We start from the raw sequence: 56844 nt of genomic DNA on the forward strand, positions 1-56844 counted from the left end.
GCAAGTCGAAGCGGGCGAAACGCGCCGAATACGAGAACATGCAGGCGCCCGTCGTCGGCGGCGTGCGGTTGCCGCACGGCAACGGCGAGACGATCCGGCTGGCCCGCGGCGCCTCGCTGTCCGACTTCGCCGACAAGATCAACGCCAACCCGGCCTCGCTGGTGCAGGCGCTGTTCAACCTGGGCGAGATGGTCACGGCCACCCAGTCGGTCGGCGACGAGACGCTCGAGCTGCTGGGCAGCGAGATGAATTACGTCGTGCAGGTCGTCAGCCCCGAGGACGAGGACCGCGAGCTGCTGGAGTCCTTTGACCTGAGCTACGGCGAGGACGAGGGCGGCGAGGAAGACCTGCAGACCCGGCCGCCGGTGGTGACCGTCATGGGTCACGTCGACCACGGTAAGACCCGACTGCTGGACACGATCCGCAACGCCAGCGTCCGCGAGGCCGAGGCCGGCGGCATCACCCAGCACATCGGTGCCTACCAGGTGACCGTCGAACACGACGGTGTCGAGCGGCCGATCACGTTCATCGATACCCCGGGTCACGAGGCGTTCACCGCCATGCGTGCCCGCGGCGCCAAGGCCACCGACATCGCCATCCTGGTGGTGGCGGCCGACGACGGCGTCATGCCGCAGACGGTGGAAGCCATCAACCACGCCCAGGCGGCCGACGTGCCGATTGTGGTGGCGGTCAACAAGATTGACGTCGAGGGCGCCGACCCGGCCAAGATCCGCGGGCAGCTCACCGAATACGGTTTGGTGGCAGAGGATTTCGGCGGCGACACCATGTTCGTCGACATCTCCGCCAAGCAGGGCACCAACATCGAGGCCCTGCTCGAGGCGGTGCTGCTGACCGCCGACGCCGCCCTGGACCTGCGGGCCAACCCCGACATGGAGGCGCAGGGTGTGGCGATCGAGGCGCACCTGGACCGCGGTCGCGGGCCGGTCGCCACGGTCCTGGTGCAGCGCGGCACGCTGCGGGTCGGCGACTCGGTGGTGGCCGGCGACGCCTACGGCCGCGTTCGCCGCATGGTCGACGAGCACGGCGACGACGTCGAAGAGGCGCTGCCGTCGCGGCCGGTGCAGGTCATCGGTTTCACCTCGGTGCCCGGCGCCGGGGACAACCTGCTGGTCGTCGACGAGGACCGCATCGCCCGTCAGATCGCCGACAAGCGCAGCGCCCGCAAGCGCAACGCGCTGGCGGCGCGTTCCCGCAAGCGGATCAGCCTGGAGGACCTGGACTCGGCGCTGAAGGAAACCAGCCAGCTGAACCTGATCCTCAAGGGCGACAACGCCGGTACGGTCGAGGCGCTGGAAGAGGCCCTGATGGGCATCCAGATCGACGACGAGGTGGCGCTGCGCGTCATCGACCGCGGTGTCGGTGGCATCACCGAGACCAACGTCAACCTGGCGTCGGCCTCGGATGCGGTGATCATCGGCTTCAACGTGCGCGCCGAGGGCAAGGCCACCGAGCTGGCCAACCGCGAGGGCGTGGAGATCCGCTACTACTCGGTGATCTACCAGGCGATCGACGAGATCGAGAAGGCCCTGCGCGGCATGCTCAAGCCGATCTACGAGGAGAACACGTTGGGCCGCGCCGAGATCCGGGCGATCTTCCGGTCCTCCAAGGTCGGCATCATCGCCGGCTGCATGATCAGCAGCGGCATCGTGCGCCGCAACGCCAAGGCGCGGTTGCTGCGAGACAACATCGTGGTCACCGACAACCTGTCGATCAGCTCGCTGCGACGGGAGAAGGACGACGTGACCGAGGTCCGCGAGGGCTTCGAGTGCGGTATGACGCTGGGGTATTCCGACCTCAAAGAAGGCGACATCATCGAGTCCTACGAGCTGGTCCAGAAGGAGCGGACCTGACCACCGCCGACGACACGTAACGACGACGCAGAACGAAGTGATGAGGAGAAGGCGGTGAATCCGAATGGCTGACCCGGCCCGGGCGCGCCGTCTGGCCAAGCGAATCAACACCATCGTCGCCTCGGCGATCGAGTTCGAGATCAAGGATCCCGGGCTCGAGGGGGTCACCATCGTCGACGCGAAGGTGACCGCCGACCTGCACGACGCGACGGTGTTCTACACGGTGATGGGACGCACGCTGGACGACGAGCCGGACTACGGGGCCGCCGCGGCCGCCCTGGAACGGGCCAAGGGCGCGCTGCGCACCAAGGTCGGGGCCGGCACCGGCGTGCGTTTCACGCCCACCCTCACCTTCACCCGCGACACCACGTCGGACAACGTGCAGCGGATGGAGGAACTGCTGGCGCGTGCCCGCGCCGCGGACGCTGATCTGGCGCGGGTTCGTTCGGGCGCCAAGCCGGCTGGGGAGGCCGATCCATACCGGGATAGCGGATCGGGCGGCGAGCCCGGCCTCGACGGGAGCATCGGTGACGACGACCAACGCGAATACTGAGCTGGGCGACCCCCGCGTGGGGGCACGCGTCGACGCCGCGGGGGCGGTCGAGTTGCTGTCGGACGCCGACAGCGTCGCGGTGATCGCACACGTGCATCCCGACGCCGACACCATCGGCGCCGGGCTGGCGCTGGGGCTGGTGCTGGACAAGTGCGGCAAGCAGGTCGAGGTCAGTTTCGCCGAGCCGGCCGGGCTGCCCGAGTCGCTGGCGTCGCTGCCCGGCTGCCGGCTGCTGGTCAGCCCAGATGCGATGCGCCGCGACGTCGATTTGGTTGTCACCGTCGATGTTCCGAGCGTCAAACGGCTGGGCGCGTTGAGCGACTTGGCCGTCGAGGCCGGCGAGGTGCTGGTCATCGACCACCACGCCTCCAACGACATGTTCGGCACCGCCAATTTCGTTGACGTGTCGGCCGATTCGACCACGATGATGGTCGCCGACATCCTGGACGCCTGGGCCATGCCCATCGATCCCGACGTCGCGCACTGCATCTACGCCGGCCTGACGACCGACACCGGATCGTTCCGCTGGGCCAGCGCGCGCGCCCTGCGGCTGGCGGCCCGGCTGGTCGACGGCGGCGTGGACAACGCCGCGATCAGCCGCACCCTGATGGACAGCCACCCGTTCGGCTGGCTCCCGCTGCTGTCGCGGGTGCTGGCCTCGGCCCGGCTGCTGCCGGACGCCGCGGGCGGCCGGGGACTGGTGTATGCCGTTGTCGACAACCTGGATTGGACCAGTTCACGTCCGGAGGAAGTCGAGAGCATCGTCGACATCGTGCGGACCACGCAGCAGGCCGAGGTGGCCGCGGTGTTCAAGGAGATCGCGCCGCAGCAGTGGTCGGTGTCCATGCGGGCCAAGGCCGCGGTGGACCTGGCGTCGGTGGCATCCGGGTTCGGCGGCGGGGGGCACCGGTTGGCGGCCGGCTACTCGACCACCGGCTCGATCGAGGACGCGGTGGCGTCGCTGCGCACCGCCCTGGACTAGGTCTGGACTAGCCCGGGACTAGAACGCCCAGCTTCCCGAGCGCTGCACCACGAATCCGTGGTCGCCACTGGTGGTGTCCAGGCAGGCGACGAGGTTGTCGGCCCCCACCGCGCAGGTGACGTTGAGATAGGTCAACTTCTGGCCCGCCCCCAGCGATTTGGCGCCGGTGGGTAGCGGGGCCGGGTTGCCGTCGCATCCGGCGTAGGACATGCGGCTCAGCTGGTAGCCGGGCCCCTTGAAGTCCACCGAACCCACCATGCAGTCCCCGGGTCGCGGACGGCCACCGGGGAAGGGGACGTCGTCCATCCCCGGCATGTCGCCCTTGCACTTGATGTCCTGCGACGGCTGCGGCACCGGCGGCGGCCCGCCGTAGAAGTCACACACCAGGGCGGAGCCTGTGGAGAAGCTGACCCGCGGCGCGCCGCCCGGCGCGCCGGCGCCGAGATAGCCGTCGGACGGCACCGGGATGAAGGAGTCGAGGTTGGGGAATCCCGGCGGCGGCTGCGCGCCCGCGGGCGGCGCGGACACCGCGATCGCCGACGCCGCGGCCAGCGCCAGGCCGCCGAGCACCCGCACGGTGACACCGACGACCGCATGCATCAGTTGATCGTATGGCGTGGGCCCGGCCGGTGGGAACGGGCCGCCGCAGATCGCGAGGTCAGCGCACCTGCGAACGGCCGCGCGCCAGCACGGCCTCCCGGTTGGCGGCGATGTCGTCACCGCTGGTCCGGAACTGGCGGGCCGCCGCCGCCTCCTGCCACAGGCCGGCGCTGGTCTGCGCGTCGTCGATGCGGTGATACGACGCGAGCAGCGCCCGCACCGCGTCCTGGTTGTTCCCGACGATCGACGCCGCCACCGCGCGGGCGGCGGCCAGCAGCCGGTCGTGCGGCACCACCTCGGTCACCAGTCCGGCGCGCAGCGCGTCGCTGGCGGACAGGTAGTCGCCGGTCATGCTCATCCGCCGGGCCAGCCCGATTCCCGCCTTCTGCGGCAACCGCACGCTCAGACCCCAGGTGGGCAGCAGCCCCACCCGGGCGTGGGTGTCGGCGAATCGGGCGTTCTCCGAGGCGATCAGGATGTCGCAGTACAGCGCCAGCTCCAGTCCGCCGGTCACCGCGGCGCCGTTGATCGCGCCGATCACCGGCTTGGTCAGCGCCGGCCAGCGCGGCGAGATGTCCGGCAGCGCGGAGGAGCCCCCCAGCTCCTTGAGATCCAGCCCCGCACAGAACACCGGGTCGGCGCCGGTGACGATGATGACGTCGACGTCGTCGTCGGTTTCGGCGTCGGCCAGCGCCGAGAAGAAGCGGTCCCGCAGCGCCGAGGACAGCGCGTTGCGCGACTGCGGTCGGTTGAGGGTCAGGGTGCGCACTCGCTCGTCGGTGTCGATCAGCAGGATCTCGTCGGTCATGGCTTCACCGTAGCCAGTCGGCCGCCGGGGCGGCGGGCCGCCTTGCCGCCGGCCCATGCTCCGGGGAGCGGCGCCGGCGAGCAGCGCTTATCGTGGGAAAGATGTGCCGGAACATCACCGAATTGCGCGGGCTGCGGCCGGCGGCCACCGCCGAGGAAATCGCGGCGGCGGCCCGCCAGTATGTGCGCAAGGTCAGCGGGATCACCCGCCCGTCGGCGGCTCATGTCGACGCGTTCGAGGCGGCGGTCGCCGAGGTCACCGAGACGACGACGCGGTTGCTGGCTCAGCTGCCGCCGCGGCGCCAGCCGCCCAAGACCGTTCCGCCGCTGCGCCGGCCCGAGGTGATCGCGCGCATGGCGGGCGCGAAATGACCGTCATCACAACGACCCCCGCGCTCAAGGAGTGGAGTGCGGCGGTGCACGCGCTGCTGGACGGTCGCCAGCGGGTGTTGCTGCGCAAGGGCGGCATCGGGGAGAAGCGGTTCGAACTGGCCGCCCGCGAGTTCCTGTTGTTCCCGACGGTCGCGCACAGCCACGCCGAGCGGGTGCGCGCCGAGCATCGGGACCTGCTGACACCGGCGGCCGCGGACAGCACCGACGAGGAGCTGGTGATCCGGGCCGCCGCGAAAGTCGTTGCGGCGGTGCCGGTTGAGCGCCCGGACGGCCTGGCGGCCATCGAGGACCTGCACATCTGGACCGCCGAGTCGGTGCGCGCCGACCGGCTCGACTTCCGTCCCAAGCACAAACTCGCGGTGCTGGTGGTCTCGGTGCTCCCGCTGTCCGAGCCGATGCGCCTCAGCCGGGCCCCGGAGTACGGCGGCTGCAAGAGCTGGGTGGAGCTGCCGGTGCAGGCTTCTTTGGCGGCGCCGGGGCGCCACCCCGTTCACGACCAGGCGGCGCTAGCCGCGGTCGCGGCCCGGGTCCGCGACGCCGTTGGCTGACAACTCGGCGGGCCCGACCGGCAACACCAGCCGGGAGCGTCCGTAGCGCACGGTGTGGGTGACCGGCGTGGGCTGCCGGCCGGTCAGCACCGGCTCGCCGGAGCCGAGATTGTGCGCGTAGCGCGGCGACCAGCTGCCGGCGATCAGCACCCGGATGCGCGAGCCGGCCCGGAAGCGGTGGGCCATGCCGTCGAGATCGAGGCGAACGATCTTCTCCGACTTCGGTTTTGACGCCGGGCGCAGCCGTCGATACGCCTCGCTGACGTTGCGTGACCGGCCCTTGGCGTCGACCTCGCTCACCCGCACGAACAGGTCGGCGTGCGGGCTGTCCGCGCCGTGGGCGAGCTCGACGACCGGGCAGCCGTAGACGTAGGAGTCCTCGGTGAGCGTCGCGCTGGTGAAGGCCAGCACGTCATCGCGCGATGCCAGCCGGCTGTCGTCGCGGTATCCGCCGTTGGCGGACAGCAACGGGCCACCGGTGGTCGGTGTCGGATCGGTCGGGTCGTAGCGAAAGGTGGCGGGCGCCAACCCCTTCAGGGTGGGCGCGGTCTCACCCAGGTAGCCGCCGGGCCGCAGGTACAGCGCGCGTTCGGTGGTGGCGGGCGGCCAGTCGGGCAGGCTGCGCCAGCCGCCGCCCCCGCCGGTGACGTAGACGCGCACGCGGCTGGGCCGGCGCGACGTGGCCGCGCCACCCAGGTGCGTGCCCAGCCAGTCCAGTGACTCCCGGGCGCAGGTGGAAAACCCGGTGGTGAGCAACTGGGTGTGCGTCCAGGGGCCGACGGTGAGCGCGACGTCGACACCGCGACCGCGCAGGTGCGCGTACTGCTGCAGCGTCTGCCTAATGAAGATGTCCTGCCAGCCGCCCACCAACAGCACCGGCACCTGCACCCGGTCCAGCGCCTGGGTGCACCGCAACGCATCCCAGAACGGGTCGTCGGGTTCGCTGTGTTCGACCCAGGATTCGAACCACGGTGCGCCGGTGCCCAGCACGCCGCGCGCGGCGTCGCCCAGCGGCACCGCGGCCGCGGCCTGGGCCACCCTGCGGCGGGTCTGCAGCTGGCGCAGCGCGGCGCGCACCCGCACCGGGTCCTCCTGGTGCGCCACCATGTCGCTCCACCCCAGAAAGTCGTTGATCGCGAATGTGCCTGTGCCCCAAGTCGATTCGTTGAAATCATGCGGACCGACCATGATGACGGCGGTGGCCAGCTCCGGCGGGGGATCCTGCAACAGGGCCCACTGGGTGAACCCCAGATACGACATTCCGATGGAGGCGAAGCGGCCGGTGAACCATGGCTGCTCGCGCAGCCAGGCCACGGTGTCGGCCCCGTCGTCGACCTCGTTGGCCATCGGCTCGAAGGCCCCGCCCGATCCGAACGTGCCGCGCACGCTTTGCAGCACGACGTGATAGCCGCGCGCGGCGTACAGCGCGCCGAATATCAGCGTGAACGGAAACCCGCGTCCATAGGGGCCGCGGACCAGCAGGGTGCCAAGCGGCGACGCGGTCGCCGGTGCGTAGTGGTCGGCCACCAGCAAGACCCCGTCGCGCATCGGCACGCGCTCGCGCGCCACGGTGTAGTCGGTGGTCTCCGGCGGCAGGCCGAGCAGCCGGGCGGCGGCCTTGGTGCCCAGGTGTCGCAGGGTGTGCAGCGCCGGCTGCGCGGGCCGGGTCATGGTCGTGCTCACGATCCTCACCCTAGGGCCCGGCCGGCCGGTCGCGACGCGGCGCGGTGGAAATCAGAACTTGTAATACGGCGCGAGGTCGTTGGCGCGCTGCACGTTGGTCTGCATGCAGTCGACCTCGGGGTTGGAGTAGACGGTCGAGTAGTACAGCGCCTGCTGCAGCACGCCGTAGCTGGTCTTGAACGCGACCATGCACGAGTAGAACCAGTAGCTGTTGTGGTAGGTCGGTTTGAGCACCCAGTACTGCGCGGCCCGGTGACCCGCGATCGTCGTCTCGACGGCGTCGGCGGGCAGCGAGGCCTCGTAGGTGCGCCAGATGATCGGCTCGACGGCCACCTGGTAGTTCCCGGCGTCGAAGTGGCAGCGCAGCCCGTCTTCGTGTTCGGGCGGTGTGAAGCCCAGCCCGAGGCGCTGGATGACGTCGAACGGGATGTCCTCGCAGGCGTCGAACGGGCGCGGATCGGTGGTCGCCACGATCGGGCTCTTCATCGTGGTCTCCATCGGCTGGGCGGTCGAGCGCAGCTCGACGGGCCGATCCCCGCCACCGGACGGGGCCGGGGAGCTCACCAAGCCCACCGTGCCCCCGATGGCCGCTGTGAGCAGCGCACCCAGCGCCCCCATCAGACGAACATTGGCGAACACGACACCCCCTGACGCCCGACCGGTCCTTTCGGGGGAGTGTACAAGTACCGCGCGCGACGTCACAGGCAAACCTGAACTTGTTCTAACTCACCCGCTCGCCGGCCGAAATGACGCCCGCGAAAGGGGCCTGGCCGGGTCAAGTCGTTAGGGTGGTTATTCGTGGCTGGGCATACATCTGGGCGGGAATCGAGCAACGGTGGGCAACCGACACTGTGGGCGGTGTCCGACCTGCACACCGGTCACCTGGGTAACAAGCCCGTCACCGAATCGCTGCATCCCTCCCATCCGGACGACTGGCTGATCGTCGCCGGTGACGTCGCCGAACGCACCGACGAGATTCGCTGGGCCCTTGACCTGCTGCGACGGCGGTTCGCCAAGGTCATCTGGGTGCCGGGCAACCACGAGCTGTGGACCACCACCCGCGACCCCGTGCAGATCTTCGGCAAGGCTCGCTACGAGTACCTGGTCAACATGTGCGACGAGATAGGCATCGTCACGCCCGAGCATCCGTTCCCGGTGTGGACCGAGCGCGGGGGACCGGCCACGATCGTGCCGATGTTCCTGCTCTACGACTACAGCTTCTTGCCCGAGGGAGCCACGAGCAAAGCCGAAGGCCTGACCATCGCCCGCGAGCGCAACGTGGTGGCCACCGACGAGTTCCTGCTTTCCTCGGAGCCGTACCCCACTCGCGAGGCGTGGTGCCGCGAGCGCCTGGAGATCACCCGCGCCCGGCTCGAAGAGCTGGACTGGATGACGCCGACCGTTTTGGTGAACCACTTCCCGTTGGTCCGTGAGCCCTGCGACGCCCTGTTCTACCCGGAGTTCTCGCTGTGGTGCGGGACCACCAAGACCGCCGACTGGCACACCCGGTATAACGCCGTGTGTTCGGTCTACGGCCACCTGCACATCCCGCGGACCACCTGGTATGACGACGTGCGCTTCGAGGAAGTGTCGGTGGGCTATCCGCGCGAGTGGCGCCGCCGCAAGCCGCCCAGCTGGCTGCGCCAGGTGTTGCCGGATCCGCAATACGCGCCGGGCGACCTCAACGACTTCGGTGGCCACTTCCAGATCACTCCCGAGATGCGGCAGCAGGCCGAGCAGTTCCGGGAACGGTTGCGGCAGCGGCAATCTCGATGACGGGGGACAAGCTGGTGTCCTCGGTGCTCCCGATGGTGGACGGCCTGGCCTCCGCGGAGACGTATTCCGACCCGCCCGATCTCGCGCCGCTGCCCGAGGAGGAGTCGCTGATCGCCAGGTCGGTGGCCAAGCGGCGCAACGAGTTCATCACCGTCCGCAACTGCGCCCGCATCGCGCTCGGTGAGCTCGGCCTGCCGCCGGTTCCGATCCTCAAGGGCGAGAAGGGAGAACCCTGCTGGCCGGACGGCGTGGTGGGCAGCCTGACCCACTGCACGGGCTACCGGGGTGCGGTGGTGGGCCGCACGGACGCGGTGCGCTCGGTGGGCATCGACGCCGAACCGCATGACGTGTTGCCCGACGGGGTGCTGAACGCGATCAGCCTGCCCGCCGAACGCACCGAGATCCCGGCGAACCTGTCGGGTGATCTGCATTGGGATCGAATCCTGTTCTGCGCCAAGGAGGCAACGTACAAGGCGTGGTTCCCGCTGACCAAGCGGTGGCTGGGCTTCGAGGACGCCCACATCGCGTTCGAAGCCGACGGTCCCGGGTCGACGACGGGCGGGTTCGTGTCGCGGATCCTGATCGACCCGGCGGCGCTGTCCGGTCCGCCGCTGACCGAACTGCGGGGCCGTTGGTCCGTCGAGCGGGGGCTGGTGCTCACCGCGATCGTGCTATGACCGAAAGCCCCAGCGGGACCGGAATAGTCGTCGTCGACAAGCCGGCCGGGATGACCAGTCATGACGTGGTCGGGCGCTGCCGGCGGATCTATGCCACCCGCAGGGTGGGGCATGCGGGGACGCTGGACCCGATGGCCACCGGCGTGCTGGTGATCGGCATCGAGCGCGCCACCAAGATCCTGGGCCTGTTGACCGCGACCACCAAGTCCTACACCGCCACCATCCGCCTGGGCCAGAGCACGTCCACCGACGATGCCGAGGGCGAACTGGTGCGCAGCGTCCCGGCGCGCCGCCTCACCGGCGAGGCGATCGAATCAGCGGTGGCCGGCCTGCGCGGCGACATCCAGCAGGTGCCGTCGACGGTCAGCGCGATCAAGGTGGACGGCAAGCGCGCCTACCGGCTGGCCCGCGAGGGCCAGGCCGTCGAGCTCGCGGCCCGCCCGGTGCGCATCGACCGGTTCGAGGTGTGCGCCATCCGCGCCGGCGGCGACGTCGTCGACCTCGACGTCGAGGTCGACTGCTCGTCGGGAACCTACATTCGCGCCCTGGCCCGCGACCTCGGCGCCGCCCTGGAGGTGGGCGGGCACCTGACGGCGTTGCGGCGCACCCGCGTCGGGCGCTTCGGGCTCGATCAGGCGTATCCGCTTGACGAGCTGGCGGAGCGGCCCCGGCTCAGCTACGGCCTGGACGAGGCCTGCCTGTTGATCTTCCCGCGCCGCGACCTGTCGTCCGACCAGGCCGAGGCGACCGCCAACGGCCGGTCGCTGCAGCCGGCCGGCATCGACGGCGTCTACGCGGCGTGTGATCCCGACGGCCGGGTGATGGCGCTGCTGCGCGACGAGGGGTCACGCACCAAGTCGGTGGTGGTGATCCGCCCGGCGACGCTGTAGCCGCCCGCGGCGCTGTCACCGCCGGCACTGTCACCCGCCCCGGCCGAACGGTTGGTTGGGCCACGTTGCACACTGAGTGCCTAGACCGCCCACGGTTCGGAAGGGGACAAGGATGTCCAACAAGGTCTACGTCATCGGTGTCGGCATGACGAAGTTCGAAAAGCCGGGCCGCCGGGAGGGCTGGGATTACCCGGACATGGCCCGGGAATCGGGAACCAACGCGCTCGCCGACGCCGGCATCGACTACCGCGAGGTCCAGCAGGGCTACGTCGGCTACGTCGCCGGCGATTCGACGTCCGGCCAGCGCGCGCTCTACGAGCTGGGCATGACCGGCATCCCGGTCGTCAACGTCAACAACAACTGCTCCACCGGATCGACGGCGCTGTTCCTCGCGGCCCAGGCCATCCGCGGCGGCATCGTGGACTGCGCGATCGCGCTCGGTTTCGAGAAGATGCAGCCCGGTTCGCTGGGCGGCGGCGCCCAGGACCGCGAATCGCCGATGGGCCGCCACGTCAAGGCGATGGCCGCCATCGACGAGTTCGCGATGCCCGTCGCACCCTGGATGTTCGGCGCCGCCGGCCGCGAACACATGAAGCAATACGGCAGCACCGCAGAGCATTTCGCCAAGATCGGCTACAAGAACCACAAGCACTCGGTCAACAACCCGTTCGCCCAGTTCCAGGAGTCCTACACGCTCGACGACATCCTGGCCGCGCGGATGATCTCCGACCCGCTGACCAAGCTGCAGTGTTCGCCCACCTCCGACGGTTCGGGCGCGGCCATCCTGGCCTCGGAAAGCTTCGTCGACAGCCACGGTCTGGCCGCGCAGGCCGTGGAGATCGTCGGGCAGGCGATGACCACCGACTTCGCCTCGACGTTCGACGGCAGCGCCAAAAACCTCATCGGCTATGACATGAATGTCCAAGCCGCGCAACAGGTTTACGACCAGTCCGGGCTCGGGCCGCAGGACTTCCAGGTGATCGAGCTGCACGATTGCTTCTCGGCCAACGAGCTGTTGCTCTACGAAGCCCTGGGTCTGTGCGGCGAGGGTGAGGCGCCCAAGCTGATCGACAACAACGACACCACCTACGGCGGGCGCTGGGTGGTCAACCCGTCCGGCGGCCTGATCTCCAAGGGTCACCCGCTGGGCGCGACCGGGCTGGCGCAGTGCGCCGAACTGACCTGGCAACTGCGCGGGACCGCCGACAAGCGACAGGTCGACAATGTCACCGCCGCACTGCAACACAACATCGGGCTGGGTGGCGCGGCCGTCGTCACCGCCTACCAGCGCGCCGAGCGTTAAGGGCGCCATGATCGAGTGGTCCGAGACGGACCTGATGGTCCGGGATGCCGTTCGGCAGTTCGTCGACAAAGAGATCCGCCCGCATCTGGACGAATTGGAAACCGGCGCAAAGTCGCCGTATCCGATCGCGCGCAAGCTGTTCAGCCAGTTCGGCCTCGACGCCATGGCCGCCGAGTCGGTCAAGAAGATGCTGGACCGCGAGCGCGCCAAGCTGGACGGAACCGCCGCCGAAGAATCCGGCGAAAAGCCCGACGAATCAGGCGGTTTCGGTGGCGGCGCCCAGGGATCGATGATCGCGGTGCTGGTCTCCGAGATCGCCCGGGTCAGCATCGGGTTGCTCAGCACGGCGTCGGTGAGCCTCGGCCTGGGCGCGGCCACCATCGCCAGCCGCGGGACGCTGGCCCAGAAGGAACGCTGGCTGCCCGAGCTGATGACGCTGGACAAGATCGCGGCGTGGGCCATCACCGAGCCGGACTCGGGTTCGGATGCGTTCGGCGGCATGAAGACCACGGTCCGGCGCGACGCAGATGGGACCTACATCCTCAACGGGCAGAAGACCTTCATCACCAATGGGCCCTGCGCCGACGTCCTGGTCGTTTACGCCAAGCTCGACGAGGGCGACGCGACGGTGGACAAACGCGACCGCCCGGTGCTGGTCTTCGTGCTCGATGCCGGCATGCCGGGCCTCACGCAGGGCAAGCCGTTCAAGAAGATGGGCATGATGTCCTCGCCGACCGGCGAGCTGTTCTTCGACAACGTGCGGCTGGGACCGGACCGGCTGCTCGGCGAGAGCGAACAGCACGCCAGCGGGGACGGCCGCGACAGCGCGCGCGACAATTTCGCCGCCGAGCGGATCGGGATCGCGATGATGGCGCTGGGCATCATCGACGAATGCCACCGGCTGTGCGTGGATTACGCGAAGACCCGGACCTTGTGGGGCAAGAACATCGGGCAGTTCCAGCTGATCCAGCTCAAGCTGGCCAAGATGGAGATCGCCCGAATGAACGTGCAGAACATGGTCTTTCACACCATCGAGCGCCAGCAGGCCGGCAAGCCGCTGACGCTGGCCGAGGCGTCGGCCATCAAGCTGTACTCCTCGGAGGCGGCCACCGAGGTGGCGATGGAGGCCGTGCAGCTGTTCGGCGGCAACGGCTACATGGCCGAGTACCGGGTGGAGCAGCTGGCCCGCGACGCCAAGTCGCTGATGATCTATGCGGGTAGCAACGAGGTTCAGGTCACCCACATCGCCAAGGGTCTGCTGTCGAGTTAGGCCGTCACCCAGATCGCCCGGGCGGCCGGGCTGCCCAGGTCGACCGTCGTCTCGGCGCCGTCGCCGGAATCGATCGCCACCGAGATCATTCCGGCGAATTCGCGCCGGGTCAGCACCCGCAGCCGGGAATCCAGGTTGATGCCGACGTCGGTGAAGTAGCGCAGCATCTCGGGGTCGGCGTCGGAGATGCGGGCCACCGTCCCGGTGTCACCGTCGTCGCACGCCCACAGCTGGCGGGCCGGCGGGGTGGGCACCTGCCCGTCGGAGGCCGGGATCGGGTCACCGTGCGGGTCGCGCTGCGGGAAGCCCAGCTTGGCGTCGATGCGGGCCACCAGGCGATCCGACACGGCGTGCTCGAGCACCTCGGCCTCATCGTGCACCTCGTCCCAGGCGTAGCCGAGCTCGTTGACCAGGAAGGTCTCCAGCAGCCGGTGGCGGCGCACCATCTCCAGCGCCGCCCGCCGCCCCGCCTCGGTCAGCGTGACCGCGCCGTATTTCTCGTGGTCGACGAGGCCCTGCTCGGCGAGTTTGCGGATGGACTCCGAGGCGGTGCTGGCCGACACCCCGATCTTCTCGGCCAGCATCTTGGTGCTGACCTTTTCCAGCGACCACTCCTGGGCGTTCCAGATGACCTTCAGGTAGTCCTGGCCGACCGCGCTGATACCGCCACGTTCCTCGTCAGCCCTCACAACGACAAAGTTTAGGCAACCCACGCCTGATCCGGCGTGTTCCCCGACACCATGGCGGGGTTTGCCCCGCTCCGATCTCCCGGCGGACCACTCGGCGCCGTAGGCTTGCGGACGTGCAGCGGTGGCGCGGCCAAGACGAGATACCCACGGACTGGGGCAGGTGTGTGCTCACCATCGGTGTGTTCGATGGTGTGCATCGCGGCCACGCCGAGCTGATCGCGCACGCCGTGAAAGCGGCGCGCGCCCGCAACGTCCCGACGGTGTTGATGACGTTCGATCCGCACCCGATGGAAGTGGTCTACCCCGGCAGCCATCCCGCGCAGCTGACGACGCTGACCCGGCGCGCCGAGCTGGTCGAAGAGCTGGGCATCGACGTGTTCCTGGTGATGCCGTTCACCACCGATTTCATGAAGCTCACCCCGGAGCGCTACGTCCACGAGCTGCTGGTGGAAAACCTGCACGTGGTCGAGGTCGTCGTGGGGGAGAACTTCACCTTCGGCAAGAAGGCGGCCGGCAACGTCGAAACCCTGCGACGCGCCGGCGAGCGCTTCGGGTTCGCCGTGGAGTCGATGTCGCTGCTCTCCGAGCACCACAGCAACGAGACCGTGACGTTCTCGTCCACCTACATCCGGTCCTGCGTGGACGCCGGCGACGTGGTGGCGGCCATGGAGGCCCTGGGCCGGCCCCACCGGGTCGAGGGCGTGGTGGTCCGCGGCCACGGTCGCGGCGCCGAACTGGGCTTTCCCACCGCGAACGTGGCGCCGCCGATGTACTCGGCCATCCCGGCCGACGGCGTGTACGCGGCGTGGTTCACGGTGCTCGGCCATGGTCAGGGGGCGGGGGCCCCTGGGGAGATGGTCCCGGGCGAGCGTTATCAGGCGGCGGTGTCGGTGGGCACCAACCCGACGTTTTCCGGGCGCACCCGCACCGTCGAGGCGTTCGTCCTGGACACCGAAGCCGACCTGTACGGGCAGCACGTGGCCCTGGACTTCGTCGCCCGCATCCGCGGTCAGCACAAGTTCGACTCGATCGGGGACCTGATCGAGGCGATGGGCAGGGACACCGAACGGACCCGCATCACCCTCTCGGCCCAAGACTGATCCGCAGGAGCCGCCAGGAGGCGTCAGGCGGCGACCAGGCCGTCGATCTGGTCGATGGCCGAAGAGGCGCCCTCGACGACGCCCATGTCCAGCACCTGCTGCAGCGCCTCGGCGGAGGAGTAGGTGCTCACGTAGGTCGCGCGAGTGCCGCCGTTGTGCTCGGCGAATGTGTACACATTTCTCGAGACCGGGAGGTCGGGGTTCGGGTTGAAGTCCAGGTCGGCGAAGCCGTCCAGGAACGAGAAGCTCGTCGGTTCGTCCACGGCCGTGATCTCCCAGTACCCGGCGTATTTCTCGCCGTCCGGTCCGGTCATGAAATACGTCGTGCGACTGCCGGGTGTGAGGCTGTGGTCGACGACGGTCGCCGGGTGGGACGGGGGCCCCCACACCTTCTCCAATTGACGAGGGTCGGCGTACACCGCCAGATCCGGGCTACCGGCGCGGCGAAGTCCGCCGTGATGGTCAGCGTCAGGTTGTCCGGGTCGTGCTGGACGTCGGTCACGGGCATGGTTCAGTCCTCCTGGTGTGAGTCGGATGCGATGAGTTCGTCGACGCGGGCGATGCGATCCCGCCAGAGGGATTCGAGTTCGGTGAGCATCGCGGCCACCGACCGCACGGTCGCCACGTCACCGCTGGCCAGCTGTTCGCGACCGCGTCGTCGTTTGGTGACCAGGCCGGCCCTTTCCAGCACGACGACGTGCTTCTGCACCGCGGCGAAGCTCATGTCGTACTTGAGTGCCAATGCCGAAACCGAGTGTTCCCCGGCCAGTGTCCGGCGCACGATGTCGCGCCGGGTTCGGTCGGCGAGCGCGTGGAACAGAGCGTCCACCCGGTCTTCCTGGTCTACGGTCACCTTGACAACATACAACCAAATGGTTGTATGTTGTCAAGGGCGCCGCGCTGGCCTGCGATTTCGGTGGACGTCGCCGCCGCTGATAGACTCGCCAGCCGATATGGCGTGTGCTGCAGTCCGCGGCGGCCACGCACAAGATTTCTCGCGGCACCGATTGATGGAGTTAGTTCGTGGCGCTTACTGCCGAGCAGAAAAAAGAGATCCTGGGCAACTACGGCCTGCATGGCACCGACACCGGTTCGCCTGAGGCGCAGGTCGCGCTGCTGACCAAGCGGATCGCCGACCTGACCGAGCACCTGAAGGTGCACAAGCACGACCACCACTCGCGGCGCGGGCTGCTGCTGCTGGTCGGACGCCGCCGGCGGCTGCTCAAGTACGTCGCGCAGATCGATGTCGAGCGGTACCGCTCGCTGGTCGAGCGGCTGGGCCTGCGTCGCTGACGCAGGCCTCACGGGCGTTCGCGGCCCCGCAAATTCCGAGCGATATGGCGGGCAGAGGTCGCCCGTGTAGAGTGAGGACGTTCTGGGCCGGTTCGGTCCGAGCAAACGGTGCGGTCACGCAGATCCGCGTGTGCCGTTCCAGCGTGTCACTACGCACGTTCGAGGGAGCAGCCAGTCTGCATCGGGCGGTCTTCGGTAGTGGCTGCCGGGCTCTCCGGATCTGGGGCAGGTCGGCCGCTTCGATCGATGGCCGTAGCCGTATTCAGACTCAGCGCCTCCCGCGGGTGACCCGTGGCCGTCAGGCCTGCGGTTCGCGCGTGGCCACGCGAAAAAGCTGAATACAAGAGAGGCCGTACGGACGTCCATGTCTGTCGCTGAAATTGAAGAGGGCGTGTTCGAGTCGACCGCCACCATCGACAACGGGAGCTTCGGCACCCGCACCATCCGTTTCGAGGCCGGCCGGTTGGCCCAGCAGGCCGCTGGCGCCGTCGTCGCCTACCTCGACGAAGAAAACATGCTGTTGTCGGCGACCACCGCCAGCAAGAGCCCCAAGGAGCACTTCGACTTCTTCCCGCTGACCGTCGACGTCGAGGAGCGGATGTATGCCGCCGGTCGCATCCCCGGTTCGTTCTTCCGTCGGGAGGGCCGTCCCTCCACCGATGCGATCCTGACCTGCCGGCTCATCGACCGGCCGCTGCGCCCGTCGTTCGTGTCCGGGCTGCGCAACGAGATCCAAGTCGTGGTGACGATCCTGAGCCTGGACCCCAACGACCTGTACGACGTGCTGGCGATCAACGCCGCGTCGGCGTCGACCCAGTTGAGCGGGCTGCCGTTCTCGGGTCCGATCGGGGGCGTGCGGGTCGCGCTCATCGACGGCCAGTGGGTGGCGTTCCCGACCGTCGAGCAGCTCGAGCGCGCCGTGTTCGACATGGTGGTGGCCGGCCGCAAGGTCGACGGTGACGTCGCGATCATGATGGTCGAGGCCGAGGCCACCGAGAAGGTCATCGAGCTCGTCGAGGGCGGCGCCCAGGCGCCGACGGAAACCGTTGTGGCCGAAGGGCTCGAGGCCGCCAAGCCGTTCATCTCGGTGCTGTGCAGCGCGCAGGAGGAGCTTGCCGGGGCCGCCGCCAAGCCGGTCGGCGAGTTCCCGACGTTCCCGGACTACGGCGACGACGTCTACTACTCGGTGGCCTCGGTGGCCACCGACGAGCTGGCCAAGGCGCTGACCATCGGCGGCAAGGCCGAACGCGACGCGCGCACCGACGAGCTCAAAGCCGAGGTGCTGGCGCGCCTGGCCGAGACCTACGAGGGCCGCGAGAAAGAGGTCAGCGCCGCATACCGGTCACTGACCAAAAAGCTGGTGCGCCAACGCATCCTGACCGATCACTTCCGCATCGACGGCCGCGGCATCACCGACATCCGCGCGTTGTCGGCCGAGGTGTCCGTGGTGCCGCGGGCGCACGGCAGCGCGCTGTTCCAGCGCGGTGAGACCCAGATCCTGGGCGTCACCACGCTCGACATGGTCAAGATGGCTCAGCAGATCGACTCGCTGGGGCCCGAGACCTCCAAGCGCTACATGCACCACTACAACTTCCCGCCGTTCTCCACCGGCGAGACCGGCCGGGTGGGCTCGCCCAAGCGGCGCGAGATCGGGCACGGCGCCCTGGCCGAGCGTGCCCTGATTCCGGTGCTGCCCGGCGTCGAGGAGTTCCCCTACGCCATCCGTCAGGTGTCCGAGGCGCTGAGCTCCAACGGTTCGACGTCGATGGGCTCGGTGTGTGCCTCGACCCTGTCGCTGCTGAATGCCGGTGTGCCGCTCAAGGCCCCGGTCGCCGGTATCGCGATGGGCCTGGTGTCGGACGACGTCGAGGTCGACGGCAAGACCGAGCGTCGCTTCGTCACGCTGACCGACATCCTCGGCGCCGAGGACGCTTTCGGCGACATGGACTTCAAGTGCGCCGGCACCAAGGACATCGTCACCGCGCTGCAGCTGGACACCAAGCTCGACGGCATCCCGTCGCAGGTGCTGGCCGGAGCGCTGGCGCAGGCCAAGGACGCGCGCCTGACCATCCTGGAGGTCATGGCCGAGGCCATCGACGCACCCGACGAGATGAGTCCGTACGCGCCGCGGGTCACCACCATCAAGGTTCCGGTGGACAAGATCGGTGAGGTCATCGGCCCCAAGGGCAAGGTGATCAACGCGATCACCGAGGAGACCGGCGCGCAGATCTCCATCGAGGACGACGGCACCGTGTTCGTCGGCGCCACCGACGGGCCCTCGGCGCAGGCCGCGATCGACCGGATCAACGCCATCGCGAACCCGCAACTGCCCACGGTCGGTGAGCGGTTCCTCGGAACCGTGGTCAAGACAACGGATTTCGGTGCGTTCGTGTCGCTGCTGCCCGGCCGTGACGGCCTGGTGCACATCTCCAAGCTCGGCAAGGGCAAGCGGATCGCGAAGGTCGAGGACGTGGTGAACGTCGGCGACAAGCTGCGCGTGGAGATCGCCGACATCGACAAGCGCGGCAAGATCTCGCTGGTCCTGGTGGAGGAAGACAGCTCGGCTCCCGCCGATGCTCCGGCGGCCGCACCTGCCGATGCCGCGACGGCGAGCAGCTGACTCGTCGACCGGGACGCGTCCCGGTCGGGCCGGTGCTCTGCGCCGGGGCAAGGCCGCTGAGGCCGACGTCGCACCCCAGGCCACGCTGCGGCGCAGCACGCTGCCGGGCGGCCTGCGGGTGGTCACCGAGTACCTGCCCTCGGTGCGTTCCGCGTCGGTCGGGGTCTGGGTCGGGGTCGGCTCGCGCGACGAAGGCGCGACCGTGGCCGGCGCCGCGCACTTCCTCGAGCATCTGCTGTTCAAGTCGACCCCCAGCCGCACGGCGGTGGACATCGCGCAGGCGATGGACGCCGTCGGGGGAGAGCTGAACGCGTTCACCGCCAAGGAGCACACCTGCTACTACGCGCACGTGCTCGACAGCGATCTGGCCCTGGCCGTCGACCTGGTGGCCGACGTGGTGCTCAACGGGTGCTGCGCGGCCTCCGACGTCGAGCTGGAACGCGACGTGGTCCTCGAAGAGATCGCCATGCGCGACGACGATCCCGAGGACGCGCTCGGCGACATGTTCCTGTCCGCGCTCTTCGGTGATCATCCGGTGGGCCGTCCCGTCATCGGCACCGCCCGCTCGGTGACGTCGATGACCCGAAACCAGCTGCACTCGTTTCATGTCCGGCGCTACACGCCGGAGCGGATGGTGGTCGCGGTGGCCGGCAACGTCGACCACGACGAGGTGGTCGCGCTGGTGCGCAAGCACTTCGGGCCGCATCTGGTCCGCGGGCGCGAACCGATCGCGCCGCGCAAGGGGTCCGGCCGGGTCGCCGGCCGTCCCGTCCTGATGTTGGGCAACCGGGACGCCGAGCAGGCCCACGTGTCGCTGGGTGTGCGCACGCCCGGGCGCGGCTGGGAGCATCGCTGGGCGCTGTCGGTGCTGAACACCGCGCTGGGCGGCGGCCTGAGCTCCCGGCTGTTCCAGGAGGTTCGGGAGCTGCGGGGGTTGGCCTACTCGGTGTACTCGACGGTGGACGTGTTCGCCGACAGCGGCGCGCTGTCGGTGTATGCCGCCTGCCAGCCGGAACGCTTCGCCGAGGTGATGGCGGTGACCAGCGGCGTGCTCGAGTCGGTGGCCCGCGACGGCATCACCGAATCGGAATGCCGGATCGCCAAGGGGTCGTTGCGCGGCGGGCTGGTGCTCGGCCTGGAGGATTCCAGCTCGCGGATGAGCAGGCTGGGCCGCAGCGAGCTCAACTACGGCAGACACCGCAGCATCGAGCACACGCTGGCACAAATCGATCGGGTGACCGTCGACGAGGTCAACGCGGTGGCCCACCGGCTGCTCGGGCAGCGCTACGGCGCCGCGGTTCTGGGCCCTTATGCCGCCAAACGATCACTGCCGCAACAACTTCGGGCGATGGTAGGCTAACTCAAATGTCCGCCTCCTCACTCGCGCCGTGGCGGCGCTCGCCGTCGACGGACTAGCCGGATGGTACTGGGCTTCTGGGACATCACGGTGCCCATCGTGGGCGCCCCCATGGCCGGCGGGCCCGGGACTCCCGCGTTGGCCGCGGCGGTGTCCAATGCGGGTGGGCTCGGTTTCGTTCCCGGTGGGCACCGCAGCGCCGAGCAATTCGCCGACGACATCGCCGCGGCCCGCAGGGCCACCACCGGTCCGCTCGGGGTGAACCTGTTCGTGCCCCAACCCAGCGTCGCCGACTGGGTGGCCCTGCACTACTACGCGGCCGAACTCGAGGAGATCGCCGAGCACTACCAGGTGGAGGTCGGTCACCCGGAGCACGGCGACGACGACGAGTGGGAGCAGAAGCTCGAGGTGGTCGCCGACGTCCGGCCCGAGCTGGTGTCATTCACCTTCGGCGTGCCGCCGCCGGATGTGATCCGGCGGCTCGGCGCGTTGGGACTGCTGGTGATGGTCACCGTGACATCGGCCTACGAAGCGGGAGTGGCCGTCGCGGCCGGCGCGGACAGCCTGGTGGTCCAGGGACCCGCCGCGGGTGGGCATCGCGGCACGTTCGCCCCGGACATGGAACCCGCGAACGAGTCGCTGCACCAGCTCATCGACCGCATCCGGCACGCCCATGACGTCCCGATCGTCGCGGCGGGCGGGCTGGGCACCGCCGACGAGGTCGGGGCGGCGCTGCGCAGGGGAGCGGTGGCGGCCCAGGTTGGCACCGCGTTGCTGCTGGCCGACGAGGCGGGCACCAACTCGGCGCATCGCGTCGCCCTGAAGAACCCGTTGTTCGCCACCACCGTTGTCACGCGGGCGTTTTCGGGCCGCTACGCGCGCGGCCTGGAGAACGACTTCACCCGGACGCTCGATCACGTGGCACCGCTGGGCTACCCCGAGGTCAACCAGATGACCTCGCCGATCCGGGAAGCGGCCGCCGCCATGGAAGACCCCAACGGGATGCCCCTGTGGGCGGGGACGTCGTTCAAGCACGCGTGCGCCGGGCCCGCGGCCGACATCATCGCCAAACTCGCGGCCACCGGTTAGCCCAGAACGCCGGCCGGGTCGGTGAACGGCAGGCCGAGATCGGTGGCCACCTGCTCGGAGAGCAGGGCGCCGTCGTGCGTCGAAAGGCCTTTGGCCAGAGCGTGATCCGACCGGCACGCGGCCTGCCAGCCACGGCCGGCGAGCGCCAGCACGTAGGGCATCGTCGCGTTGGTCAGCGCCACGGTCGAGGTCTTGGGCACCGCGCTGGGCATGTTCGCCACGCAGTAGAACACCGTGTCGTGCACGGTGAAGGTGGGGTCGTCGTGCGTGGTCGGTCGGGAGTCCTCGAAGCAGCCGCCCTGGTCGATCGAGATGTCCACCAGCACCGCACCCGGTTTCATCTGCGAGACAAGCGAATTCGAGATCAGGTGGGGTGCTTTGGCGCCGGGCCGCAGCACCGCGCCGATGACCAGGTCGGCGCGTTTGACGGTGCCCTCCAGATCGTAGGCCGACGAGTAGCGGGTGCGGACCTGGCCGCCGAACTCCGCGTCGAGCAACCGCAGCTTGTTGATGTTGACGTCGAGAACCGTGACCGCCGCCCCCATGCCGTTGGCGACGCGGGCCGCGTTGTAGCCGGCCGTCCCCGCGCCGACGACCACGACGTCGGCGGGTTTGACGCCCGGCACCCCGCCCATCAGCACGCCGCGCCCACCGTGGGTGCGCATCAGGTGATAGGCCCCCACCTGAGCCGACAGCCGGCCGGCGACCTCGCTCATCGGGGCCAGCAACGGCAGCGTGCCGTCGGCGGCTTGGACCGTCTCGTAGGCGATCGACGTCGTCCCGGACGCCAGCAGCGCCTCGGTGCACGCCCGCGACGCGGCCAGATGCAGGTAGGTGAATAGGATCTGGTTGCGCCGCAACACGTCATACTCGGCCGGCACCGGTTCCTTGACCTTGAGCAGCAGGTCGGCGTCGCCCCACACCTGCTCGGCCGTGTCGGCCAGTTGCGCGCCGGCGGCCTTGAACTCGGCATCCGGGATCGCCGATCCGTCCCCGGCGCCCGCCTGCACCAACACGTCATGGCCGCGGCGGGTCAGCTCGGCGACACCGGCGGGGGTGATGGCCACCCGAAACTCGTTGGTCTTGGTCTCGGTCGGTACGCCGACTCGCATGATCGCCCCTTGGTTGCCGGTTCACCTTCAAGTGTGAAGAAAGTTCGTGAGGGGCGCAAAAGCCGATGTTTGCTGGCTATGATCGGCCAATGAGCGACCCGTGCGTGACGGCCACCGTGCAGATCGAGGCCCGGCCCGACGAGGTGTACCGGCTCATCACCGACCTGCCCACGCTGGCCGAGCTGGCCGAGGAGGCGGTGGCGATGGAATGGCGCAAAGGCGACGCCGTGCGCCCGGGCGCGGTGTTCACCGGCCACAACCGGAGCGGCAGCCGGCGCTGGAGCACCAAGTGCACGGTCACCGAGGCGGAGCCGGGTCGCCGCTTCGCATTCGACGTGAGCCACACCATTTTTCCGGTCGCCCGCTGGCAATACGACATCGTCGCGGCCGACGGCGGATGTGCGGTCACCGAAAGCACCTGGGACCGCAGGCCCGGGTGGTTCCGCAAGGTCGCCGGCAAGGCCACCGGCGTCACCGATCGGGTGGCCGCCAACACCGAGCACATCCGGCTCACCCTGCAGCGCCTCAAGCAGCGCGCCGAAAGCCACTAGCCCAACAACCGCCGGAGTCTGCGATGACGCGACGCGATCCCGCCGTGGCCGTCGTCGGAGCGGGCATGTCCGGGCTGTGTGTCGCAATCGCCTTGCTGCGCAGCGGAATCACCGACGTGACGATCTACGAGAAGGCCGACGAGGTGGGCGGCACCTGGCGGGACAACACCTACCCGGGTCTGGTCTGCGACATCCCTTCGCGCATCTACCAATACAGCTTTGCCAGAAACCCCGACTGGTCGCACCTGTTCTCGCCCGGCGGCGAAATCCAGGCCTATTTCCGCGGCGTCGCCGACCGTTACGGGTTGCGGGAACGGATCCGGTTCGGCACCGAGATCACCCACGCGCGTTTCGACGACGGCCGGTGGGTGGTGCGCACCGACGCCGGCGAGGAAACCGGCCAGGAATTCAAGGTCGATTTCTTGATCTCGGCCACCGGCGTGCTGCACCACCCTCGGCTGCCGTCGATTCCGGGCCTGGATGACTTCGGCGGCAACGTTTTTCACTCGGCGCGCTGGGATCACGGCGTCGACGTGCGCGGCCGCCGGGTCGCGGTCGTCGGCAACGGATCGACCGGCGTGCAGCTGGTGTGCGGGCTGGCCGGGACGGCTGGGCACGTCACGCTGTTCCAGCGCACGGCGCAATGGGTGCTGCGGCTGGCCAATCCGCGCTACAGCGGCTTCACCGGGCTGACGCGGCGCAAGATGCCGTGGCTCGATGCGCTGGCGTACCGGGCCTACAGCCTGGGCTACGACTACTTCGCGGTCGGACTGACCAAGCCGGGCCTGCGCCGCAAGATCATGGCGGCGCTGTGCCGCGCCAGCCTGTGGGAGATCCGCGATCCCGAGTTGCGGCGAGCCCTGACCCCCGATTACACGCCGGCCTGCAAACGACTGGTGATGTCCAACGGCTTCTACCGGGCGATGCAGCGCGACGACGTCGACCTGGTGACGGCGAGCATCGACCACGTCGAAGAGCGCGGCATCGTCACCGCCGACGGGGTCCTCCATGAGGTGGACGTCATCGTGCTCGCCACCGGATTCGACACCCACGCGTTCTTCCGGCCGATGGAGCTGATCGGCCGCGACGGCATCCGCGCCAACGACGTGTGGCGCGACGGGCCGCGGGCCTACCAAACCGTGGCGCTGTCCGGCTTCCCCAACTTCTTCATGATGCTGGGGCCGCACAGCCCGGTGGGGAACCTGGCGCTGACGACGGTGGCCGAATCGCAGGCCGACCACATCGTGGGCTGGGTGGAGCGCTGGCGCCGCCACGAATTCGACACGGTCGAGCCGACGGCCGCCGCGACCGAGCGGTTCAACGCGAGGTTGCGCGCGGCGATGCCGGACACCGTGTGGACCACCGGCTGTAACAGCTGGTACCTCAACAAGGACGGCGTGCCGGAGGTGTGGCCCCTCACGCCGGCCGAACACCGGCGGATGCTGGCGAACCCCGACCCCGGCCAGTACGACCTGCGCCGGCACGTCGCGGCCCGCTGAGGGCCTCGCCGAAGAACCCAGTACCGGCGGTTTCGCATATCTGGGTCGCCTACCTATACTTGGGACGCGCCTTGGGACGCGCGGCGTCCACCGCAAGACCGTGATCGAGGGCTAAACGCCGAGGTAGGGGGCATGATGCTGACCGTCGACGACCAGGCAGCGGGTCCGCACGACGCCTCGCTGGACCACGAGCGACTGGTGCTCGAGGCACGCGACGTGCACTTCGACTGGTCACAGCTGCCGTTCCACTACGTGCCGGGTGAGCCGTTCGCCACCCACGTCCTCAACGTGCTGCACCTGCTGCTGCCCGCCGGCGAGGAATTCTTCGTCGAGGTGTTCAAGCAGACGCTGCCGTTGATCAAGGACGACCAGCTGCGGCTGGATGTGCAGGGCTTCATCGGTCAGGAGGCCGTGCATTCGCAGGCGCACGCCAACGTGCTCGCCCACTTCGCCGCGCGCGACATCGACCTGACGCCCTACACCGGCCAGATCACGTGGCTGTTCGACCGGCTGCTGGGGCCCCGCCCCCACTGGAGCGAGCGCCGGCGGCAGAGCTGGCTCCTCGAGCAGGTGTCGCTGGTGTCGGCCATCGAGCACTACACCGCGATTCTGGGGGAGTGGATCCTCGACTCGCCGGCCCACGACGAGATCGGCACCGACCCGGTGATGCTGGACATGTTGCGCTGGCACGGCGCCGAGGAGGTCGAACACAAGGCGGTGGCCTTCGACACCATGAAGCACCTGCAGGCCGGCTATTGGCGGCAAGTGCGTGCCCAACTGGTCGTGACGCCCGCCATGCTGCTGTTGTGGATTCGCGGCGTGCGGTTCATGTACTCGCTGGATCCCGAGCTGCCGCCGCGCACCAAGCCCCGCTGGCGGGACTACTTCAGCGCCGCGCGGCGCGGCCTGGTGCCCGGGCCGCTGCGCTTCATCCGCGCGATGGGCAACTACTACCGACCCGGCTTTCACCCCGCACAGCTCGGCGGACTGGGGCTCGCCGTCGACTACCTGGCCGTCTCACCCGCCGCCCGCGCCTCGCACTGATGACCACGAACTCGACGACGACGTCGACGGTCGCGTCGACCATTACCGCCAGCGACGGCGTCACGCTGGCCGTGCACTCCTACACCGACATCGACCCCGGGCGGCCAACCATCCTGGCAATCCACGGCTTTCCGGACAACCACCATGTCTGGGACGGCGTGGCCCACGAGCTGGCCGGCAAGCCCTACAACGTCGTGGCCTACGACGTGCGCGGCGCCGGTGAATCCACCCGCCCCGCACAAAGATCCGGATACCGCTTCACGCAGCTGGTCTCCGACATCGGCGCGGTGATCGACAGCCTGGGCGTCGGACCGGTGCACCTGCTGGCCCATGACTGGGGGTCGATCCAAGCTTGGGCGGCGGTCACCGACGACGCGGTGATGGGCAAGGTCGCGTCCTTCACCTCGATCTCGGGGCCGCACCTGAACTACGCCGGCGCGTTCCTGCGCTCGGCACGCACCCCGCGCGCGGTCGCCCGGGTCATCCGGCAACTGATCTCGTCGGGTTACATCGGCTTCTTCCTGTGCCCGGGCGTGCCGGAGCTGTCGTTCCGCTCCCGCGTCGGGGTGAAAGTCGTTGAGGCCCTTGAGCGCATTGGCCGGTCGAGCACGCGCAGCCAACGCCACGACACCATGCGTTCGATCACCGACTATGTGCACGGGCTCAACCTGTACCGGCAGAACATGCCGGCGCCGATGCTGGCTCCGGGCCGCCAACTGCCCGAGACCTCGGTCGCGGTCCAGACGCTGGTTCCGCGCCGGGACATCTTCGTCACCCCCGCGCTACAACGATTCACCGGCGCAATTCCCCACGGCGCCAGGGTGACCGAGATCGAGGGCGGGCACTGGGTGGTGACGTCGCGCCCCGACGTCATCGCCCGGCTGACCGCCGAGTGGGTCGACCGCAACGTCGCCGGCGCCACCGGCGCCGGCGCGGCCGAGGTGCGCGGCGAGCGGCGCGAGGTGCGGGGCAAACTGGCCCTGGTCACCGGGGCCGGCGCCGGGATCGGCCGGGCGACGGCGGTGGAACTGGCCCGGCACGGCGCGCGCAAGATCGTGCTCGTCGACCGAGATCTGGCCGCGGCCAACGACACCGCCGACGCCGTGCGTGCGGCGTGCGCCGAGGCCCCGGTGTACCAGGTCGACGTCAGCGACGAGTCCGCCGTGAATGGCCTTGCGGCGCAGGTGTGCAACGAACACGGGGTGGTCGACATCCTGGTCAACAACGCCGGCATCGGCATGGCGGGCCGGTTCCTGGAGACGAGCTCGGCGAACTGGGAAGACATCCTGGGCGTCAATGTCCGCGGCGTCATCTCGGGCAGCCGGGCGTTCGGGGCGCAGATGGTCGAGCGGGGCGAGGGCGGCACGATCATCAACGTGGCCTCCGCGGCGGCGTTCCTGCCGTCGAAATCCATGGTCGCCTACAGCACCACCAAGGCGGCCGTGCTGGCTCTGAGCGAATCGTTGCGGGCCGACTTCGCCGACGAGGGGATCGGCGTCACGGCGGTGTGCCCGGGATTCGTCAACACCAACATCGCCAAGAACACGATCTACGCCGGCATGACGGCCGACCAGCAGGAGCGGGCGCGGGGCAAGGCCGACGCCGCCTATCGGCGCCGCAACTTCACCCCCGAGGCCACCGCCAAGGCGATCGTCAAGTCCATCAAGACCGGTCCGGCCGTGTTGCCGATCGCCGCGGAGTCGAGGATCGGCTACGCCATGCGGCGCATCAGCCCCGGGGCGATTCGGTTGTTTGCGCGCTTGGACATTCGGCAGAAGTAAGGACCGTTTGAGGTGCCGGAAAGCATCTGGGCGAGCAGGCCCACCGACCTGTACGGGCGGCGCGAGCACGACCGCTTCGGCTCGCTGTTGTGGGGTGTGCGGGCGGTGTTCGAAGGGTTCGCCTCGGTGTCCCGCTGGTCGCCGTCGCGGGTGCAGCCGGTGCAGCGCACGCTGACCGCGGTGGTGACCAGGCGCGAGCTCGCCGCGCCCGACGTCGTCGCGCTGACCCTGGCCGACCCCGACGGCGGGTTGCTCCCGTCCTGGACGCCCGGCGGACACATCGACGTCCTGCTGCCCTCGGGCCGGCGCCGGCAGTACTCGTTGTGCGGTGCGCCCGGGCGACGCACCGACTACCGCATCGCCGTGCGCCGGATCGCCGACGGCGGGGGCGGCTCCATTGAGATGCACGAGGCATTCGACGTGGGCGACATGCTGTCTTTCGAAGGGCCGCGCAACGCGTTCTATCTCGGCACCGCCGAAGACGAGGTGTTGTTCGTCATCGGCGGCATCGGGGTGACGCCCATCCTGCCGATGATCCAGGTGGCCGCGCAGCGCGGCATCAATTGGCGCGCAGTCTATTCCGGTCGCAGCCGCGAGTACATGCCGCTGCTCGACGAGGTCGTGTCGATGGGGCCGGATCGCGTGACGGTGTGGGCCGACGACGAGCGCGGCCGCTTCGCCACCGTGGCGGAGCTGCTGGCCGGGGCGGGTCCGGCGACCGCTGTCTACGTGTGCGGTCCCAGCGCCATGCTGGAGGCCGTCCGGATCGCCCGCAACGAACATGCCGGTGCGCCACTGCATTACGAGCGCTTCAGCCCGGCACCCGTCGTCGACGGGGCCCCGTTCGAATTGGAGCTCGCGCGATCACGGCAGGTGCTCGCGGTGCCGGCGAACCGGACGGCGCTCGACGTCATGCTGGATCGCGATCCGACCACCCCCTACTCGTGCCGGCAGGGATTCTGCGGGACTTGCCGGGTCAAAGTGCTTGCCGGACAAGTAGATCACCGCGGCCGCGCCGCGGCCGGTGACGACGGCATGCTGGTGTGTGTCTCGCGGGCCGACGGCGAGCGTATCGTCATCGACGCCTGACGCGGCGGCGCCTTAGGGCCGGGGCGGCTCGAGGTAGGCGGCCAGGGCGTTGGTCAGCCCGCGGCGCGCCATGTCGAGGTCGGCGTAGGAACCCAGCTGACGCTCCGAGACCAGGCCGCGCATCGCGCCCGGGATCAGGGCGGCCACCTCCCGGACCCGATCCGGATCGACGGCCAGACCGGCGAACGCGTGCTGACAGGTCTCCAGCCAGCTCTTGCCCCAGGAGAACAGCTCGGCGGCCGTGCGCGGGTAGAGCCGCTCGAGCTCGTCGGGATCACGCGGCAGCGCGGCCCGCAGGTTCTCGATCGCGCGGGAATCCGGCGACGCCAGACCGCGATAGAGGGTCTCGATGATGGCGCCGACACGCTCGCGCAGCGGGGCGTCCGGCGAGATCGGAGTCGACAGCGTGGAGAACGTCGCGGCCCGCCGTTCGGCGGTGCGGTGCAGCACCGCGGCCCAGAACCCGTCGGTGTCGCCGAACTGGTACTGTACCGCGCCCCAGGTGGCGCCGATGTCCTTGGCGATCCGGTTGGCCGACACCGAGCCGGGCTCGCCGGAGGCCAGGGAGCGCAGCGCCGCCTCAAGCATGCTTTCGCGAGTCGCATGGCCCCGCCGATTCGGGCGCCGGCCCGCGACGCCGGCGGCGCTGCGTGGGCGGGTCATTTGCCGATCTTATCCACTGGCGCCCCGTCGACGAAGATTTTCATAGAGGGTACTTTGATTTGGCTGGCGGCGCGGCTTATCATTCGTACGCGAGGGAGGGCAGCTCACATGGCAGGGCTCGATGGCTAAGCCACCGTTGTCGATGAAACCGACCGGCTGGTTCCAGGTCGCCTGGTCCGGCGAGATCGGCGTCGGCGACGTGCACACAATGAAGTACTTCGACCAGGAGATGGTCGCCTGGCGCGCCGAATCCGGCGAGCTCACCGTGATGAACGCCTACTGCGAGCACCTGGGCGCACACCTGGGGTACGGCGGCACGGTCGTCGGCGAGGTGCTGCAGTGCCCGTTCCACGGATGGCAGTGGAGCCACGAGGGCCGCAATGTCTGCATCCCGTACCAGGACCGGCCCAACCGAGGCCGCCGCATTCGCACCTACCCGGTGGTCGAGCGCAACGCCTCGGTCTACATCTGGCATGACCTGGACGGCCGCGAACCCTACTTCGACGCGCCGGACGTGTTCGCCGCGTTCGGGGACGGCAGCAGCGCGGACGACTACTACCCGCAACAGCGGCTGTATCGCGAAAGGCTGGAACTGCACCCGCAATACGTGCTGGAGAACGGGGTGGACTTCGCGCACTTCAAGTTCGTGCACAACACCCCGATCGTCCCGGTGTTCACCCGCCACGACTTCGCCGAGCCGGTGTCCTACGTCGACTTCACCATCACCTTCGAGGGCGACGACGGGCAGAAGATCGAGGACGTCAACAGCGGCGTGCAGGCCATCAACGGCGGACTGGGCATCGCGGTGACAAAGAGCTGGGGCATGATCGACAACCGCACCATCTCGGCGATCACGCCGATCGACGAGTTCACCTCCGACGTGCGTTTCATGGTCTACATCGGCCGAACGCCGCACAAAGACCCCGCCCGCGCGGCCGCCAAGGCGGACGAATTCGGCCGCGAGGTCATCCGCCAGTTCGAGCAGGACATCGAGATCTGGCGCCACCAGCGCTATTCGGATCCGCCCGCGCTCGCCCCCGACGAGTACGAAGGCTTCACCGCAATTCGCAAGTGGGCCAAGCAGTTCTATCCCGAGGCGTTCGCAACGCAGGAAGGCTCCAGGCAATGAGCACAGCACCGGTACGCGTCTTTCAGGTCGGAAGCGGCAACGTCGGCACCGAAATGATCAAGCGGATCGCCACCCAGCCCGACATCGAACTCATTGGCGTGCACTGCTATTCGCCGGAGAAAGTCGGCAAGGATACCGGCGAGTTCGCCGGCCTGGCGCCCAACGGGGTGGCCTTCACCGGGACGGTCGAGGAGATCATCGCCGCCAAGCCCGACGTGCTGACCTTTCACGGGGTGTTCCCCGACGAGGACCTCTACGTCAGGGTGCTCGAGGCCGGCATCAACATCGTCACCACCGCCGACTGGATCACCGGCTGGCACCGCGACAGGAACCACCCGCACCCGTCGGGCAAGCCGGTGACCGAGCTGTTGGCCGAGGCCGCCGAAAAGGGTGGCGCGACCTTCTACGGCACCGGCATGAACCCCGGGCTGAATCAGATTCTGGGCGTAGTGTGCTCGGCCGACGTCGCCGACATTGAGAACGTGACCACCATCGAGTCCGTCGACGTGTCATGCCACCACTCCAAGGACACCTGGATCGAGGTGGGTTACGGCCAGCCGGTCGACGACCCCGAAATCCCCTCGAAGCTCGAGAAGTACACGCGCGTCTTCGCCGACAGCGTGTACATGATGGCCGACTGTTTCGACCTGACGCTCGACGAGGTCACGTTCAGCTACGAGCTGGGCGCGTGCACCAAGGACGTCGACCTGGGCTGGTACACGTTGCCCAAGGGTTCGCTGGGTGGTAACTACATCAAGTACCAGGGCATGGTCGACGGCGTGCCGCGGGTGGAGACGCACCTGGAATGGCAGATGACCCCGCACACCGACCCGAGCTGGAACATCAAGGGCTGCTACATCACTCAGATCAAGGGCGATCCCTGCATCTACAACAAACACATGATCTTCCCGAAGCCCGGCGTCGACCTGTCCAACCCGGACAACTTCGCCTCGATCGGCATGACCGTCACCGGCATGCCCGCGCTGGCCTCGATCAAGTCGGTGGTGGCGGCGCCGCCGGGACTGATCACCAGCGCCGACCTGCCGCTGCGCGGTTTCGCCGGGCGGTTCAAGACGTAGGCCGGTCACGGCGACGCACCGTCGTCGAAGAGGCGTTCGGGATGGTGAAAGTCGTTGGTGCGCACGCCGCGATCCAGCTGTGGCGGCGGGATCCACGCCGTACGGCCCTGGGAGGTTTTGCGTGTCCGCCAGCCTCGTGCGGCCAGCTTGTGATGCGCCGCGCATGCGAACGTGAGGTTGTTCGCGTCCGTCGCGCCGCCGGCGGCCCACTCGTCGCAATGATGCACTTCGCACCAATAGCCGGGCGCGTCGCAGCCAGGGTGGGTGCAGCCGCGGTCGTGCGCGTACAAGACGATGCGCTGATCCGGTGTCGCGATGCGCCGCGACCGGCCGAGATACAGCGGGCGGCGCGAGTGATCGTCGAACACGGCCAGGTAGTGGTAGGCGTGGCGGGCCATCCGGATCACATCGCGCATCGGCAGCAGGGTTCCGCCTCCGGTCACCGCGCACCCTCCGCCCGACGTCAGCTCCTGCAGGGTGGTCGACACGATGACGGTCACGGGTAATCCGTTGTGCTGACCGAGTTTCGGGTCACCCAGCTGACCGCGCACCAGGGCGTTGAGGGCATCGTGCCGGCGCTGCGCCGGAGTGCGCATATCGCGCCGGGCGCGCTCGTCATCGGGTTCTCCTGCGACGCAAGGTGTTTCATCGTCGGGGTTGCACATCCCGGGGGCGGCGAAGCGGGACAGCCAGGCGTCGAGGTTCGCGCGCAGCTCGGGTGAGGCGATCAGCTTCGCGACGCTCATGCCGTCGGGCCGTTGGCCGCACCAGGTGAAGCCACGCTGGCGTGCCCGGTCGGCGTCGGAGAACGTTCCGTCGGGATTGATCCGCAGGGCGCACTGGTGCGCGATCTTCTGCAGCTGATCGGGACGCAGCTGCCGGGCCTGGCCGGCCAGGAATCACTCGGCGCTGTCCACCGTGGCGGCGGGGACGGCATCCGGGAGATCCCGGATGAACGTTTGGATGACACGCAGGTGCTGGCCGTCGAGCAGCCCCTCCCGCCACGCCGCGGCCGTAGCCGGCAATGGGGGCGGCAGCTCCTGGCCGGTGAGGGTCAAGCGCGGAGACAGCTCGGTGGCGTCGCGAAGCCGGCGGGACGCCTCGGCGTAGCTGATCCGCAGCCAGTCGGCGACCACTTTGTGCACCGGACCGCCGATGTCGGCGGAATCTTCTTTGGCCAACCCCGCGATCACGTCGTGGCTGACCGCGATCTGTCGCCGGCGCGAGGCCTCCATCCGCTCGAGCACGCGCAGCCGCACGGCCGGGCTCAGCACGTCGAGGTTCAGCCCGCGGATCGCCGCGTCGGCGGCGTCCTGCGCGTCCAGGGCGGCCAACACCTCCGCCGGCGCCTCGATCGAATGCATGTTCGAATGTTATGCGGGCGGGGCTAGAAGGGAAACGGACTGTCGCGGCAGCTGTGGATGGATCCCGGACTGTGGACAACTCACCCCGGTCCGGCGGTCCGATGACGCAACTTCGAGGCGATTTGCAGGCGTTTTTCGGGGCAGCGCCGCGGGTAATCACCCGTGGTGCGCGCGGGATTTGTCAATGCCGCAGCCGCGGTCGCCGTGGTGATCGCCGCATGCCCGTGTCCCTCCGCTTCGGCCGACACGCCCGAGAGCCCGCCGTTTCCGATCGGTCAGATGGGCGTGCCCGTGCACGCGCGGGCGGCCGACGGCGCGACCGCCGACATCACTGTCAACAGCGCAACGTGGTTACCGCCGGGGTGCACGTCTCATTTTGCGAATCCGACGCCTGACTCCGCATGCAACGTGGTGGAACTGACCATCACCGCGACGTCGCACCGGTTCTTCCAGGTCAACCAGAACTATATGTTCGCCGGCCATGGCGGCGGCGCTCAGCCATGGACGCATCCCGACGATGCGCCCCAGCCGGCGACGTTAGCGGTCGACTTCCGGAGGCTGGACAAGATGCCCCCGCTGACATCGGGTGGCCTGCACGACGGGCAGACCACGCATGGATTCGTCGGTTTCGCTGTGCCCACGGCAGGCGACCTGTACATCACGATGAACGATCCCGCGCATCCCGCTCCCTACGCCGTTGCGGGCTGGATCGTCCACACCTGATCGGCGCGAAGAACCCGCGTGCGAGTGGTCATGACGCACGCGGCGGTGCGGATGTGGCCCGGTCTAGGGTGAAGGCCATGCGGGTAGGAGTGCTGGGAGCCAAGGGCAAGGTCGGATCGGCGATGGTGGCGGGCGTGCACGCCGCCGAGGATCTGAGCTTGTCCGCCGAGGTGGACGCCGGCGATCCGATGAGCCTGCTGACCGACGGTGACACCGAGGTCGTCATCGACTTCACCCACCCCGACGTGGTGATGGAGAATCTGAAGTTCGTCATCGACAACGGAATTCACGCCGTCGTGGGGACCACGGGCTTCACCGCCGAGCGGCTGCAACAGGTGCAAAACTGGCTCGCCGACAGCCCGGGCACGTCGGTGCTGATCGCGCCGAACTTCGCGATCGGTGCGGTGCTGTCGATGCACTTCGCCAAGCAGGCGGCGCCCTTCTTCGACTCCGCGGAGGTGATCGAGCTGCATCACCCGCACAAGGCCGACGCCCCGTCGGGAACCGCGACGCGCACCGCGAAGCTGATCGCCGAGGCGCGAAAAGACTTGCCGCCCAACCCCGATGCCACCAGCACCGCCCTGCCGGGTGCGCGCGGCGCCGATGTCGACGGCATCCCGGTGCACTCGGTGCGGTTGGCCGGGCTGGTCGCCCACCAGGAGATCCTGTTCGGGACCGAGGGGGAGATGCTGACCATCCGCCACGACAGCATTGACCGGACCTCGTTCGTGCCCGGCGTGCTGCTGGCGGTGCGGCGCGTCACCGAACACCCGGGCCTCACTGTGGGTCTCGAGGCGCTGCTCGATCTGCAATGACCTGACTCTGCCATGACCAAAGCGCTGCGCACCCAATTGCTCGTGGCCTTCATGTGCGTCGCGCTGTTGGTGTACTTCGTGCTGTTGGGGCGGGTGGCCGTCGCGATGATCGGCTCCGGGCGGGCCGCCGCCGTCGGCCTCGGAGTGGCCGTGTTGATCTTGCCCGTGATCGGACTGTGGGCGATGATCGCCACGCTGCGCGCCGGATTCGCGCACCAGAAGCTGGCCAGGCTGATCGCTGCCGACGGAATGGAACTGGACACCAGCGCGCTGCCGCGCCGGCCGTCGGGGCGCATCCAGCGCGACGCGGCCGACGAACTGTTCGCCGCGGTACGCACCGAAGTGCAGGACCACCCCGACGACTGGCGGCGCTGGTATCGGCTGGCCCGCGCCTATGACTACGCCGGGGATCGTCGCCGCGCGCGCGAGGCGATGAAGACCGCGGTCGACCTGCAGGGGCGCCGGTGAGCGAAGCGCCGCGCAAGACGCTGCTGGTCGTGCACCACACGCCGTCGCCGCACACTCACGAGATGTTCGAGGCGGTGGTCTCCGGTGCCACCGACCCCGACATCGAGGGCGTGGAGGTGCTGCGACGCCCGGCGCTGACGGTGTCGCCGGCCGAGATGCTGGCCGCGGACGGTTACCTGCTGGGCAGCCCCGCGAACCTCGGATACATTTCGGGCGCCCTCAAGCACGCATTCGACTGCGCCTATTACCAATTGCTCGACTCCACTCGCGGGCGGCCGTTCGGACTGTACCTGCACGGCAACGAGGGCACCGAGGGTGCCGAGCGCGCCGTCGATACCATCACCACCGGGCTGGGCTGGTCCAAAGCCGCTGCGACCGTTGTGGTTTCGGGCAAGCCGAGCAAGGACGAGCTGCAAGCGTGCTGGGAGCTGGGGGCGACGGTCGCCGCGCAGTTGATGGACTAGCCGACGCCCGTTTCCCGACGGACTGATCCGGTCGCGGCGTATCCCAACGCCCCCACGAGGACGGCGAACTTGATCGACGCGGCGACCCGTGCGCGCCGGGCATGCACACCGACGCGTGTCCGGCGCAACACCCTCAGCAGCGAGACTCCCTCCACCGCGTCGCCGGCGACGGCGATGAGCACCGCGGCGGGCACGACAGCCGGGTGTCCACGCCGCCGGCGTGCGCGGTCCACCAGTAGCGCCGTCAACACGCCGTAGGTCGCCATGTAGCCGAAGTCGAGCCACAGCGACAGGCGCGCCGCGCGCTGACCATCGCTGCCCCACCGGGTCATGATGTCTTCGGCTCGGGGCGCGCTACCGGCCAACTCGAATGCGATGATCCCCGGCCCGCCGCTGCGGCGCATACGACGTTCCAGCACGAGCATCACCGCCGTGTAGCCGAGGAAGGAGACGGCGGCGGCCGCGAGGCGGCTGTTCGCTGTGCGCTTGTTCACCACTGAAGGCTCCCGCGAAACGGCTCGCGAGTCCAGGGTGCCCGCCTAGGTGTGGGTCGGCTGGAACGCGCCGGCGGGCTGGGCCACCGCCAGTGCGGAGCTGGTGCCGAGCGGGCCGTGCTGGTCGAACAGCGTCGCGGCGCCGGTGGCGACACCGGCCGTGCCGTAGTGGCTCTGCGCGGCCAGCCCGACGAATTCGCCCTCGGGCAGCCGGCTCGCCGTGACGGTGTAGTCGGCGTTGATGTACCGCAATCCGCTTGTGCCCCAATGCGTGAGCGAGCTGGTGATGTCGCCGACGAACGCCAGGCGGGTGAACGGCGTCAGGGCGTGGCCGTGCACCATCGGGCGAAACACCCTCGCCCACGCGAACTTCTGGGCATGGGACTGCTCCCACTCGCCGGCGGCGATGCCGGGGCTGCCTTCGAACGTCGCCCCGTATCCCCAGATATGGAACGGCATGTCGGTGGGAAAGCCGTCGTAGGACGCCGGCAGCGGCGGCATTTCGACCGGAAACGACCACACCTGGCCTTCGGGATGCTCGCCGCGGCGCAGGAACAGCGCGCTGGCGCGCGCCACGATCGTGTCGCGCTGAATCAGGGCGGCATCGACCAGCCTGATCCGCCGGCCCTCCCGCTGGACCGAGGTCCGGATCTGCACTGGCAGCAGCAGCGCCGGCCGGATCAGGTCGACGGTCAGACGGGCGGGCTGGAACTCGGGATCAATGCCCGATCGCTCTATGCCCCAACCCAACAGCCCCCCGACGATCTGGCCGCCCATCGCCGCGCCCCACGGGCCTTGCGTCATCGCACCCGGAACATAGGAGTCGCCGTCTACAGTGAAAAACGCCTCGGGCATGATGGCGGAATCCTCGATCGTCACCGCTATCACGATAGGGCAGCAGGATAGTAAGGACCGGGCATGCCTCCAGTGATCGAAATTCCGCGCGGCGCCAACCCGTTCCCGATGACCGGTGTGTCCCGCGGCCCCGACGGCATACCGCGCTACGATGCGCTCCCGGCCACCCTGCTCGACATGCTCGCCGAACACGTCGACGCGCGGCCGGACGCCGAGGCCCTGGTCGAGCTGGGCGGCGGCCGGCTGACCTACCGGCAGCTCTGGGACGGTGCGGCGCGAGTCGCCGGCGGGCTGCGCGATGGCGGCCTGCGGCGCGGCGACCGGGTCGCGGTGCGCTACCCCGCCGGCCTCGACTGGGCGCTGGCCTTCTGGGGCATCGTGATGGCCGGTGGCGTTGCGGTGGCGGTCAATACGCGCTCGGCGCGGCCGGAGGTCGAGTTCGTCCTGTCCGACTCCGGGGCCCGGGTGGATCTGGCGCCCGACGCGCCGCTGCCCGACGGTCACCCGTACGTCACCGACCAACTGGACCACGCCGACACGGCCGCGCTGTTCTACACCTCGGGTACCACCGGCCACCCCAAGGGCGTGCCGACCACGCACGAGGCATTTCTGACCAACACCGAGAACGCGATCCGCTGCCTGCAACAGCCGCGGGACCTCGGCGAGGCGATGCGCACGCTGATCTCGGTGCCGTTGTTCCACGTGACCGGTTGCAACACCCAGCTTCTGACCGCCGCCCGGCTCGGTGGCGCGTCGGTGATCATGCCCGCGCTGAACGTGGACGCGCTGCTCACCACGCTGACCGCCGAGCGCATCTCGATCCTGGTAACGGTCCCGGCGATCTATTCGCTGTTGTTGCGCCACAAGGAATTTGCCGCACTCGACACGTCGGGCGTGCGGTGGGTGGGCTACGGCGGTGCCCCGATCGCGCCGTCGCTGGTGCGGTCGGTGAAGAACGCGTTCGCCCAGGCCACGGTGTTCAACGGCTATGGCATGACGGAGACGGCATCGCTGATGACCGTGCTGCCCGACGCCGAGGCCGTCGAGCACGCCGACTCCGTCGGGTACGCGGTGCCCTCGGTCGACCTCGGTGTGATCCCGTTCGGCGACGACCCCGGCGAGGGCGAGCTCGTGGCGCGCGGCGCCAACGTGACCACCGGCTACTGGAACCGGCCCGAGGCCACCGCCACCACCTTCGCGGACGGCTGGCTGCACACCGGCGACGTGGTGCGCGTCGACGACGCGGACCGGGTGCACATCGTCGACCGGCTCAAGGACATCATCAACCGCGGCGGTGAGAACGTCTCCAGCGTCGAGGTGGAGGCCGTGCTGCTGGCCGCGCCCCACGTGGCCGACGCCTGCGTGCTCGGGGTTTCCGACGAAGTCATGGGGGAGAAGGTCGGGGCGGTGCTGTTCGGCGGCGACGACGAGATCGACGTGCCGGCGGTGCTCGACCACTGCCGCGCCCAGCTGGCCGATTACAAAGTGCCGCAATACGTCACCGTGGTCGACACCGCGCTGCCGCGCAATGCCGGCGGCAAGCTGCTCAAGGCCAGACTCCGTGAGCAGGTTCAGTGGGGCGAGCCGCTGCGATGAGCGCGAGCCTGCTGGTCGCCAACCGCGGCGAGATCGCGCTGCGAATCATACGCACCGCAACCGAATTGGGCATGCGCACCCTCGCGGTCTATGCCGAAGACGACGCCGAGAGCCCGCACGTGCATGCGGCCGACGAGGCGATCGGCCTGCCGGGCACCGGCCCACGAGCCTATCTGGACCAGGCCGCCATGCTGGCGGCGGCGAAAAGCTCCGGCGCCGAACTGATTCATCCCGGTTACGGATTCCTCAGTGAGAACGCCGCATTCGCCGACGCCTGCGCGGCCGGCGGCTACACATTTGTCGGACCCGACGCCAGGGTCCTCGAACTGTTGGGCAACAAGACCGCCGCGCGCGGCGCCGCGATCGCCGCCGGGGTCCCCGTGCTGCCCGCGACCGACGGCCCGAGCGGCGTCGAGGACGTCAAGGCGTTCTTCGCCGCCCAGGGCGGCGGCATCATGATCAAGGCCCTCGCCGGCGGCGGAGGCCGGGGAATGCGCAAGGTGCACAGCGCCGATCAGATCGACGACGCCTACCGGCGCTGCGCCGCCGAAGCACAACTGGGATTCGGCGATCCCGCGCTGTTCGCCGAGGCGCTGCTCACCGACGCCCGCCACATCGAGGTGCAGGTGGTCGCGGCGCCGGCCGGACATCAGACGCACGCGCACGCGGTCGGCGACCGCGACTGCAGCATCCAGCGGCGTTACCAGAAGCTGGTCGAAATCGCGCCCGCCCAAGGGATTTCGGATGACCTGCGCCGGGCCCTGCACCGGGCGGCGGTGCGGCTGTGCGCCCGCGTCGGCCTGCGCGGGCTGGCCACCGTCGAATTCCTGGTCACCGGCGAAGACTTCGTGTTCCTCGAGGTCAACCCGCGAATCCAGGTCGAGCACACCGTTACCGAGGAAACCACCGGGCTCGACCTGGTGGCCGCGCAGCTCGCCATCGCCGGGGGCGCGTCCTTCTACCAGCTGGGGCTGCCGTCCGGAATCGCCTCCGACGGCACCGAAGTCATCGGCGAGCCGGCCGCGCGGCGCGGCGTCGCCATTCAGCTCAGGGTCAACGCGGAGACCTTCGGGCCCGACTTCTCCGTCGCGCCCTCCGCGGGCGCACTCACCGTGTTCTCCCCGCCCAGCGGTCCCGGCGTGCGCGTCGACACCTATGGCCGGGCGGGGTTGGTGATAAGCCCCCAGTACGACTCGCTGTTGGCCAAGCTCATCGTCTTTGTGCATGGAGTCCACGGATCGCCCGCCAAGCGCGGGTCATCGTGGCCGGCGGCGGTGCGCAAGGCCCGCACCGCGCTGGCCGAATTCAGCATCGAGGGCGTGCACACGAACATCGCGTTCCTGCGCGAGCTGCTGGCCGATGATCGCCTCGAATCCGGTTGGGTCAGCACCGGTTTCCTCGACGAGAAGCTCCCCGAGCTGGCCTGGGCCGCGCTGTCGCACCAGCAAGAACCCCGGGCGGCGGCGATCGAGCTCTATCCCGGCGAGGATGCGCTGCGTGCCCAGCTGGCCGGCACCGTGGTCGAGGTGGCCGCCGAGGGCGCCGAATACCCGGCGGGGGGCGAGCTGGTGGTCCTGGAATCGATGAAGATGCAGCACGTGCTCGTCGCGCCGGACGCGTTGCGGACCGTCCGGGTCCTGGTGACACCAGGCCAGGTGGTCGGGACCGGAGATCCCCTGCTGGTCTTCACCCGCACCGATCCCACCGGCGACGACGAATCATCTTCGACGGCAATGGATCTCGATCGACCGCGTGCCGACCTCGACGAGGTCGTGCACCGGCATTCCCTGACCCTCGACGAGGGCCGCCCGGCCGTCGTTGCCAAGCGGCACCAGCGGGGCCGTCGCACCGCGCGGGAGAACATCGCCGATCTGGTCGATCCCGACAGCTTCGTCGAATACGGCGCGCTCGCCGTCGCGGCCCAGCGCAGCCGCCGCTCGGAAGAGGACCTGATCGTCAACACCCCGGCCGACGGCCTGGTCGCCGGGCTGGCCACCATCGGCGCGGACCGGTTCGGGCGGGCCGCGGCGCAGGCCGTCGTGGTGTCCTATGACTACACGGTGCTAGCCGGCACGCAGGGCATGCGCAACCACGCCAAAACCGACCGCGTGTTCGATCTTGCCGCGCGACAGCGCGTGCCCGTCGTGCTCTTCGCCGAGGGCGGCGGCGGCCGACCGGGCGATACCGACGTCGGCGGCGCCGCCGGTCTGGACGTGCCGACCTTCCGGATGCTCGCGGCGTTGCGCGGCGAGGTGCCGCTGGTGTCGATCGTGTCGGGCCGTTGCTTCGCCGGCAACGCGGCGCTGGCCGGAGTGTGCGACGTGATCATCGCGACGCCGGACGCCAACATCGGGATGGGCGGCCCGGCGATGATCGAGGGCGGCGGGCTGGGCGTGTATCCGCCCGAGGCGATCGGGCCGATCGGCGTGCAGCGCCGCAACGGGGTGGTCGGCCTGGTCGCCCGCGACGAGGCCCACGCGGTCGCCCTGGCCAAGCAATACCTGTCGTACTTTCAGGGCACGCTGAGCGACTGGACCGCCCCCGACCCGCGGTTGGCCCGCCAGGTGGTGCCGCAGAACCGATTACGCGCGTACGACGTGCATCGGGCGATCGAGTCGATCGTCGACGTGGGCTCGGTCCTTCAGTTGCGGGCAGACTACGGCGTGGGGATCGTGACCGCCCTGGTCCGCGTCGAGGGCGTGCCGTACGGGCTGATCGCCAACAGCACCCACCACCTCGGTGGCGCGATCGACGCCGAGGCGGCCGACAAGGCCGGCGACTTCCTCGCCTTGTGCGAATCGTTCGGGTTGCCGGTGATCTCGCTGTGCGACACGCCGGGGTTCATGGTGGGGCCCGACGCGGAGAAGGACGCGGCGGTGCGCCGCTTCGGCCGGATGTTCGTCCTGGGTGCCCGGCTGACGGTGCCGCTGGGAATGATCATTCTGCGCAAGGGTTATGGGCTGGGCGCGATGGCGATGGCCGGCGGTTCGTTCCGCGCACCGCAGTTCACCATCGCCTGGCCCACCGGCGAGATCGGCGGCATGGGGCTGGAAGGCGCTGTGCGCCTCGGGTTCAGCAAGGAGCTAGCGGCCGCCGACGATCCGGCCGAGCGGCAAGCCCTGTTCGACCGCCTGGTGGCCGCGGCCTACGAACACGGCAAGGCGCTGCGGGCGGCCACCACGTTCGAGTTGGACGACGTCATTGACCCAGCAGCCTCCCGGGCCTGGATCACCAGGCTCTCGGGCGGCTGAGGGGTCGATCGATCAGGCGTGGCCGGAACCGCAGCCGACGCCGGGCAGACATCCGGTACCGCCGGGCACGCCGCCCGGACCCGCGTTCTGCCCGCCGGAGCCGCAGCCGACGCCCGGGACGCAGCCCTGACCGCCCGGACCGCCGCCCGGACCGTTGAACTGGCCGCCCGAGCCGCAGTTTCCGTTGGCGTCGCAGCCGCCGCCGCCCGGGTCATCCTTGAAGATGACGTGGGTCGGGGCGGGGGAGTTGGCAGCTGGTCCCGCGACGTACACGTCAGCAGCGGCCGTCGGCGCTGCGGCGATGGCCGCAGCGACAGCCCCGGCGACAACCAGCGGTTTCATCAGTGTCAATTTCGATAACATGCGCCTGGCATACCACCTCAACACGTGTCCAAAACATCGCGAATAAAATTCGACGCCAAACGAAGTTCCGCTGCCGCACGGCGGCTCTCACCGCGACGGAAGGCCTGACCCTATGACCTCGCAAGATCTGACCGGCCGCACCGCGATCATCACCGGCGCGTCGCGCGGAATCGGGCTCTCGATCGCCCAGCAGCTGGCGGCGGCGGGGGCCAACGTGGTCCTCACCGCGCGCAAGCAGGAGGCCGCCGACGAGGCCGCCGCCCAGGTGGGGCAGCAGGCCCTGGGAGTCGGCGCGCATGCGGTCGACGAGGACGCCGCGCGGCGTTGCGTGGAGCTCACGCTGGAGCGCTTCGGCAGCGTCGACATCCTGGTCAACAACGCCGGAACCAACCCGGCCTACGGTCCGCTGATCGACCAGGATCACGCCCGTTTCACCAAGATCTTCGACGTCAACCTGTGGGCCCCGCTGTTGTGGACCTCGCTCGTGGTCAAGTCGTGGATGGGCGAGCACGGCGGAGCGATCGTCAACACGGCCTCCATCGGCGGCCTGTATCAATCGCCGGCGATGGGCATGTACAACGCCACCAAGGCCGCGCTGATCCACGTCACCAAGCAACTGGCGCTGGAGCTTTCGCCGCGCGTGCGGGTCAACGCCATCGCGCCCGGGGTGGTGCGCACCAAGCTCGCCGAGGCGTTGTGGAAGGACCACGAGGACCCGCTGGCCTCGTCGATCGCGCTCGGGCGCATCGGCGAGCCCGTCGACGTGGCCGCGGCGGTCGCCTTCCTGGTGTCCGACGCGGCGAGCTGGATCACCGGCGAGACCATGGTGATCGACGGCGGCCTGCTGCTCGGCGCCGCGCAGGGCTTCCAGTCCGCGCCGGGCGGCGGTCGATGACCGCCGTCGATACGGCCGACCTGGACGCGCGGGTTCAGGCCCTGCTCGACGAACACGATCCGACGGCCAGCGACCCGCGGGATTTCCTTGGCGCGCAATACGATGCGGGTCTGGCCTGGGTGCACCTGCCGCGCGGCTTCGGCGGGCTGGACCTGCCGCGCACCGCCCAGGAACGCGTTGATGCCCGGTTGGCCGCCGCCGGTGCGCCGGTGGGCGGCACGCCCAAGAACTACATCGGGATGGGCATGGCCGCGCCGACCATCGCCGCGTTCGGCACCGACGAACAGAAACGAAAGTTCTTGCGCCCGTTGTTCACCGGTGAGCAGATCTACTGCCAACTGTTCAGCGAGCCGGGCGCGGGATCGGACCTGGCCGGGGTGTCGACCCGCGCGGTGCGCGACGGCGACGACTGGATTGTCAACGGGCAGAAGGTGTGGACCTCGCAAGCGCAGCACGCGCAGATGGCCATCCTGGTGGCCCGCACCGATCCGGCCGTGCCCAAACATGCCGGCCTGACCTACTTTCTGTGCGACATGACGCAGCCCGGCGTCGAGATCCGGCCGCTGCGCCAGATCACCGGCGAGGCGGAATTCAACGAGGTGTTCCTCACCGACGTCCGGGTGCCCGACGCCAATCGGCTGGGCCCGGAGGGCGGCGGCTGGCGGGTCGCGACCACCACGCTCAACAACGAACGGGTGGCGATCGGATCCCGCGCCGGGGCGCCGCGGGAAGGCGGTCATATCGGCAAGGTCACCGCCGCCTGGCGCGACGAGCCGGCGCTGCGCAACCCCGCCATGCACGATCAGCTGATGCGGCTGTGGGTGGAGGCCGAGGTCCTCCGGCTCGCCGGCGAACGCCTGCGGCAACAGGCCGCCACCGGTCAGCCGGGCCCGGAGGGTGCCGGCATGAAGGTGGCGTTCGCCAAACTGGCGCAAGCGATTTCGGGCTTCGAGATCGAGCTGCACGGCGAATCGGCCCTCTGCTATGACGACTGGACCATGCGCAGGCCCGAGACGGTCGACCTGACCGGCCGCGGGCCCGGATACCGCTACCTGCGGGCGCGCGGCAACTCGATCGAGGGCGGCACCTCAGAAATTCTGCGCAACACCATTTCCGAGCGCATCCTGGGCCTGCCGGGTGAGCATCGTGTCGACAAGGACGTCGCCTGGAAGGATCTGCCTCGATGAGCGCGCACACCGCCGACCTGCTGTACTCCGACACCGAGGAGGCGTTACGGGCCGGCGTGCGCCAGCTGTTCGCCGAGCGGTGCCCGCCCGAACGAGTGGCGCTGGCGTATAACGCAGAGCCACAAGACTTTTCGGATGTGTGGCGCACGCTGGCCACCGAACTGGGCGTGGCCGGCCTGCTGGTGCCGGAGTCGCTGGGCGGCGCCGGTGCGACCGCCCGCGAGGCCGCCGTGGTCATGGAGGAGATCGGCCGGGCCGTCGCTCCGGTGCCGTTTGTGTCCAGCGCGGTCCTGGCCACCCTCGCGCTGCTGCGGGCCGGTGACACCGAGACGGTGTCGGCGCTGGCCCAGGGCGAGCTGACGGCGGCGCTGGTGGTGCCGTTGTCGAGCGCGCCGGGCGATCCGGTCCCGCTGGTCAGTGGCGACTCCGACGGGCTGAGCGGATCGGTCACCAGTGTCGCCGGCGCCGACGCCGCCGACGTGCTGGTGGTTCCGGTCGCCGCGCCCGGCGGGCTCGAGCTGCACACCGTCGCCCGCGCCGCGGCGGGCGTGCAGGTTTCCCCGCTGCTCGCGCTCGACATGACCAGACCCCTTGCCACCGTGTCGTTTTCGGGGACGCCGTCGTCGCGCGCAGGGGTGGGCGACGGGCCCGTCACCGACGCCATCCGGACCGGGGCGGCGCTGCTGGCGTCCGAGCAACTCGGGGTCGCCCAGTGGTGCTTCGAGACCACGCTGGAATACGTCCGGCAACGCCGGCAGTTCGGCCGCACGATCGGCTCCTACCAGGCGATCAAGCACCGGTTGGCGGACCTGTGGTTCGAGATCGGCGCGGCGACCGCCGCGGCCCGCTACGCCGCCGACACCTGCGCCCGCGACGGCGCGGACGCGGACGCCGCGGCGGCCATCGCCCAGGCCTACTGCAGCGACATCGCCGTGCATGCCGCCGAGGAATGCATCCAATTACACGGCGGCATCGGCATGACCTGGGAATATCCGGCACACCTCTACCTCAAGCGAGCCAAGAGCGACCAGTTGGCATTCGGCACCGCCTACCGTCACCGCGCCCGCCTGGCCGAATTGGTGGACCTGCCCGCGTTCTGACGGTCAGCCGGCCACGCGGCGCGCACGCTCGCGCCATGCCTGGGCTCGCGGTGATTTTTACGCGCGGGCCGGCAAATGCCGGCGCAGCCAGGCCATTCCGCGGCGGCATCCCCGATGGCCGGCCCGCTGTTCCCGGCCGGGCCGGTGGGCGACGATAAAGTTCTGCGACCACGCGGGTGGAAGTGGGAGCGGTGCGATGCGAGTGTTGCTGACGGCGTACGACTCGCGCGGAGGGGTCGAGCCGCTTGCCGCGCTCGCGGTCCAATTGCGGGCGCTCGGCGTCGACGCGCGGGTCAGCGCGCCGCCGGACACGGAATTCGTCGAGCTGCTGGCCCGTGCCGGCGTGCCGCTGGCGCCCTTCGGCGCATCACTGCGGGCGATGAAGACCGGGCCGCTGCCGTCGGAGGCGGAGCTGCGCGGGCAACTGGACGCGTTGATCGCCGCGCAATTCGACGCCGTGGCCGCCGCGGCCCAAGGCTGCGACGCGCTGGTGGTGGCCGGGTTCCCGCCGGCGGCGGCCGCCGCCCGATCGGTGGCCGACAGGCTGGGGATCCACTACGTCTACGCCAGCTACCAGCCCACCATCCTGCCGTCGCCGCACCACCCCCCGCCCGCCTACGCGCACGGTCCCTTCCCGCCGGGCGTGGTCGACAACCGGGTGCTGTGGCAACTCGATGGCCGGCACCTGCAGGAGCTGTTCGGCGCGACGCTCAACGCTCACCGGGCGTCGATCGGGCTGGCGCCGCTGGACGACCTGCGCGACTACGCGCTCACCGAGTCCCCGTGGCTGGCGACCGATCCGGTCCTCGACCCCTGGCGTCAGCCCAGCGACCTCGAGGTGGTTCGAACCGGCGCGTGGCTGCTGCCCGACGAGCGGCCGTTGCCGGGCGAGCTGCTGGCGTTCCTGGACGCGGGCGCACCGCCGGTCTATGTGGGCTTCGGCAGCATGCCCATGCGCGCCTCCGACGACGTCGCCCGGGTCGCCATCGAGGCGGTCCGCGCCCAGGGCCTCCGCGTGGTGCTGTCCCGCGGCTGGGCGCAGCTGGGCCCGATCGACGACGGCGACGATTGCCTCGCCATCGGCGAGGTCAACCACCAGGCGCTGTTCGCGCGGGTGGCCGCCGTCGTGCACCACGGCGGGGCGGGAACCACCGCGACGGCCGCGCGGGCGGGCGCGCCGCAGGTGGTGGTGCCCCAGGGGGCCGATCAGCCCTATTGGGCGGCCCGGGTGCGCGATCTGGCCATCGGCGCCGCCCATGACGGTCCGGTTCCGACCACCGAGTCTCTGTCGGCCGCGCTCGAGGCGGTGCTGACCGAACGGACCCGGGCGCGGGCGCGCTCGGTGGCGGCGACGATCCGCACGGACGGGGCGGCCGTGGCCGCGACGGTGCTGCGGGCGGCGCTACCGCGGTAGCGCCGAGGCGAACACCTCCGTCATCGCCTCCCAATGCCGCTCGGCCGCCGCGGGGTCATAGGGCGCGTTGTCCGGGACCGCGAATCCGTGCCCGGCCGAATACCACTCGATGGTGTGCTCGACGCCGGCCGCCGTCAGCGCCTTGTCGAGCTGCTCGGCGTGATCGGCGGTGAACGACGCGTCGTTGCGGGCGCCGCCCACGTACACCGTGGCGCTCATCCGGTCGGCGAGCAGGTGCGGGCTGTCCTCGGTGTCGGTCACCAAGCCGCCGCCGTGGAACGACGCCGCCGCGGCCACCCGGTCGGGCACCCGGCCGGCCACCATGAGCGACGTGCGGCCGCCCATGCAGTACCCGCACACCCCGAACCGCTCGCCGGCCACCTCGGGGCGGGCGGCCAGATAGTCGAAGAACGCGCTCGCGTCCGCGGCCATCCGGTCCGGGGTGACGCTGCCGATCATCGAGAACAGGCGCCCGCGTTCCTTCTTGTCGCTGAAGGCCGTCGCCATGTCGAACGGCGCCCAGTCCGCGGTGCGGTAGTAGACATCCGGCAGCAGCACCGCGTAACCGAACTCGGCCAGCTTGGCGGCCATCTGTTCGAAGGTGTCGCGCACGCCGCCGGCGTCGGGATACATGACCACCCCGGGCCAGGGGACTTGCGATTCGGGGCCGTCGGGGGTGAACAGGTGCACCGTGCAGGTGCCATCGGGTGTGGTGACGACGTCGATGATGTTCGGCATGGCACCCGTTCTACTCCGCGCGCGTAGACGTATTCTTGCGGCGTGCCGATCCCGACCCCCTACGAGGACTTGCTTCGCCTGGTGCTCGAGCAGGGAACGGCCAAATCCGACCGCACCGGCACCGGGACCCGCAGCCTGTTCGGTCAGCAGCTGCGCTATGACCTGTCGGCCGGTTTCCCGCTGCTCACCACCAAAAAGGTGCACCTGAAATCGGTGATCTACGAACTGCTGTGGTTCCTGCGCGGCGATTCCAACGTCGGCTGGCTGCACGAGCACGGGGTCACCATCTGGGACGAATGGGCAAGCGACACAGGCGAGCTCGGGCCGATCTACGGTGTGCAGTGGAGATCGTGGCCGACGCCCTCGGGTGAGCACATCGACCAGATCAGCGCCGCCCTGGAACTGCTGCGCACCGACCCCGACTCGCGGCGCATCATCGTGTCGGCGTGGAACGTCGGCGAAATCCCGCAGATGGCGCTGCCGCCGTGCCACGCGTTCTTCCAGTTCTACGTGGCCGACGGGAGGCTGAGCTGCCAGCTCTACCAGCGCAGCGCCGACCTGTTTTTGGGCGTGCCGTTCAACATCGCCAGCTACGCGCTGCTGACGCACATGATGGCCGCGCAGGCCGGCCTGGCGGTCGGCGAGTTCGTGTGGACGGGCGGGGACTGCCACATCTACGACAACCACGTCGAACAGGTGCGCCTGCAGCTGAGCCGCGATGCCCGACCATACCCGGAACTCGTTCTGGCGCAACGAGATTCGATCTTCGACTACGTCTACGAGGATGTCGTCGTCAAGAATTACGATCCGCACCCGGCGATCAAAGCCCCCGTCGCCGTATGACCGAGGTGGGCCTGGTGTGGGCTCAGTCGACCTCCGGCGTCATCGGGCGCGGTGGGGACATCCCCTGGAACGTGCCCGAAGACCTCTCCCGGTTCAAAGAGGTGACCATGGGCCGCCCGGTGGTCATGGGCCGGCGGACGTGGGAGTCGTTACCGGCGAAGGTGCGCCCCCTGCCCGGGCGCCGCAACGTCGTCCTGTCCCGCGACACCGGCTTCGTCGCCGACGGGGCGCGGGTGGTCGGATCCCTGGAGGCGGCGCTGGCCGAGGGCGAGGGCGAACCGCAGACGTGGGTGATCGGCGGCGAGCAGATCTATCTGCTGGCGCTGCCGCACGCCACCCGCTGCGAGGTCACCGAGATCGAAATCGATTTGCGCCGCGATGACGACGACGCCCTGGCGCCGACGCTGGACGACACCTGGGTCGGTGAGACGGGGGAGTGGCTGGCCAGCCGCTCGGGGCTGCGGTATCGCTTCCACAGCTATCTGCGGCCCGCTGCGCACCCGTTCGCGCCCGCGGGCTGACCTGACATACTCGGACGCGGGGGTCGGTCGCACAGGGTCAACCAGGCGTTCGAAGAGAGAAGGGGGAATTTGGCAGTGATAACCGAACCCGTGAAGACGTTCTCTCGAAAATTCATGGGCTACGACGCGGCCGCGGTTGATGCCCACATCGAGATGCTGACCACCAAGCAGCAGCTGCTGCTTGACGACGTCGAGAGCCTACGGGCCCGGTTGCAGGAATCCGCCGATCAAACGGCCGCGCTGCGCAAGGAGGTGGCCGTGCTCACGGACACCTCGCCCGCGCCGCAGGCGGTGCAGCAGCGGATGGCGAAGATGCTCAGCCGCGCGGTCGACGAGGTGGCCGAGATGCAGGCCGAGGCGCGGGCCGAAGCGGATGCGCTGATCGCGGCGGCCGAGGCCGAGGCCGAAGCCGCGGAACGCAAGCGCGACGAGGTGCTCGCCGACATGGCCGCGCAGCAAAAAGCCCTGGAAGCCGAATACGCGGAGACCAAGCAGAAGCTCGACGCCGAGCTGGCCGGCATGCGCGCGGAGACCGAATCGGCGATCCAGAAGGCGCGCCAGGAGGCCGAACGCGAGTGCGAGCAACTCCTGGGCGACGCCAAGAAGGGCGCCGACCACTACCGGGAGAAGGCGCAGCGCGCGGTGGACGAGGCGACGGCGCGGCGCATCAAGATCCTCGAGCAGCTGATGGGCGTGTACCACGACCTCGACGAGGTGCCCAAGGCCCTCGAGGCGGCCTACGCCGAACAAGACGGTTCGGGCGAGGAAGCCGTCCTGAAACCGCTGGACCGCAAGGTCCGCGCGGGCTGAGTTTCCGCTGGCGCCGCCGCCAGGGGTTGTCGCACCCAAGAGGTATTCTCGGCGCCGTGTCGACCCCCAGGCTATCGGCCGCCCAAGCCCGCCGGATAGCCGTTGCGGCCCAAGGTTTTACCGCGCCCCGGCCCGCCGGGGGAATCACCCGTGCGCACCTGAAGCGGCTGATCTCCAGAATTCAAGTGCTGCAACTGGATTCGGTCTCGGTGGCGGTGCGGGCGCATTACGCGCCGGTGTTCAGCCGGCTCGGCCCCTACGACCGTGACGTGCTCGACCGCGCCGCCTGGGGCCCGCGTTCGTCGCGGTTGCTGGCCGAATACTGGGCCCACGAGGCGGCGCTGATGGCGGTCGAGGACTGGCCGCTGTTGCGCTGGCGGATGCGCCAGTACCGGCACGGGCGGTGGGGCACCCACATCGTGAAGGCCAACCCGCGGCTGGCCGACGAGATCGTGGCCGCCATCGCCGAGCTCGGGCCCAGCACGGCGGGCCAGATCGAGGCGCACCTGGACGCCGAGCCGCGCCGTAAAAAGGGCACCTGGTGGACGCGCAGCGACACCAAATGGGTGGCCGAGGCGCTGTTCTCCGCCGGGGTGCTGACCACCGCCACCCGGGTGGGCTTCGCACGCCACTACGACCTGGTGGAACGGGTGCTGCCGGCCCGCGTGCTGGCCCGCGAGGTCGACGACGACGAGGCGATCCGCGAGCTCACGCTGCGGGCGGCCACCGCGCTCGGTGTCGGCACCGAGGCCGACCTCCGCGACTACTTTCGGCTGTCGGCCGCCCAGGTCAAGCCGGCGATCGCCGCGCTGGTCAGCGCCGGTGACCTCGAACGCGTCGACGTCGACGGCTGGTCGGCGCCGGCCTACCTGCGGGCGGGCCGCGCGGTGCCCCGCGCCGACCGCGGCACCGCGCTGTTGTGCCCGTTCGATCCGCTGATCTTCTTCCGCCCGCGCGTCGAGCGGTTGTTCGAATTCCATTACCGCATCGAGATTTACACGCCGGCCGCCAAGCGCCAATACGGTTATTACGTGTGGCCGCTGCTCATGGACGGGCGCCTGGTGGCGCGGGTCGACCTCAAGGCCGACCGCGCCGCCAACACGCTGCGGGTCCTCGGCGCGTTCGGCGAACCGGATGCGCCCAGGAACCGCGTCGCCGCGGCGCTGGCCGGTGAGCTTGGGTCCATGGCGGCGTGGCTGGGCCTGGGCGGATTCAGCGTCGCCGGCCGCGGTGACCTGTCCGGCGAGCTGCGCACGGCGGCCAAGCGGGTCAGCTGATGGCGGACGCGCATCCTCGCGGGGCTAAGGCGGATTGCCCCGCTTCTCCTCGCGCCACTCCGTGGCGCGCATCGTCGCCGGGCTAAGGCGGATTGCCCCGCTTCTCCTCGCGCCACTCCGTGGCGCGCATCGTCGCCGGGCTAAGGCGGATTGCCCCGCTTCTCCTCGCGCCACTCCGTGGCGCGCATCGTCGCCGGGCTAAGGTGAGCGCCGTGGCCGAGATCGCGCCGCTGCGCGTGCAACTGATCGCCAAGACCGACTTCTTGGCGCCCCCGGACGTGCCGTGGGACACCGACGCCGACGGCGGCCCCGCGCTGGTCGAGTTCGCCGGCCGGGCCTGCTACCAGAGCTGGTCGAAACCCAACCCCAAGACCGCGACGAACGCCGGCTACATCAAGCACATCATCGACGTCGGGCATTTTTCGGTGCTCGAACACGCGAGCGTGTCCTTCTACGTCACGGGGATCTCGCGATCGTGCACCCACGAGCTGATCCGGCATCGCCACTTCTCGTATTCGCAGCTGTCGCAGCGCTACGTCCCGGAGAAGGACTCGCACGTCGTCGTGCCGCCGGGCCTGGACGACGATCCGGAACTGCAGCGCATCCTGGCCGCGGCCGCCGACGCCAGCCGTGCCACCTACACCGAGCTGCTGACCAAGCTGGAAGCCAAGTTCGCCGATCAGCCCAGCGCCGTCTTGCGGCGCAAGCAGGCCCGCCAGGCCGCCCGCGCCGTGCTGCCCAACGCGACCGAAACCCGCATCGTCGTGACCGGCAACTACCGGGCGTGGCGCCACTTCATCGCGATGCGCGCCAGCGAGCACGCCGACGTGGAAATCCGTCGGCTGGCCATCGAATGCCTGCGTCAGCTGTCGGGGGTGGCGCCCGCCGTGTTCGCCGACTTCGAGATCTCCACCCTGGCGGACGGCACGCAGGTCGCGACCAGCCCGCTCGCGACCGAAGCCTGACGCCAAGCCGCGCCACGGCGCGGGCACGTGGGTGCTAAATACCTTGCCGGGGCCAGGTAACCTGAACACCGTGAGCACGGCCGGATTCGACGCCCCAGCCCGGTTGGGAACCGTGCTGACCGCGATGGTCACACCGTTTCGACCCGACGGCTCCGTCGACACCGCCGCGGCCGCCCAGCTGGCCACCCACCTGATCGACGCGGGCTGTGACGGCCTGGTGATCTCCGGCACCACCGGCGAGTCCCCGACCACCACCGACGACGAGAAGCGAGAGCTGCTGCGCGCCGTGCTGGAGGCCGTCGGCGACCGCGCGCGCGTCATCGCCGGTGCGGGCACCTATGACACCGCGCACAGCGTCGGGCTGGCCAAGGCGTGCGCGGCCGAGGGTGCCCACGGGCTGCTGGTGGTCACGCCGTACTACTCCAAGCCGCCCCAGAGCGGGCTCATCGCCCACTTCACCGCCGTCGCCGACGCGACCGAGCTGCCGGTCCTGCTGTACGACATTCCGCCGCGTTCGGTGATCCCGATCCAGCCCGACACCATCCGCGCGCTGGCCGCCCACCCGAACATCGTCGGAATCAAGGACGCGAAGGCCGACCTGCACAGCGGGGGCCAGATCATCGCCGAGACGGGCCTGGCCTACTACTCGGGCGACGACGCGCTGAACCTGCCGTGGCTGGCCATGGGCGCCACCGGTTTCATCAGCGTGATTTCTCACGTGGCGGCGGGACAGCTTCGGGAGATGTTGTCCGCCTTCAGCTCCGGGGACATCGGCACCGCCCGCAAGATCAACGCCACCGTCGCCCCGCTGTGCGACGCGATGGCCCGCCTGGGCGGGGTGACCATGTCCAAGGCCGGCCTGCGCCTGCAGGGCATCGACGTGGGCGATCCGCGGTTGCCCCAAATGCCCGCGACGCCAGAACAACTCGACGCGTTGGCCGCCGATATGCGCGCGGCGTCGGTGCTGCGCTGACCCGAGGAGTTTCCGAGAAGTGGATGTAGACCTCGCCCCGCCCGGCCCTTTGGCCACGGGAGGGTTGCGGGTCACCGCTCTTGGCGGCATCAGCGAAATCGGTCGCAACATGACCGTTTTCGAGCACTTGGGCCGGTTGTTGATCATCGACTGCGGGGTGATGTTCCCCACCCACGACGAGCCCGGTGTCGACCTGATCCTGCCGGACCTGCGCCACATCGAAGACCGGCTCGACGACATCGAGGCGTTGGTGCTGACCCACGCCCACGAGGACCACATCGGCGGCATTCCCTTCCTGCTCAAGTTGCGCCCCGACATTCCGGTCGTCGGGTCGAAGTTCACGCTGGCGCTGGTCGCCGCGAAGTGCCGCGAGCATCGCCTCAAGCCGGTGTTCGTCGAGGTGGCCGAGGGCCAGAAGAGCAGTCACGGCGTCTTCGAATGCCAATACTTCGCCGTCAACCACTCCATCCCCGACGCGCTGGCGATCGCCGTACACACCGGTGCCGGAACGGTTCTGCACACCGGCGACATCAAGCTCGACCAGCTTCCCCTGGACGGCCGGCCGACCGACCTGCCCGGCATGTCCCGCCTCGGTGACGCCGGGGTGGACCTGTTCCTGTGCGACTCGACCAACGCCGAGCACCCCGGCGTCGGGCCGTCGGAAAGCGAAGTGGGCCCGACGTTGCACAGGCTGATCCGCGGCGCCGAAGGCCGCGTCATCGTGGCGTGCTTCGCCTCCAACGTCGACCGTGTGCAGCAAATCATCGACGCCGCAGTCGCTTTGGGCCGGCGGGTGTCGTTCGTCGGTCGATCCATGGTGCGCAACATGGGCATCGCCCGGGAACTGGGATTCTTGCGGGTGGCCGATTCGGACGTGATCGACATCGGCGCCGCCGAGATGATGCCGCCCGAGAAGGTGGTGCTGATCACCACCGGCACCCAGGGTGAACCGATGTCGGCGTTGTCGCGCATGTCGCGCGGCGAGCACCGCAGCATCACCCTGACCGCCGGGGATTTGGTGGTGCTGGCGTCGTCGCTGATCCCGGGCAACGAGGAAGCGGTCTACGGTGTCATCGACGAGCTGGCCAAGATCGGGGCCCGCGTCGTCACCAACGCCCAAGGGCGCGTCCATGTTTCGGGACACGCCTACGCCGGGGAATTGTTGTTCCTGTACAACGGGATTCGGCCGCGCCACGTCATGCCCGTGCACGGGACGTGGCGCATGCTGCGCGCGAACTCCAAACTCGCGGCCCGCACCGGCGTGCCGGAGGAGTCGATCCTGCTGGCCGAGAACGGTGTGAGCGTCGACCTGGTCGCGGGCAAGGCCTCCATCGCCGGGGCGGTGCCGGTGGGCAAGATGTTCGTCGACGGCCTGATCAACGGCGACGTCGGCGACATCACCCTGGGCGAGCGGCTCATTTTGTCGTCGGGCTTCGTGGCGGTGACCGTGGTGGTCACCCGCGGCACCGGGCGTCCCGTCGTGCCGCCACACCTGCATTCGCGCGGGTTCTCCGAGGATCCCAAGGCGCTCGAGCCCGCCGTGCGCAGGGTCGAGGCCGAACTGGAAGCGCTGGCGGCCGAGAACATCACCGATCCGGGCCGCATCGCCCAGGGCGTGCGGCGCACCGTCGGCAAGTGGGTGGGCGAAACCTACCGCCGGCAACCGATGATCGTGCCGACGGTCATCGAGGTCTAGATCTTCTCGGTCCCTGGGCCGCGAAACTTAAACCATTGCGGCGATGACCGGGGCGGATTCAAGCGGTGGATGCAACAGTTGGTGGGTTTGAGAGTATCTCGTCGAGTATCTGGGCGGGTGTTTTGAAGCCGTGACGCTGTCGTGGGCGGGTGTTGAGCTGCAAGGCGACATAGTCCAGGTAGTCGGCGGGGTAGACCGATAGGTCGGTGCCTTTGGGGAAGTATTGGCGCAGAAGCCCGTTGGTGTTTTCGTTAGTGCCTCGCTGCCAGGGTGAGTGCGGGTCGCAGAAGTAGACCTGCAACTCGGCTGCCGCGGAGATTTGAGCGTGGTTGGCCATTTCGCTGCCTTGGTCCCAGGTCAGGGTTCGGCGCAAAGTATCGGGTAGGGCAGTCATCTTCAGGATCACCTGGGCGGCGACAGATTCGGCGGTGTGGTCATTCGGCAGGTGCAGCAGTTGGACGAACCCGGAGATACGTTCGACCAAGGTGCCGATCGCCGAGGCCTGGTTAGCGCCGATGATGAGGTCGCCCTCCCAGTGGCCCGGCACGGCGCGGTCTTCGACCTCGGGCGGTCGTTCGGCGATGTTGACCATGTCCGGGATACGGCGACGTTGCACGACGCTGCGTTGGGGCTTGCGCAGGGCGCGGCCAGTGCGAAGGCACCGATGCAGCTCGCGCCGCAACCCCCCGCGTCCCTGCAGGTAGATGGCCTTATAGATGGTTTCGTCGCTCACCCACATCTCCGGGTCGTCGGGGAATTCGAGTCGCAACCCGCCCTCGATCTGTTCGGGGCTGTGATTGGCAGTCAACCGATTCTGGACCTCGTTGCGCAACCGGTCGTTGCTGGCCAGCTTCGTCGGCTTGGTCCGGCACGCGCGCTGGTCAGATCGCTGCTGGGCCAGCACCGCACGGTAACGCACCTGGGCACAGTTGCCGCTCTGGCGGGCGCCGAACGCCTCCTTGCGCCGGTATCCGGACTTCGCCACATTGCTATGGCCGCCGTTGGCGTCTATCTCTCGCTTGACCGTCGAGGCGGGCCGTCCCAGTCGTACGCCAATCGAGTGCAGCGACTCCTTGGTCCTTACCCCGATCTCGATTTCCACCCGATCTTCGAAGGTCAACCGGGGCCGACGACCAGAACGGTTGGCGCAGCGTAATTGTGGTCTCACCCCGCCAGCCTGACGAAACCAGTTCAGACCGCTGGTTTGCGACACGCCGACCCAGATACCGGCTTCACTGGCCGGAACACCCTTGGCGACCAGAACCCAAAACTCACGTACTAACGAACGCGACGGTGGCAGTGAGCCTTGCATGCAACACTCCTACGGGAAAGGTGTTGCATCCATCCCTTGGACTCAAGCCGCAAAGCCTCGCAACGCTTTAAGTCTCGCGGATCTCACCGACACGTCGTGACGTCTTTGAGGTTGTGGACGACGTATTCGTGGGCAGCGAGGCAGTGCGGCTCGGGCTGGTGAGCCCGTATCAGCTGCGGACCGGCTTCCGGGCGATCTATCCGGACATCTATCTGTCGGATGCCGCGACGCTGTCGCTGAGAACGCGTGCGACCGGGGCCTTTCTGTGGTCGCGGCGGCGCGGCGTGCTGGCCGGACTCGCCGCGGCGGCGCTGCACGGGTCGCAGTGGATCGACGACGACGAGCCCATCGAGTTGATCTGGCGCAACCCGCATCCGCCCCGCGGTGTGATCACCCGGAATCAGCGCATCCAGCCGGACGAGGTCACCCGCATCAGCGGCCTGCCGGTGACCACTCTTGCCAGGACCGCATTCGACCTTGCCAGGCAACCGCCCATCGGCGAGGCGGTGGCGCGGCTCGACGCGCTGATGCGTGCGACACCGTTCTCGCGCGAGGACGTGCTGTTGCTGGCCAAGCGATACAGCGGTGCGCGCGGCCTGCGTGGGCTCAGGTCAGCGCTCCCCCTGGTGGATCCCGGCGCCGCGTCGCCCAAGGAGACCTGGCTGCGCTTGCTGTTGATCGACGCCGGCCTGCCCGTCCCGGCCACGCAGATACCGGTGCAACCGAACTGGCGACTCATCGCGTGCCTCGACATGGGTTGGGAGGAGTACAAAGTGGCCGCAGAGTACGACGGCGATCACCATCGCACCGACCGCAAGCAGTACGCGCGTGACCAGAGTCGGCTACGCAAGCTCGACGAGCTGGGGTGGACCGTCATCCGGGTGATCGCCGACGACAACCCGGACGATGTTGTGGGCCGCGTGCGCCGGGCGCTGGTCCGCCGCGGATACCGCGACACTTAACCAGTTGCGGCGACACGCCGAAAAACGTCGCAACAGTTTAAGTTTCGCGGGGCGCCGGGGGGTGAGCCGCGCGCGGGGCGGGGGCGTGGGGCGCGCGGGCCGCGCCAAACGCCGCAGAGGCGTCAGTCCACCCGCGTGGCGTGCACTTCCCAGAACGGGGCGTGCGCGCGTTCGCCCTCGAGCCACGGCTCGATCACCCGGAAGCGCTCCAGCAGTTTCTCCGCCTGATCGGCGATGTCGGGGTTGCGCTGGGCCATCGCCTCGATGGACTCGACGCTGACGTTGACCCGATACGTCGTGGTGCCCAGGT

General features: G+C 69.3%; 54 protein-coding genes and 2 pseudogenes (1 of these 56 only partly in view). 40 read left to right on the top strand and 16 right to left on the bottom strand.

Annotated elements, in window-relative coordinates:
• From infB to DQP57_RS15215, 3 genes are all read left to right on the top strand, one after another.
• The coding region (gene infB / locus DQP57_RS15205) for a translation initiation factor IF-2 (protein WP_205869138.1) at window positions 1-1871 on the top strand (1871 nt) is incomplete at its 5' end.
• A 64-nt stretch (window positions 1872-1935) separates the two neighbouring features.
• Entirely contained in the window at window positions 1936-2424 is a 489-nt protein-coding gene (gene rbfA, locus DQP57_RS15210; protein ID WP_112633736.1) for a 30S ribosome-binding factor RbfA, read from the top strand.
• Complete coding sequence (locus DQP57_RS15215) at window positions 2399-3406, top strand: DHH family phosphoesterase (RefSeq protein WP_112633737.1); 1008 nt, start codon at window positions 2399-2401, stop codon at window positions 3404-3406. The genes rbfA and DQP57_RS15215 overlap by 26 nt, the downstream gene beginning before the upstream one ends.
• Before the next feature lie 18 nt (window positions 3407-3424).
• Here DQP57_RS15215 and DQP57_RS15220 read toward each other — a convergent pair whose 3' ends face one another.
• On the bottom strand, window positions 3425-4006 hold the full coding sequence (locus DQP57_RS15220; protein ID WP_112633738.1) for a hypothetical protein: 582 nt from the start codon (window positions 4004-4006) through the stop codon (window positions 3425-3427).
• A 58-nt stretch (window positions 4007-4064) separates the two neighbouring features.
• Window positions 4065-4814, bottom strand: a complete 750-nt coding sequence (locus DQP57_RS15225) for an enoyl-CoA hydratase (protein WP_112633739.1) — start codon at window positions 4812-4814, stop codon at window positions 4065-4067.
• Window positions 4815-4915: 101 nt separating this feature from the next.
• Between DQP57_RS15225 and DQP57_RS15230 the strand changes: the two genes are divergently transcribed.
• Window positions 4916-5185, top strand: coding sequence for a DUF2277 domain-containing protein (locus DQP57_RS15230; protein WP_112633740.1), 270 nt, complete (start codon window positions 4916-4918; stop codon window positions 5183-5185).
• Entirely contained in the window at window positions 5182-5754 is a 573-nt protein-coding gene (locus DQP57_RS15235; RefSeq protein ID WP_112633741.1) for a DUF1802 family protein, read from the top strand. Before DQP57_RS15230 ends, DQP57_RS15235 begins: the two co-directional genes overlap by 4 nt.
• Here the strand turns inward: DQP57_RS15235 and DQP57_RS15240 are convergent.
• Together DQP57_RS15240 and DQP57_RS15245 are read right to left on the bottom strand one after the other, a co-directional pair.
• On the bottom strand, window positions 5713-7437 hold the full coding sequence (locus DQP57_RS15240) for a CocE/NonD family hydrolase (RefSeq protein ID WP_112633742.1): 1725 nt from the start codon (window positions 7435-7437) through the stop codon (window positions 5713-5715). The genes DQP57_RS15235 and DQP57_RS15240 overlap by 42 nt on opposite strands.
• Window positions 7438-7488: 51 nt before the next feature.
• Window positions 7489-8076 carry a DUF3558 domain-containing protein gene (locus DQP57_RS15245; protein WP_112633743.1) on the bottom strand — a complete coding sequence of 196 codons (588 nt, stop codon included), beginning with the start codon at window positions 8074-8076 and terminating at the stop codon, window positions 7489-7491.
• 159 nt (window positions 8077-8235) lie between these two features.
• On the opposite strand from DQP57_RS15245, the gene DQP57_RS15250 reads away from it, so the two are divergent.
• The 5 genes from DQP57_RS15250 to DQP57_RS15270 all read left to right on the top strand — a co-directional run bounded on the left by DQP57_RS15250 (window position 8236) and on the right by DQP57_RS15270 (window position 13353).
• Window positions 8236-9213 (top strand): metallophosphoesterase family protein, encoded by a 978-nt coding sequence (locus DQP57_RS15250; RefSeq protein WP_112633744.1) that lies wholly within the window; start codon window positions 8236-8238, stop codon window positions 9211-9213.
• Window positions 9210-9890 carry a 4'-phosphopantetheinyl transferase PptT gene (pptT, locus tag DQP57_RS15255; protein WP_112633745.1) on the top strand — a complete coding sequence of 227 codons (681 nt, stop codon included), beginning with the start codon at window positions 9210-9212 and terminating at the stop codon, window positions 9888-9890. The genes DQP57_RS15250 and pptT overlap by 4 nt, the downstream gene beginning before the upstream one ends.
• The gene (gene truB, locus DQP57_RS15260) at window positions 9887-10780 is read left to right on the top strand and encodes a tRNA pseudouridine(55) synthase TruB (protein ID WP_112633746.1); all 894 of its coding nucleotides are present in this window, start codon (window positions 9887-9889) and stop codon (window positions 10778-10780) included. Before pptT ends, truB begins: the two co-directional genes overlap by 4 nt.
• A gap of 112 nt (window positions 10781-10892) precedes the next feature.
• Window positions 10893-12083, top strand: coding sequence for a lipid-transfer protein (locus DQP57_RS15265; protein WP_112633747.1), 1191 nt, complete (start codon window positions 10893-10895; stop codon window positions 12081-12083).
• Between the two features lie 7 nt (window positions 12084-12090).
• Complete coding sequence (locus tag DQP57_RS15270; protein ID WP_112633748.1) at window positions 12091-13353, top strand: acyl-CoA dehydrogenase family protein; 1263 nt, start codon at window positions 12091-12093, stop codon at window positions 13351-13353.
• On the opposite strand, the gene mntR is transcribed toward DQP57_RS15270, so the two are convergent.
• Entirely contained in the window at window positions 13350-14042 is a 693-nt protein-coding gene (gene mntR / locus DQP57_RS15275) for a manganese-binding transcriptional regulator MntR (RefSeq protein ID WP_112633749.1), read from the bottom strand. The two genes, DQP57_RS15270 and mntR, sit on opposite strands and share 4 nt — an antisense overlap.
• 113 nt (window positions 14043-14155) lie before the next feature.
• Between mntR and DQP57_RS15280 the strand changes: the two genes are divergently transcribed.
• Window positions 14156-15142, top strand: coding sequence for a bifunctional riboflavin kinase/FAD synthetase (locus DQP57_RS15280; protein ID WP_112633750.1), 987 nt, complete (start codon window positions 14156-14158; stop codon window positions 15140-15142).
• A gap of 23 nt (window positions 15143-15165) precedes the next feature.
• Here the strand turns inward: DQP57_RS15280 and DQP57_RS15285 are convergent.
• Window positions 15166-15650 (bottom strand): annotated as a pseudogene (locus DQP57_RS15285) (SRPBCC family protein).
• 3 nt (window positions 15651-15653) lie between these two features.
• Window positions 15654-15995, bottom strand: a complete 342-nt coding sequence (locus DQP57_RS15290; RefSeq protein WP_112633751.1) for an ArsR/SmtB family transcription factor — start codon at window positions 15993-15995, stop codon at window positions 15654-15656.
• 170 nt (window positions 15996-16165) lie between these two features.
• Here DQP57_RS15290 and rpsO point away from each other — a divergent pair, with 170 nt between their 5' ends.
• From rpsO to DQP57_RS15310, 4 genes are all read left to right on the top strand, one after another.
• Entirely contained in the window at window positions 16166-16435 is a 270-nt protein-coding gene (rpsO, locus tag DQP57_RS15295; RefSeq protein WP_007775081.1) for a 30S ribosomal protein S15, read from the top strand.
• A gap of 364 nt (window positions 16436-16799) precedes the next feature.
• Window positions 16800-19055: a polyribonucleotide nucleotidyltransferase gene (locus DQP57_RS15300; protein WP_112633752.1), complete on the top strand. Its 2256-nt coding sequence runs from the start codon at window positions 16800-16802 to the stop codon at window positions 19053-19055.
• Complete coding sequence (locus tag DQP57_RS15305; RefSeq protein ID WP_240631771.1) at window positions 19033-20415, top strand: M16 family metallopeptidase; 1383 nt, start codon at window positions 19033-19035, stop codon at window positions 20413-20415. Before DQP57_RS15300 ends, DQP57_RS15305 begins: the two co-directional genes overlap by 23 nt.
• Window positions 20416-20475: 60 nt before the next feature.
• Window positions 20476-21501, top strand: a complete 1026-nt coding sequence (locus DQP57_RS15310) for a nitronate monooxygenase (protein WP_112633753.1) — start codon at window positions 20476-20478, stop codon at window positions 21499-21501.
• Here the strand turns inward: DQP57_RS15310 and ald are convergent.
• On the bottom strand, window positions 21498-22613 hold the full coding sequence (gene ald / locus DQP57_RS15315; RefSeq protein ID WP_112633754.1) for an alanine dehydrogenase: 1116 nt from the start codon (window positions 22611-22613) through the stop codon (window positions 21498-21500). The genes DQP57_RS15310 and ald overlap by 4 nt on opposite strands.
• Before the next feature lie 89 nt (window positions 22614-22702).
• On the opposite strand from ald, the gene DQP57_RS15320 reads away from it, so the two are divergent.
• From DQP57_RS15320 to DQP57_RS15340, 5 genes are all read left to right on the top strand, one after another.
• The gene (locus DQP57_RS15320; RefSeq protein ID WP_112633755.1) at window positions 22703-23164 is read left to right on the top strand and encodes an SRPBCC family protein; all 462 of its coding nucleotides are present in this window, start codon (window positions 22703-22705) and stop codon (window positions 23162-23164) included.
• Between the two features lie 23 nt (window positions 23165-23187).
• On the top strand, window positions 23188-24663 hold the full coding sequence (locus DQP57_RS15325) for a flavin-containing monooxygenase (RefSeq protein ID WP_112633756.1): 1476 nt from the start codon (window positions 23188-23190) through the stop codon (window positions 24661-24663).
• Between the two features lie 132 nt (window positions 24664-24795).
• Window positions 24796-25707 carry a metal-dependent hydrolase gene (locus DQP57_RS15330; RefSeq protein WP_240631769.1) on the top strand — a complete coding sequence of 304 codons (912 nt, stop codon included), beginning with the start codon at window positions 24796-24798 and terminating at the stop codon, window positions 25705-25707.
• Entirely contained in the window at window positions 25707-27488 is a 1782-nt protein-coding gene (locus DQP57_RS15335; RefSeq protein ID WP_112633757.1) for an SDR family oxidoreductase, read from the top strand. Before DQP57_RS15330 ends, DQP57_RS15335 begins: the two co-directional genes overlap by 1 nt.
• Before the next feature lie 12 nt (window positions 27489-27500).
• Window positions 27501-28577, top strand: a complete 1077-nt coding sequence (locus tag DQP57_RS15340; RefSeq protein ID WP_112633758.1) for a PDR/VanB family oxidoreductase — start codon at window positions 27501-27503, stop codon at window positions 28575-28577.
• Window positions 28578-28589: 12 nt separating this feature from the next.
• On the opposite strand, the gene DQP57_RS15345 is transcribed toward DQP57_RS15340, so the two are convergent.
• Window positions 28590-29240, bottom strand: a complete 651-nt coding sequence (locus tag DQP57_RS15345; protein WP_112633759.1) for a TetR/AcrR family transcriptional regulator — start codon at window positions 29238-29240, stop codon at window positions 28590-28592.
• Between the two features lie 121 nt (window positions 29241-29361).
• On the opposite strand from DQP57_RS15345, the gene DQP57_RS15355 reads away from it, so the two are divergent.
• The gene (locus tag DQP57_RS15355; RefSeq protein ID WP_112633760.1) at window positions 29362-30369 is read left to right on the top strand and encodes a Rieske 2Fe-2S domain-containing protein; all 1008 of its coding nucleotides are present in this window, start codon (window positions 29362-29364) and stop codon (window positions 30367-30369) included.
• The gene (locus tag DQP57_RS15360) at window positions 30366-31448 is read left to right on the top strand and encodes an NAD(P)H-dependent amine dehydrogenase family protein (RefSeq protein ID WP_112633761.1); all 1083 of its coding nucleotides are present in this window, start codon (window positions 30366-30368) and stop codon (window positions 31446-31448) included. The genes DQP57_RS15355 and DQP57_RS15360 overlap by 4 nt, the downstream gene beginning before the upstream one ends.
• A gap of 5 nt (window positions 31449-31453) precedes the next feature.
• Here DQP57_RS15360 and DQP57_RS15365 read toward each other — a convergent pair.
• Window positions 31454-32812, bottom strand: a pseudogene (locus tag DQP57_RS15365) (HNH endonuclease signature motif containing protein).
• A gap of 165 nt (window positions 32813-32977) precedes the next feature.
• Here DQP57_RS15365 and DQP57_RS15370 point away from each other — a divergent pair.
• The 4 genes from DQP57_RS15370 to DQP57_RS15385 all read left to right on the top strand — a co-directional run bounded on the left by DQP57_RS15370 (window position 32978) and on the right by DQP57_RS15385 (window position 35282).
• Window positions 32978-33535: a hypothetical protein gene (locus DQP57_RS15370; RefSeq protein WP_112633786.1), complete on the top strand. Its 558-nt coding sequence runs from the start codon at window positions 32978-32980 to the stop codon at window positions 33533-33535.
• 77 nt (window positions 33536-33612) lie between these two features.
• Window positions 33613-34350 (top strand): 4-hydroxy-tetrahydrodipicolinate reductase, encoded by a 738-nt coding sequence (gene dapB / locus DQP57_RS15375; protein ID WP_112633762.1) that lies wholly within the window; start codon window positions 33613-33615, stop codon window positions 34348-34350.
• Window positions 34351-34362: 12 nt separating this feature from the next.
• Window positions 34363-34818 (top strand): hypothetical protein, encoded by a 456-nt coding sequence (locus DQP57_RS15380; RefSeq protein WP_112633763.1) that lies wholly within the window; start codon window positions 34363-34365, stop codon window positions 34816-34818.
• A 62-nt stretch (window positions 34819-34880) separates the two neighbouring features.
• A complete protein-coding gene (locus tag DQP57_RS15385) occupies window positions 34881-35282 on the top strand; it encodes a flavodoxin family protein (RefSeq protein WP_112633787.1) in 402 nt (133 codons plus the stop codon).
• Here the strand turns inward: DQP57_RS15385 and DQP57_RS15390 are convergent.
• Together DQP57_RS15390 and DQP57_RS15395 are read right to left on the bottom strand one after the other, a co-directional pair.
• A complete protein-coding gene (locus tag DQP57_RS15390) occupies window positions 35279-35776 on the bottom strand; it encodes a hypothetical protein (RefSeq protein WP_133259245.1) in 498 nt (165 codons plus the stop codon). The genes DQP57_RS15385 and DQP57_RS15390 overlap by 4 nt on opposite strands.
• A 45-nt stretch (window positions 35777-35821) precedes the next feature.
• Complete coding sequence (locus tag DQP57_RS15395) at window positions 35822-36655, bottom strand: thioesterase family protein (protein WP_205869139.1); 834 nt, start codon at window positions 36653-36655, stop codon at window positions 35822-35824.
• Window positions 36656-36694: 39 nt separating this feature from the next.
• On the opposite strand from DQP57_RS15395, the gene DQP57_RS15400 reads away from it, so the two are divergent.
• Together DQP57_RS15400 and DQP57_RS15405 are read left to right on the top strand one after the other, a co-directional pair.
• Window positions 36695-38227 carry a class I adenylate-forming enzyme family protein gene (locus DQP57_RS15400; protein WP_205869140.1) on the top strand — a complete coding sequence of 511 codons (1533 nt, stop codon included), beginning with the start codon at window positions 36695-36697 and terminating at the stop codon, window positions 38225-38227.
• On the top strand, window positions 38224-41478 hold the full coding sequence (locus DQP57_RS15405; protein ID WP_112633766.1) for an acetyl-CoA carboxylase family protein: 3255 nt from the start codon (window positions 38224-38226) through the stop codon (window positions 41476-41478). Before DQP57_RS15400 ends, DQP57_RS15405 begins: the two co-directional genes overlap by 4 nt.
• 12 nt (window positions 41479-41490) lie before the next feature.
• Here DQP57_RS15405 and DQP57_RS15410 read toward each other — a convergent pair whose 3' ends face one another.
• Window positions 41491-41820, bottom strand: a complete 330-nt coding sequence (locus tag DQP57_RS15410) for a PE-PGRS family protein (protein WP_112633767.1) — start codon at window positions 41818-41820, stop codon at window positions 41491-41493.
• Between the two features lie 133 nt (window positions 41821-41953).
• Between DQP57_RS15410 and DQP57_RS15415 the strand changes: the two genes are divergently transcribed.
• From DQP57_RS15415 to DQP57_RS15430, 4 genes are all read left to right on the top strand, one after another.
• Complete coding sequence (locus tag DQP57_RS15415) at window positions 41954-42736, top strand: SDR family oxidoreductase (protein ID WP_112633768.1); 783 nt, start codon at window positions 41954-41956, stop codon at window positions 42734-42736.
• Window positions 42733-43923: an acyl-CoA dehydrogenase family protein gene (locus tag DQP57_RS15420; protein WP_112633769.1), complete on the top strand. Its 1191-nt coding sequence runs from the start codon at window positions 42733-42735 to the stop codon at window positions 43921-43923. Before DQP57_RS15415 ends, DQP57_RS15420 begins: the two co-directional genes overlap by 4 nt.
• Entirely contained in the window at window positions 43920-45023 is a 1104-nt protein-coding gene (locus tag DQP57_RS15425; protein WP_112633770.1) for an acyl-CoA dehydrogenase family protein, read from the top strand. The genes DQP57_RS15420 and DQP57_RS15425 overlap by 4 nt, the downstream gene beginning before the upstream one ends.
• Window positions 45024-45219: 196 nt before the next feature.
• Window positions 45220-46437, top strand: a complete 1218-nt coding sequence (locus tag DQP57_RS15430) for a glycosyltransferase (RefSeq protein ID WP_112633771.1) — start codon at window positions 45220-45222, stop codon at window positions 46435-46437.
• Here the strand turns inward: DQP57_RS15430 and DQP57_RS15435 are convergent.
• Window positions 46426-47175: a dienelactone hydrolase family protein gene (locus DQP57_RS15435; protein WP_112633772.1), complete on the bottom strand. Its 750-nt coding sequence runs from the start codon at window positions 47173-47175 to the stop codon at window positions 46426-46428. The genes DQP57_RS15430 and DQP57_RS15435 overlap by 12 nt on opposite strands.
• A gap of 42 nt (window positions 47176-47217) precedes the next feature.
• Between DQP57_RS15435 and DQP57_RS15440 the strand changes: the two genes are divergently transcribed.
• From DQP57_RS15440 to DQP57_RS15470, 7 genes are all read left to right on the top strand, one after another.
• Entirely contained in the window at window positions 47218-48018 is an 801-nt protein-coding gene (locus tag DQP57_RS15440; RefSeq protein WP_112633773.1) for a thymidylate synthase, read from the top strand.
• On the top strand, window positions 48015-48539 hold the full coding sequence (locus tag DQP57_RS15445; protein ID WP_112633774.1) for a dihydrofolate reductase: 525 nt from the start codon (window positions 48015-48017) through the stop codon (window positions 48537-48539). The genes DQP57_RS15440 and DQP57_RS15445 overlap by 4 nt, the downstream gene beginning before the upstream one ends.
• 75 nt (window positions 48540-48614) lie before the next feature.
• A complete protein-coding gene (locus DQP57_RS15450; RefSeq protein ID WP_112633775.1) occupies window positions 48615-49349 on the top strand; it encodes a cell division protein DivIVA in 735 nt (244 codons plus the stop codon).
• A 26-nt stretch (window positions 49350-49375) separates the two neighbouring features.
• Entirely contained in the window at window positions 49376-50626 is a 1251-nt protein-coding gene (locus DQP57_RS15455) for a winged helix-turn-helix domain-containing protein (RefSeq protein ID WP_430919358.1), read from the top strand.
• A gap of 212 nt (window positions 50627-50838) precedes the next feature.
• On the top strand, window positions 50839-51591 hold the full coding sequence (gene thyX / locus DQP57_RS15460; RefSeq protein ID WP_112633789.1) for an FAD-dependent thymidylate synthase: 753 nt from the start codon (window positions 50839-50841) through the stop codon (window positions 51589-51591).
• Window positions 51592-51661: 70 nt separating this feature from the next.
• Entirely contained in the window at window positions 51662-52564 is a 903-nt protein-coding gene (gene dapA, locus DQP57_RS15465) for a 4-hydroxy-tetrahydrodipicolinate synthase (protein ID WP_112633777.1), read from the top strand.
• A gap of 19 nt (window positions 52565-52583) precedes the next feature.
• Window positions 52584-54260, top strand: coding sequence for a ribonuclease J (locus DQP57_RS15470; protein ID WP_112633778.1), 1677 nt, complete (start codon window positions 52584-52586; stop codon window positions 54258-54260).
• Window positions 54261-54318: 58 nt separating this feature from the next.
• On the opposite strand, the gene DQP57_RS15475 is transcribed toward DQP57_RS15470, so the two are convergent.
• Window positions 54319-55572, bottom strand: coding sequence for an IS30 family transposase (locus DQP57_RS15475; protein WP_112633779.1), 1254 nt, complete (start codon window positions 55570-55572; stop codon window positions 54319-54321).
• 113 nt (window positions 55573-55685) lie between these two features.
• Here DQP57_RS15475 and DQP57_RS15480 point away from each other — a divergent pair, with 113 nt between their 5' ends.
• Complete coding sequence (locus DQP57_RS15480) at window positions 55686-56534, top strand: endonuclease domain-containing protein (protein WP_112633780.1); 849 nt, start codon at window positions 55686-55688, stop codon at window positions 56532-56534.
• A 122-nt stretch (window positions 56535-56656) separates the two neighbouring features.
• On the opposite strand, the gene DQP57_RS15485 is transcribed toward DQP57_RS15480, so the two are convergent.
• A protein-coding gene (locus DQP57_RS15485; RefSeq protein WP_112633781.1) for a class I SAM-dependent methyltransferase crosses the window boundary here: on the bottom strand, window positions 56657-56844 show its end. Its footprint extends 565 nt past the window's final position; the window shows 188 of its 753 coding nt (coding positions 566-753); the start codon falls outside the window, past its right edge; its stop codon occupies window positions 56657-56659.

Source organism: Mycobacterium colombiense (genome assembly GCF_003284935.1).
Classification (GTDB): Bacteria; Actinomycetota; Actinomycetes; order Mycobacteriales; family Mycobacteriaceae; genus Mycobacterium; species Mycobacterium arosiense_A.

Bases quoted from the DNA above. Each gene is read 5' to 3' on its own strand.
- rbfA (WP_112633736.1), top strand. From the start codon at position 1,936: ATGGCTGACCCGGCCCGGGCGCGCCGTCTGGCCAAGCGAATCAACACC.
- DQP57_RS15220 (WP_112633738.1), bottom strand. From the start codon at position 4,006: ATGCATGCGGTCGTCGGTGTCACCGTGCGGGTGCTCGGCGGCCTGGCG.
- DQP57_RS15225 (WP_112633739.1), bottom strand. From the start codon at position 4,814: ATGACCGACGAGATCCTGCTGATCGACACCGACGAGCGAGTGCGCACC.
- DQP57_RS15230 (WP_112633740.1), top strand. From the start codon at position 4,916: ATGTGCCGGAACATCACCGAATTGCGCGGGCTGCGGCCGGCGGCCACC.
- DQP57_RS15235 (WP_112633741.1), top strand. From the start codon at position 5,182: ATGACCGTCATCACAACGACCCCCGCGCTCAAGGAGTGGAGTGCGGCG.
- pptT (WP_112633745.1), top strand. From the start codon at position 9,210: ATGACGGGGGACAAGCTGGTGTCCTCGGTGCTCCCGATGGTGGACGGC.
- truB (WP_112633746.1), top strand. From the start codon at position 9,887: ATGACCGAAAGCCCCAGCGGGACCGGAATAGTCGTCGTCGACAAGCCG.
- DQP57_RS15265 (WP_112633747.1), top strand. From the start codon at position 10,893: ATGTCCAACAAGGTCTACGTCATCGGTGTCGGCATGACGAAGTTCGAA.
- DQP57_RS15270 (WP_112633748.1), top strand. From the start codon at position 12,091: ATGATCGAGTGGTCCGAGACGGACCTGATGGTCCGGGATGCCGTTCGG.
- DQP57_RS15300 (WP_112633752.1), top strand. From the start codon at position 16,800: ATGTCTGTCGCTGAAATTGAAGAGGGCGTGTTCGAGTCGACCGCCACC.
- DQP57_RS15305 (WP_240631771.1), top strand. From the start codon at position 19,033: ATGCCGCGACGGCGAGCAGCTGACTCGTCGACCGGGACGCGTCCCGGT.
- DQP57_RS15310 (WP_112633753.1), top strand. From the start codon at position 20,476: ATGGTACTGGGCTTCTGGGACATCACGGTGCCCATCGTGGGCGCCCCC.
- ald (WP_112633754.1), bottom strand. From the start codon at position 22,613: ATGCGAGTCGGCGTACCGACCGAGACCAAGACCAACGAGTTTCGGGTG.
- DQP57_RS15320 (WP_112633755.1), top strand. From the start codon at position 22,703: ATGAGCGACCCGTGCGTGACGGCCACCGTGCAGATCGAGGCCCGGCCC.
- DQP57_RS15325 (WP_112633756.1), top strand. From the start codon at position 23,188: ATGACGCGACGCGATCCCGCCGTGGCCGTCGTCGGAGCGGGCATGTCC.
- DQP57_RS15330 (WP_240631769.1), top strand. From the start codon at position 24,796: ATGATGCTGACCGTCGACGACCAGGCAGCGGGTCCGCACGACGCCTCG.
- DQP57_RS15335 (WP_112633757.1), top strand. From the start codon at position 25,707: ATGACCACGAACTCGACGACGACGTCGACGGTCGCGTCGACCATTACC.
- DQP57_RS15345 (WP_112633759.1), bottom strand. From the start codon at position 29,240: ATGACCCGCCCACGCAGCGCCGCCGGCGTCGCGGGCCGGCGCCCGAAT.
- DQP57_RS15355 (WP_112633760.1), top strand. From the start codon at position 29,362: ATGGCTAAGCCACCGTTGTCGATGAAACCGACCGGCTGGTTCCAGGTC.
- DQP57_RS15360 (WP_112633761.1), top strand. From the start codon at position 30,366: ATGAGCACAGCACCGGTACGCGTCTTTCAGGTCGGAAGCGGCAACGTC.
- dapB (WP_112633762.1), top strand. From the start codon at position 33,613: ATGCGGGTAGGAGTGCTGGGAGCCAAGGGCAAGGTCGGATCGGCGATG.
- DQP57_RS15380 (WP_112633763.1), top strand. From the start codon at position 34,363: ATGACCAAAGCGCTGCGCACCCAATTGCTCGTGGCCTTCATGTGCGTC.
- DQP57_RS15385 (WP_112633787.1), top strand. From the start codon at position 34,881: ATGTTCGAGGCGGTGGTCTCCGGTGCCACCGACCCCGACATCGAGGGC.
- DQP57_RS15400 (WP_205869140.1), top strand. From the start codon at position 36,695: ATGCCTCCAGTGATCGAAATTCCGCGCGGCGCCAACCCGTTCCCGATG.
- DQP57_RS15405 (WP_112633766.1), top strand. From the start codon at position 38,224: ATGAGCGCGAGCCTGCTGGTCGCCAACCGCGGCGAGATCGCGCTGCGA.
- DQP57_RS15410 (WP_112633767.1), bottom strand. From the start codon at position 41,820: ATGAAACCGCTGGTTGTCGCCGGGGCTGTCGCTGCGGCCATCGCCGCA.
- DQP57_RS15415 (WP_112633768.1), top strand. From the start codon at position 41,954: ATGACCTCGCAAGATCTGACCGGCCGCACCGCGATCATCACCGGCGCG.
- DQP57_RS15420 (WP_112633769.1), top strand. From the start codon at position 42,733: ATGACCGCCGTCGATACGGCCGACCTGGACGCGCGGGTTCAGGCCCTG.
- DQP57_RS15425 (WP_112633770.1), top strand. From the start codon at position 43,920: ATGAGCGCGCACACCGCCGACCTGCTGTACTCCGACACCGAGGAGGCG.
- DQP57_RS15430 (WP_112633771.1), top strand. From the start codon at position 45,220: ATGCGAGTGTTGCTGACGGCGTACGACTCGCGCGGAGGGGTCGAGCCG.
- DQP57_RS15435 (WP_112633772.1), bottom strand. From the start codon at position 47,175: ATGCCGAACATCATCGACGTCGTCACCACACCCGATGGCACCTGCACG.
- DQP57_RS15445 (WP_112633774.1), top strand. From the start codon at position 48,015: ATGACCGAGGTGGGCCTGGTGTGGGCTCAGTCGACCTCCGGCGTCATC.
- DQP57_RS15475 (WP_112633779.1), bottom strand. From the start codon at position 55,572: ATGCAAGGCTCACTGCCACCGTCGCGTTCGTTAGTACGTGAGTTTTGG.